This window comes from Microcystis sp. M049S2 (assembly GCF_020245625.1).
Taxonomy (GTDB): Bacteria; Cyanobacteriota; Cyanobacteriia; order Cyanobacteriales; family Microcystaceae; genus Microcystis; species Microcystis ichthyoblabe_A.
Genome location: NZ_JADBUN010000096.1, coordinates 1 through 57671, shown reverse-complemented (window position 1 = coordinate 57671; position 57671 = coordinate 1). Strand labels below are relative to the sequence as shown.

At 42.7% G+C, this 57671-nt stretch carries 57 protein-coding genes, 1 tRNA gene and 2 pseudogenes (1 of these 60 running past the window's edge); 32 read left to right on the top strand and 28 right to left on the bottom strand.

The genetic code is table 11. The features are described from left to right. Positions 1 to 489 carry the end of a redox-regulated ATPase YchF gene (gene ychF, locus IM496_RS08540; protein ID WP_002732084.1) on the top strand. 603 nt of this gene lie to the left of the window's left edge, so only the last 489 of its 1092 coding nucleotides appear in the window; its start codon lies beyond the left edge, outside the window; the stop codon is at positions 487 to 489. Between the two features lie 327 nt (positions 490 to 816). Then, positions 817 to 2850 (top strand): N-6 DNA methylase, encoded by a 2034-nt coding sequence (locus IM496_RS08535; RefSeq protein WP_194016817.1) that lies wholly within the window; start codon positions 817 to 819, stop codon positions 2848 to 2850. Between the two features lie 350 nt (positions 2851 to 3200). Here IM496_RS08535 and IM496_RS08530 read toward each other — a convergent pair whose 3' ends face one another. The 3 genes from IM496_RS08530 to IM496_RS08520 all read right to left on the bottom strand — a co-directional run bounded on the left by IM496_RS08530 (position 3201) and on the right by IM496_RS08520 (position 5391). After that, entirely contained in the window at positions 3201 to 4625 is a 1425-nt protein-coding gene (locus tag IM496_RS08530; protein WP_287661725.1) for an AAA-like domain-containing protein, read from the bottom strand. Positions 4626 to 4814: 189 nt separating this feature from the next. Continuing rightward, positions 4815 to 5162: a YkgJ family cysteine cluster protein gene (locus IM496_RS08525; protein WP_002752908.1), complete on the bottom strand. Its 348-nt coding sequence runs from the start codon at positions 5160 to 5162 to the stop codon at positions 4815 to 4817. Between the two features lie 157 nt (positions 5163 to 5319). After that, positions 5320 to 5391, bottom strand: a tRNA-Val gene (locus tag IM496_RS08520). A gap of 81 nt (positions 5392 to 5472) precedes the next feature. Between IM496_RS08520 and IM496_RS08515 the strand changes: the two genes are divergently transcribed. Beyond that, the gene (locus IM496_RS08515) at positions 5473 to 6009 is read left to right on the top strand and encodes a metal-binding protein (RefSeq protein ID WP_194018340.1); all 537 of its coding nucleotides are present in this window, start codon (positions 5473 to 5475) and stop codon (positions 6007 to 6009) included. A 246-nt stretch (positions 6010 to 6255) separates the two neighbouring features. Here the strand turns inward: IM496_RS08515 and IM496_RS08510 are convergent, their stop codons facing one another. The 5 genes from IM496_RS08510 to pipX all read right to left on the bottom strand — a co-directional run bounded on the left by IM496_RS08510 (position 6256) and on the right by pipX (position 10620). Continuing rightward, positions 6256 to 7776 (bottom strand): ArnT family glycosyltransferase, encoded by a 1521-nt coding sequence (locus IM496_RS08510; RefSeq protein WP_194015927.1) that lies wholly within the window; start codon positions 7774 to 7776, stop codon positions 6256 to 6258. Positions 7777 to 7854: 78 nt separating this feature from the next. Beyond that, the gene (gene proC / locus IM496_RS08505) at positions 7855 to 8667 is read right to left on the bottom strand and encodes a pyrroline-5-carboxylate reductase (protein ID WP_194015929.1); all 813 of its coding nucleotides are present in this window, start codon (positions 8665 to 8667) and stop codon (positions 7855 to 7857) included. A gap of 125 nt (positions 8668 to 8792) precedes the next feature. Beyond that, positions 8793 to 9365: a cell division protein SepF gene (locus IM496_RS08500; RefSeq protein ID WP_104395746.1), complete on the bottom strand. Its 573-nt coding sequence runs from the start codon at positions 9363 to 9365 to the stop codon at positions 8793 to 8795. Positions 9366 to 9684: 319 nt separating this feature from the next. After that, positions 9685 to 10344, bottom strand: coding sequence for a YggS family pyridoxal phosphate-dependent enzyme (locus IM496_RS08495; RefSeq protein WP_194015931.1), 660 nt, complete (start codon positions 10342 to 10344; stop codon positions 9685 to 9687). Between the two features lie 3 nt (positions 10345 to 10347). Beyond that, positions 10348 to 10620 (bottom strand): transcriptional coactivator PipX, encoded by a 273-nt coding sequence (pipX, locus tag IM496_RS08490; protein WP_002733869.1) that lies wholly within the window; start codon positions 10618 to 10620, stop codon positions 10348 to 10350. Between the two features lie 509 nt (positions 10621 to 11129). On the opposite strand from pipX, the gene IM496_RS08485 reads away from it, so the two are divergent. After that, positions 11130 to 12671: an NAD(P)H-quinone oxidoreductase subunit N gene (locus IM496_RS08485; protein ID WP_024969984.1), complete on the top strand. Its 1542-nt coding sequence runs from the start codon at positions 11130 to 11132 to the stop codon at positions 12669 to 12671. A 122-nt stretch (positions 12672 to 12793) separates the two neighbouring features. On the opposite strand, the pseudogene IM496_RS08480 reads toward IM496_RS08485, so the two are convergent. From IM496_RS08480 to IM496_RS08470, 3 genes and pseudogenes are all read right to left on the bottom strand, one after another. Further along, positions 12794 to 13099: pseudogene (locus IM496_RS08480) on the bottom strand (RNA polymerase subunit sigma-70); the annotation flags it as partial. Positions 13100 to 13303: 204 nt separating this feature from the next. Beyond that, positions 13304 to 14080 (bottom strand): M48 family metallopeptidase, encoded by a 777-nt coding sequence (locus IM496_RS08475; protein ID WP_194015933.1) that lies wholly within the window; start codon positions 14078 to 14080, stop codon positions 13304 to 13306. A 63-nt stretch (positions 14081 to 14143) separates the two neighbouring features. Then, the gene (locus IM496_RS08470) at positions 14144 to 14428 is read right to left on the bottom strand and encodes a hypothetical protein (RefSeq protein ID WP_104395732.1); all 285 of its coding nucleotides are present in this window, start codon (positions 14426 to 14428) and stop codon (positions 14144 to 14146) included. On the opposite strand from IM496_RS08470, the gene IM496_RS08465 reads away from it, so the two are divergent. Both IM496_RS08465 and IM496_RS08460 read left to right on the top strand, forming a co-directional pair. After that, on the top strand, positions 14427 to 14672 hold the full coding sequence (locus tag IM496_RS08465; protein ID WP_044034077.1) for a hypothetical protein: 246 nt from the start codon (positions 14427 to 14429) through the stop codon (positions 14670 to 14672). The genes IM496_RS08470 and IM496_RS08465 overlap by 2 nt on opposite strands. Before the next feature lie 58 nt (positions 14673 to 14730). Further along, on the top strand, positions 14731 to 15519 hold the full coding sequence (locus IM496_RS08460; protein ID WP_194015935.1) for an ECF transporter S component: 789 nt from the start codon (positions 14731 to 14733) through the stop codon (positions 15517 to 15519). 118 nt (positions 15520 to 15637) lie between these two features. Here IM496_RS08460 and ilvC read toward each other — a convergent pair whose 3' ends face one another. Further along, a complete protein-coding gene (gene ilvC, locus IM496_RS08455) occupies positions 15638 to 16630 on the bottom strand; it encodes a ketol-acid reductoisomerase (protein ID WP_287661724.1) in 993 nt (330 codons plus the stop codon). A 515-nt stretch (positions 16631 to 17145) separates the two neighbouring features. Here ilvC and pilM point away from each other — a divergent pair. The 4 genes from pilM (at position 17146) to IM496_RS08435 (ending at position 22044) form a co-directional block, all read left to right on the top strand. Further along, positions 17146 to 18267, top strand: coding sequence for a type IV pilus assembly protein PilM (gene pilM, locus IM496_RS08450; RefSeq protein WP_194015937.1), 1122 nt, complete (start codon positions 17146 to 17148; stop codon positions 18265 to 18267). Positions 18268 to 18276: 9 nt separating this feature from the next. Continuing rightward, positions 18277 to 19047, top strand: a complete 771-nt coding sequence (locus IM496_RS08445; RefSeq protein ID WP_194015939.1) for a PilN domain-containing protein — start codon at positions 18277 to 18279, stop codon at positions 19045 to 19047. After that, complete coding sequence (locus IM496_RS08440; RefSeq protein ID WP_287661723.1) at positions 19044 to 19817, top strand: pilus assembly protein; 774 nt, start codon at positions 19044 to 19046, stop codon at positions 19815 to 19817. The genes IM496_RS08445 and IM496_RS08440 overlap by 4 nt, the downstream gene beginning before the upstream one ends. Positions 19818 to 19890: 73 nt before the next feature. Then, the gene (locus tag IM496_RS08435; RefSeq protein ID WP_287661722.1) at positions 19891 to 22044 is read left to right on the top strand and encodes a secretin GspD/PilQ domain-containing protein; all 2154 of its coding nucleotides are present in this window, start codon (positions 19891 to 19893) and stop codon (positions 22042 to 22044) included. Between the two features lie 356 nt (positions 22045 to 22400). On the opposite strand, the gene IM496_RS08430 is transcribed toward IM496_RS08435, so the two are convergent. The 3 genes from IM496_RS08430 to IM496_RS08420 form a co-directional block, all read right to left on the bottom strand. Continuing rightward, the gene (locus tag IM496_RS08430) at positions 22401 to 23447 is read right to left on the bottom strand and encodes a S66 peptidase family protein (RefSeq protein WP_287661721.1); all 1047 of its coding nucleotides are present in this window, start codon (positions 23445 to 23447) and stop codon (positions 22401 to 22403) included. 84 nt (positions 23448 to 23531) lie between these two features. Then, positions 23532 to 23654, bottom strand: a complete 123-nt coding sequence (locus tag IM496_RS22670; RefSeq protein ID WP_265578364.1) for a hypothetical protein — start codon at positions 23652 to 23654, stop codon at positions 23532 to 23534. Between the two features lie 42 nt (positions 23655 to 23696). Then, positions 23697 to 24164, bottom strand: a complete 468-nt coding sequence (locus IM496_RS08420) for a CBS domain-containing protein (protein ID WP_012265148.1) — start codon at positions 24162 to 24164, stop codon at positions 23697 to 23699. 161 nt (positions 24165 to 24325) lie between these two features. Between IM496_RS08420 and IM496_RS08415 the strand changes: the two genes are divergently transcribed. Both IM496_RS08415 and nadC read left to right on the top strand, forming a co-directional pair. Beyond that, entirely contained in the window at positions 24326 to 24892 is a 567-nt protein-coding gene (locus tag IM496_RS08415; protein WP_271953491.1) for a Uma2 family endonuclease, read from the top strand. Between the two features lie 71 nt (positions 24893 to 24963). Further along, positions 24964 to 25812 carry a carboxylating nicotinate-nucleotide diphosphorylase gene (nadC, locus tag IM496_RS08410; protein WP_287661720.1) on the top strand — a complete coding sequence of 283 codons (849 nt, stop codon included), beginning with the start codon at positions 24964 to 24966 and terminating at the stop codon, positions 25810 to 25812. 40 nt (positions 25813 to 25852) lie between these two features. Here the strand turns inward: nadC and IM496_RS08405 are convergent, their stop codons facing one another. Further along, a complete protein-coding gene (locus IM496_RS08405) occupies positions 25853 to 26650 on the bottom strand; it encodes an SAM hydrolase/SAM-dependent halogenase family protein (RefSeq protein WP_287661719.1) in 798 nt (265 codons plus the stop codon). Between the two features lie 134 nt (positions 26651 to 26784). Here IM496_RS08405 and pirA point away from each other — a divergent pair, with 134 nt between their 5' ends. The 5 genes from pirA to IM496_RS08380 all read left to right on the top strand — a co-directional run bounded on the left by pirA (position 26785) and on the right by IM496_RS08380 (position 31267). After that, the gene (pirA, locus tag IM496_RS08400; RefSeq protein WP_002733724.1) at positions 26785 to 26946 is read left to right on the top strand and encodes an arginine synthesis PII-interacting regulator PirA; all 162 of its coding nucleotides are present in this window, start codon (positions 26785 to 26787) and stop codon (positions 26944 to 26946) included. Positions 26947 to 27095: 149 nt separating this feature from the next. Further along, on the top strand, positions 27096 to 27260 hold the full coding sequence (locus IM496_RS08395; RefSeq protein WP_016516873.1) for a DUF8624 family small hydrophobic protein: 165 nt from the start codon (positions 27096 to 27098) through the stop codon (positions 27258 to 27260). Beyond that, a complete protein-coding gene (locus tag IM496_RS08390) occupies positions 27253 to 27708 on the top strand; it encodes a GNAT family N-acetyltransferase (protein ID WP_194017817.1) in 456 nt (151 codons plus the stop codon). Before IM496_RS08395 ends, IM496_RS08390 begins: the two co-directional genes overlap by 8 nt. 319 nt (positions 27709 to 28027) lie before the next feature. Continuing rightward, the gene (locus tag IM496_RS08385) at positions 28028 to 30088 is read left to right on the top strand and encodes a PP2C family protein-serine/threonine phosphatase (protein ID WP_194018299.1); all 2061 of its coding nucleotides are present in this window, start codon (positions 28028 to 28030) and stop codon (positions 30086 to 30088) included. Positions 30089 to 30217: 129 nt separating this feature from the next. Further along, the gene (locus IM496_RS08380; protein WP_002734161.1) at positions 30218 to 31267 is read left to right on the top strand and encodes a hypothetical protein; all 1050 of its coding nucleotides are present in this window, start codon (positions 30218 to 30220) and stop codon (positions 31265 to 31267) included. A 62-nt stretch (positions 31268 to 31329) separates the two neighbouring features. Here the strand turns inward: IM496_RS08380 and IM496_RS08375 are convergent, their stop codons facing one another. Then, positions 31330 to 31467 carry a hypothetical protein gene (locus IM496_RS08375; RefSeq protein ID WP_287661718.1) on the bottom strand — a complete coding sequence of 46 codons (138 nt, stop codon included), beginning with the start codon at positions 31465 to 31467 and terminating at the stop codon, positions 31330 to 31332. 84 nt (positions 31468 to 31551) lie between these two features. Between IM496_RS08375 and IM496_RS08370 the strand changes: the two genes are divergently transcribed. Then, positions 31552 to 33150, top strand: a complete 1599-nt coding sequence (locus IM496_RS08370; protein WP_287661717.1) for a SpoIID/LytB domain-containing protein — start codon at positions 31552 to 31554, stop codon at positions 33148 to 33150. 132 nt (positions 33151 to 33282) lie between these two features. Here IM496_RS08370 and IM496_RS08365 read toward each other — a convergent pair whose 3' ends face one another. The 4 genes from IM496_RS08365 to IM496_RS08350 form a co-directional block, all read right to left on the bottom strand. Continuing rightward, entirely contained in the window at positions 33283 to 33972 is a 690-nt protein-coding gene (locus IM496_RS08365) for a potassium channel family protein (protein ID WP_046662432.1), read from the bottom strand. Positions 33973 to 34071: 99 nt separating this feature from the next. After that, positions 34072 to 35406 (bottom strand): TrkH family potassium uptake protein, encoded by a 1335-nt coding sequence (locus IM496_RS08360; protein ID WP_194017442.1) that lies wholly within the window; start codon positions 35404 to 35406, stop codon positions 34072 to 34074. A gap of 9 nt (positions 35407 to 35415) precedes the next feature. Then, entirely contained in the window at positions 35416 to 36564 is a 1149-nt protein-coding gene (locus IM496_RS08355; protein WP_104395714.1) for a glycosyltransferase family 4 protein, read from the bottom strand. A gap of 169 nt (positions 36565 to 36733) precedes the next feature. Then, positions 36734 to 36889: a DUF2256 domain-containing protein gene (locus tag IM496_RS08350; protein WP_071846465.1), complete on the bottom strand. Its 156-nt coding sequence runs from the start codon at positions 36887 to 36889 to the stop codon at positions 36734 to 36736. Positions 36890 to 36925: 36 nt separating this feature from the next. Here IM496_RS08350 and IM496_RS08345 point away from each other — a divergent pair, with 36 nt between their 5' ends. Together IM496_RS08345 and IM496_RS08340 are read left to right on the top strand one after the other, a co-directional pair. Then, entirely contained in the window at positions 36926 to 37726 is an 801-nt protein-coding gene (locus IM496_RS08345) for an RNA methyltransferase (RefSeq protein ID WP_287661716.1), read from the top strand. 27 nt (positions 37727 to 37753) lie between these two features. Further along, the gene (locus tag IM496_RS08340) at positions 37754 to 38935 is read left to right on the top strand and encodes a serine hydrolase (RefSeq protein WP_287661715.1); all 1182 of its coding nucleotides are present in this window, start codon (positions 37754 to 37756) and stop codon (positions 38933 to 38935) included. Positions 38936 to 38938: 3 nt separating this feature from the next. Here the strand turns inward: IM496_RS08340 and IM496_RS08335 are convergent, their stop codons facing one another. Beyond that, positions 38939 to 39205 carry a glutaredoxin family protein gene (locus IM496_RS08335; protein ID WP_002750529.1) on the bottom strand — a complete coding sequence of 89 codons (267 nt, stop codon included), beginning with the start codon at positions 39203 to 39205 and terminating at the stop codon, positions 38939 to 38941. 8 nt (positions 39206 to 39213) lie between these two features. On the opposite strand from IM496_RS08335, the gene IM496_RS08330 reads away from it, so the two are divergent. From IM496_RS08330 to IM496_RS08305, 6 genes are all read left to right on the top strand, one after another. Further along, positions 39214 to 39453: a hypothetical protein gene (locus IM496_RS08330; RefSeq protein ID WP_287661714.1), complete on the top strand. Its 240-nt coding sequence runs from the start codon at positions 39214 to 39216 to the stop codon at positions 39451 to 39453. Between the two features lie 159 nt (positions 39454 to 39612). Then, positions 39613 to 40317 carry a Uma2 family endonuclease gene (locus IM496_RS08325; protein WP_287661713.1) on the top strand — a complete coding sequence of 235 codons (705 nt, stop codon included), beginning with the start codon at positions 39613 to 39615 and terminating at the stop codon, positions 40315 to 40317. A 171-nt stretch (positions 40318 to 40488) separates the two neighbouring features. Then, the gene (locus IM496_RS08320; RefSeq protein WP_194014419.1) at positions 40489 to 42207 is read left to right on the top strand and encodes an ABC1 kinase family protein; all 1719 of its coding nucleotides are present in this window, start codon (positions 40489 to 40491) and stop codon (positions 42205 to 42207) included. Between the two features lie 36 nt (positions 42208 to 42243). Beyond that, positions 42244 to 42621, top strand: a complete 378-nt coding sequence (locus tag IM496_RS08315; RefSeq protein ID WP_002734118.1) for a hypothetical protein — start codon at positions 42244 to 42246, stop codon at positions 42619 to 42621. A 129-nt stretch (positions 42622 to 42750) separates the two neighbouring features. Then, positions 42751 to 44088 carry an anthranilate synthase component I gene (locus IM496_RS08310; protein ID WP_287661712.1) on the top strand — a complete coding sequence of 446 codons (1338 nt, stop codon included), beginning with the start codon at positions 42751 to 42753 and terminating at the stop codon, positions 44086 to 44088. 283 nt (positions 44089 to 44371) lie between these two features. Then, the gene (locus tag IM496_RS08305) at positions 44372 to 45337 is read left to right on the top strand and encodes a permease (protein WP_287661711.1); all 966 of its coding nucleotides are present in this window, start codon (positions 44372 to 44374) and stop codon (positions 45335 to 45337) included. Between the two features lie 192 nt (positions 45338 to 45529). On the opposite strand, the gene IM496_RS08300 is transcribed toward IM496_RS08305, so the two are convergent. The 4 genes from IM496_RS08300 to IM496_RS08285 form a co-directional block, all read right to left on the bottom strand. Beyond that, on the bottom strand, positions 45530 to 45784 hold the full coding sequence (locus IM496_RS08300; RefSeq protein ID WP_002760924.1) for a type II toxin-antitoxin system RelE family toxin: 255 nt from the start codon (positions 45782 to 45784) through the stop codon (positions 45530 to 45532). Next, positions 45781 to 45990, bottom strand: coding sequence for a hypothetical protein (locus IM496_RS08295; protein ID WP_002760925.1), 210 nt, complete (start codon positions 45988 to 45990; stop codon positions 45781 to 45783). Before IM496_RS08295 ends, IM496_RS08300 begins: the two co-directional genes overlap by 4 nt. A gap of 238 nt (positions 45991 to 46228) precedes the next feature. Beyond that, complete coding sequence (locus IM496_RS08290; RefSeq protein WP_287661727.1) at positions 46229 to 49114, bottom strand: tetratricopeptide repeat protein; 2886 nt, start codon at positions 49112 to 49114, stop codon at positions 46229 to 46231. Continuing rightward, positions 49083 to 50504 carry a hypothetical protein gene (locus IM496_RS08285; protein ID WP_194014427.1) on the bottom strand — a complete coding sequence of 474 codons (1422 nt, stop codon included), beginning with the start codon at positions 50502 to 50504 and terminating at the stop codon, positions 49083 to 49085. Before IM496_RS08285 ends, IM496_RS08290 begins: the two co-directional genes overlap by 32 nt. Before the next feature lie 259 nt (positions 50505 to 50763). Between IM496_RS08285 and IM496_RS08280 the strand changes: the two genes are divergently transcribed. The 5 genes from IM496_RS08280 (at position 50764) to IM496_RS08260 (ending at position 54863) form a co-directional block, all read left to right on the top strand. Then, positions 50764 to 51726 (top strand): orange carotenoid-binding protein, encoded by a 963-nt coding sequence (locus tag IM496_RS08280; protein WP_002777584.1) that lies wholly within the window; start codon positions 50764 to 50766, stop codon positions 51724 to 51726. A 229-nt stretch (positions 51727 to 51955) separates the two neighbouring features. Then, complete coding sequence (frp, locus tag IM496_RS08275; RefSeq protein WP_002746320.1) at positions 51956 to 52282, top strand: fluorescence recovery protein; 327 nt, start codon at positions 51956 to 51958, stop codon at positions 52280 to 52282. 167 nt (positions 52283 to 52449) lie between these two features. Then, positions 52450 to 52965, top strand: coding sequence for an alpha/beta hydrolase (locus IM496_RS08270; RefSeq protein WP_194014413.1), 516 nt, complete (start codon positions 52450 to 52452; stop codon positions 52963 to 52965). A gap of 73 nt (positions 52966 to 53038) precedes the next feature. Next, positions 53039 to 53953, top strand: a complete 915-nt coding sequence (locus IM496_RS08265; protein WP_287661710.1) for a DNA adenine methylase — start codon at positions 53039 to 53041, stop codon at positions 53951 to 53953. Between the two features lie 226 nt (positions 53954 to 54179). Further along, the gene (locus tag IM496_RS08260) at positions 54180 to 54863 is read left to right on the top strand and encodes a DALR anticodon-binding domain-containing protein (RefSeq protein ID WP_287661709.1); all 684 of its coding nucleotides are present in this window, start codon (positions 54180 to 54182) and stop codon (positions 54861 to 54863) included. A gap of 328 nt (positions 54864 to 55191) precedes the next feature. Here the strand turns inward: IM496_RS08260 and IM496_RS08255 are convergent, their stop codons facing one another. Then, a complete protein-coding gene (locus tag IM496_RS08255) occupies positions 55192 to 56022 on the bottom strand; it encodes a hypothetical protein (RefSeq protein ID WP_287661708.1) in 831 nt (276 codons plus the stop codon). Between the two features lie 365 nt (positions 56023 to 56387). Between IM496_RS08255 and IM496_RS08250 the strand changes: the two genes are divergently transcribed. Next, complete coding sequence (locus IM496_RS08250; protein ID WP_194014405.1) at positions 56388 to 56882, top strand: hypothetical protein; 495 nt, start codon at positions 56388 to 56390, stop codon at positions 56880 to 56882. Positions 56883 to 57530: 648 nt separating this feature from the next. Here IM496_RS08250 and IM496_RS08245 read toward each other — a convergent pair. Further along, positions 57531 to 57671: pseudogene (locus tag IM496_RS08245) on the bottom strand (transposase); the annotation flags it as partial.

Genomic DNA, 57671 nt, shown 5'->3' with positions numbered 1-57671 from the left:
ATTTATGCCGCTAATGTGAGCGAAGATGATCTGGCCACGGGTAATGATTGGGTAGAAAGTGTCCGTCAAATTGCCCAAGAGGAACAGGCAAAAGTTGTGATCGTTTCTGCTCAAGTAGAATCGGAATTAGTGGAATTGTCGGAGGAGGAAAGAAAAGATTTTCTCGGTTCTTTAGGAGTAGAAGAAGGGGGATTAAAATCTTTAATTAAAGCTACCTACGAGTTATTAGGACTGCGTACCTATCTCACCACTGGCCCCCAAGAAACCCGCGCATGGACGATTATTTCTGGGATGAAAGCACCCCAAGCAGCCGGAGTTATTCACTCGGATTTTGAACGGGGTTTTATTCGTGCAGAAACCGTGTCTTATCAGGATTTAGTTAATAGTGGCACGATGAGCGCGGCCAAAGAAAAAGGTTTAGTCAGAAGTGAAGGCAAGGAATACATTGTTCAAGAGGGTGATGTTTTACTATTCCGTTTTAATGTATAGCTAAAAATAAGTCAGGTGAGTGTCACCCACCTGATCAAAAGGCTGAATAATTGGCGTTGTCAAATTGAAAGATGCTCCGAATTTCTGTCATCAACAATATCTCAGCTTTTTTCAATCACTTTGGTTAACATTAAACTGAATTTTTTATCTCTTGACATACTCTAATTTAGATTCTATAATTAGGTATAGGGGCAAGTTCTTGTTTAATCAAGATGGCGATGATCTCTGTCCACTAAAAGACTGGTTTGCTGGGAATGCAGTCAAGGCTAAAAATATTCTATCTATTCAACAACCCGCAACCAGAAACGTTCAAATCAAGCGCAGTAAATGAAAGAGCAAGGATTGTTATTTTCCGAAGACAGCCTGTTACCTGAAAAACTCCCGCAAATTCAGGAATTACGACCTTCTAACAATCTTTCCGCAGTTTTTGAAGAGTGCCATAATTATATTTACGCCAACGAAGGAATGCTCAAAGACAAGATTTTTCACGAGATGGTTAAACTAATCATCATCAAACTTCATGATGAAAAATCTGCCAAGCAATCTGTAAATTTTGGCGTTACAGCAAGTGAATATAAAGCCATCGTCGCCAATAAGTCCGATGAATTTATGTCGCGTCTCAGTCAATTATTTACCTCCATCAAGAATCATTATCGGAGATTTTTCACCGATGACACATTCAAGTTAAAACCTTTGACTCTTGCTTATATTGTAGGCAGGTTACAGTACATTAATTTAACTAAAACATCTGGCGATATAAAAGGGGAAGCCTTTCAGACTTTTGTAAATAGACACCAGCGTGGAGATAGGGGAGAATTTTTTACCCCTCACCCAATTGTCCGCCTTGCGGTTGAAATGATAGACCCCAAACCAAACGAAAAAATTATAGATCCTGCTTGCGGAAGTGGTGGTTTTTTAATTCAAGCAATAAACCATGTTCGACAAAATAACCCAGAGTTCAATATAGCAAGTTTTGTGCAAGAAAGTATTACAGGAATTGAATTTAATCCCGATGTCGCCCTTTCGGGAATGATTCGTTTAGTTTTTGAAGGTGGCACAGGTTCAGAAATTATCTGTACTAATGCGCTTATCGAAGATGAAAAATTAAATAATTCTTTTGATGTTATCTTGACCAATCCTCCTTTCGGAAATAAAGGCAAAGTAGAAGACCAGAAAATTCTTCAATCATATATTCTTGCCCGGAAATGGCATAAATCAGCGTCCAATAGTTGGGAAGTTTCCCAAGCCGTTTTAGCGGGTCAGTCGCCCGATATTTTATTTATTGAGAAATCTATAAAATTATTGCGCGCAGGTGGGCGCATGGCGATTATTCTGCCCGATGGTTTATTACAAAATATCTCTAATGGACCGATTCGGCATTGGTTGCGCTCCCAAACAAAAATATTAGGTGTTGTTTCCATACCGCTAGAAGCCTTTGTACCCTACGGCACAGGAATCAAAACATCACTTTTAGTAGTTCAAAAATTACCAGCAAACAATGATTCTTGTTTTATGGCACAAATCAAAAAAATAGGCTATGACGTTAAAGGACAAACAATATATAAGCGCAACGAGTCGGGAGTTATAGCCCGAAAAAAATCAGGTTTGCCAATAGTTGACGATGATATAGATGATATTTCTCACTCTTTTAGGTCATTTATCAATGGCGAATTTGCACAAAACAGCGATTGTATTTATACAGTTAAGAATACCCTGCTCAATTCGAGACTGGATGCCGAACATTATTTACCCAATGACCAAAAATTATTAGAACATCTGAAATCTATTGGAGCGAAACCTTTAGGTGAAATTGCCGATATTTTGAGAGAGGCGGCTGATTTTCGTTTAGCTAGGGATAGTGAAATTAGATATATCGCCATTTCCGATGTTGATTATCGTACAATGCAAGTTGTTTCCCAACAAATAATCAAGGCACACGAGGCCCCATCTCGCGCAACTTATAGATTGTACAAAGGTGATATTATTACAGCAATTTCAGGAGCAAGTACAGGAACACCACGCCAAGCAACAGCCCTAATCACGGAAGATGAAGACGGAGCAATTTGCTCAAATGGATTTTCAGTATTAAGAAATATTCAGGGAGTCGAGCCTTTGTTTTTATTAGTATATATGCGAACAGACTTTTTTTTGCGTCAGATTAAAAGGTACATGACAGGTCATGCTATTCCTACTATTTTAGTAGATGATTTGTCTAAAGTTTTAGTGCCTATTCCACCCAAATCTGAACAGCAGAGAATAGCAAAAAGTATGACCGAAATTCAAGCAATTAGAAAAGAAGCGTTAAAGGCAAGTGAGAATGTTGTTCACGAAATGAGTCTTTTACTTGGCCAATTTGAGTAAGGCAAAAAGCAGGTTAAGCTTAGAACAAGTCTTAAGTAGGTAGGGATTAAAAATTATCAGACACCCCCCTTCTTTCCTTTAGTCACATCTTTCTTAACATTTCAAACCTTTGTAGCATAAAGCTTTCAAGACTCGGTTAACAATTTGTAATATTCCTTGTTGACACCCTTACTGACAAAGAAAAAACTGAAATCAAGTCAGGATAAGGGTTGGAGTGCTTACTGAAAAAATTGTTAAGAAAGATCCCTATAAGGGATAGGGGGATCAGAGGCAAAATCTATCTTCAATTTAATTATAACTACTTACTTAGAATGTATTCTGTGTTAGTCGAGCGCCTAACGGACTATAAACTAGATAGCATAGCGACTTTTTTCGGAAGTATCAAAGTGAGCAAGCGTAATTTTTTTGGCGAGGATAGAAGTTTTTTGAGGCAAAAAAACAGAACGTTGCCGGAAATATTGGCCAAAATATTGACGGTAGAGAGGACAACTGACTCGGCAAAACTTACCTTGTCGGTGAATCAGTCCGAGACTTTCTAGGTGAAAAGCCGCCATTATATCAATTTCTATGTCTTTTTCCGCCATCACCACCTTAGCAAAGATAGCCGCTAAATTGCCCTTTAAGTATTGCAGATGTGAAAGTAAACGTTTAAGATGATCTGCAAAAATATTACTTTCCTCCTTAATCGAATTAGCGAGAATGGTTTCTAGGGTACAATTGCCCCGATCAATATGATAGCAAGCAAGACGAGTTAAATAGGGATTACCCCCTAGAAATATCCGTAATTTTTCGGAGTCAAAATTCTGATCTAATCCCTGTCTTTGGCTTAATTCTCGTACTTGTGCGCTGGTAAAATTAGGCAATTCGATCGGTAAACCAAGACTAAAAGGAGATTGATAGGTATCTGAGGTTTTATCAAGCTCCTGTGCAGGGGAATAGGCAACAATTAAACGTAATTTTTGCCAGAGAGGTTTGTTTTTGCCTTCCTCGTGCCAGAGGTGCAGAATACTAAAAAATTCTTCCCTTAGCTGTGGATAGGGGAAAAGATATTCAAGATCATCAAAGGCAATCACTAAAGGGCGATCAAGATGGGAGAGAATATGCTTTTCTAGATAGATTTTACAGTTAATTTTACCACCCAAGAATTCATCCCAATCCTGTGGGAGATGATTGTCTAAATCTAACTGGCGACTAATACTAACACAAAGCCAACGCATCCAGTGATTTAAATCTTGAAAAATTGAGCTTTCTGCTAACCGAAAACTAAAATAAAGTGTATGGTATTGCTGTTGTTGTGCATAATTAATAATTCTGGTTATCAGGGAAGTTTTTCCCATTTTTCTGGCCGCATTAATCCGGATAAGACTACCCCCGCGCAAGATCTCTTGATAACAAGTCTGTTCTAGATTGTTTCTGTGAATATAAAAGGGGGAATCGAGGGGGACTTGTCCCTCTGGTAATTCAGGCAATAGTTGAGGATTAATACTATTAGTTTCTGGTAGGTTAGGACGATAATAATCGCTATTTTCTAGAGTTAAATTAAAGGCTTGAAAACAATGTTTCAGGGTTTGTTTATCCACTCCCGATTCACAAGCAAATACCTTCATCAGAGTATCTACCCCTAAAAGAGTTTTCTCGCTGAGGACTTCTAGGGTGAAACGATGACCGCAATTATCCCGATATTCCGCTTCTTGTTTAGCAGTAAGTATTTTTTCTAGTCCCGTGGAGGTGAGGATAACCCCGCGTCTGCGGCGCTGTTTTTCTGGTTTTTTCATGATAGTTTTTCCCTGTCCTGAACTCAAACTCTGCACCCCTAGAGGTTTTGAGTTTCCTATAGACTTATCCTCAACAGGGAAACAATCAATTCCGTAATTTTACTGATTTAGCCATCGAGAAGCTAGGGAAAATAACCAGACCACTTATTTTCTTCTCCGTCTGAGTTATTTCTGGGATACGGGTAAATCTTAGCCTACTTGCTGACGATAGCTATTCATTTCTAGGCTATCTTCCCCATAAAGATCCTCAATGTGTTGATGACAGCAATCGATCGCAAATTGATCGAATTCTCCCGGTGCAATTTGATACATTTTGGCAAAAATATCGGGTTGAACACGACAAAATTCTGGTCTCTGGTCATAAATGGTACAGAGACGGGTTTGGCGATCAAAGTTTATACACCAACCCCCTTCCCCCACCATGCTGAGATATTGAGTTAATTGTGCGGGAGTCAGATATTCTTCTAAGTCAGGACGCTCATCGGGATTTAGTTGACAACAAGCTCCACAATTTTTAATACATTTCCAATTGGCCATATAACCGGTGTGCCGCGATGAATTAATCCTAGTACCTACTGACTAGCTTACTAGCAAATAGTCCCTATTTCCCGTTCCAGCAGCAATTACCCTCGATAGTTTTAATCTCAACCGGCGATCGGGAGTGAAAGCTTGACTAGGCAAGAATCTAATAAAATGGGCGTTGTAAGGGTCGAACTTACGGCATCCTGCTTGTAAGGCAGGCGCTCTACCACTGAGCTAAACGCCCGAATTAATTTCGTACTTTCTTAGCATAACATATATTTTCAAAAAAGTATATTATTTTTTTGAGCGAGTTAATTTTTTTCCGATGCCCTCTGGTCGAACTCACGATCGCATTACCCTAATTTTGCTGCTACCGATTGCGGGGGCGAGTTTTTTGGTCAGTGGCAGTGGTAAATTAACCCTATTACTCTTGGCCAGTTATTTGTTTAGCGGATTCCTGTTTGGGCCAGATCTTGACATCCACTCGGTACAATACAAACGTTGGGGTTATCTGCGCTGGTTGTGGCTACCCTATCGTTCTATGATCCGTCATCGCGGTTGGTTATCCCACGGTTTATTGATCGGCACAATTTTTCGGTTATTTTACTTCGGTAGTTTTCTTTTACTAGCGGCGATCGTCATCATTCCGATCCTGCAAAGTTTCTGGGGTATAGACTGGGATTGGCGACTGTGGCCGCAGCAAGCGATCGCATTATGGCAACAGTATCCCCGGGTAGCGATCGCTATTTTCCTGGGTTTAGAATTAGGGGCGATGAGTCATAGTTGTAGTGATTGGATCGGATCGGCCTACAAACGTTCTCGAAAAGTGGCTCAAAAACCGGTAAAAAAGAAAAAACGTTAATAGTCCCCGTCCACAATTTCTAATTAGGGTTTGCGGCAAAAAGTTGTTCGTGGGGGCAGGGTGTGGGGTGTGGGGTGTGGGGTGTAGGGTGTAGGGTTTTAGCGATTTTCATCTGGTCAATTACCTAATTTTCAGGCAAAAAGTACCTGAATTTTCCCGCCGATCACTCCCAGAGCTGGTACTTTTTGATTGACAAAAAGTCTAAAAGTCTTACCCAACAAGGTTTTTAGATTTATTCAGCAAGCCCTAATTAGCCTTACTTTGATATTCTTGCCAAGTTTTCGGACTGATAAAGAGAGTTCCTTTTTCTTGCTGATCGGGAAACTGGATATAATTTTTCTCTAAATAATCCTTGAGTTTTGGTGATTGCAGAAATTCCTTTTCAAATCGATAGAGAAAAACCAAATCGGGCTGTCTTTTTTCGATGACTTCTAGGATAAAATTACCATCAAGATTCTGATTGATAAATCTCTTTCTGGTGATGACAGCAGTTTCTGGGGGTGTTTTCAAGAAATATTGATATATGTAGTGAGGATTATCGGTTAACAGAAGTTTATCGGAGTTTTTAAATTTTTCAAACACAGCTTCTGCTAAAAGAGGTTGATACCTTTTATTAAATTGAACATAGGCATTAATTGAGGGATCACGATTGGTGATTATTCTCAAGGTATTAAAGATAAATTGACCAGACAGGGGGATAAAAATCAGCATTTTGAGAACTAATTCCTGGGTTATTTTGCGATTTTGCCTAAATTCCCCGAGACTATCACTAATTTTTAACTGTTCGACAAATAAGGCAATTATCCAAACGGCAGGAAAAATTAAGTGGACATAATAATGAGTCCAAATTGGGGCAACTGTGGCAAATCTAAATAGATTAGAACCTAACCAGACCAACGGCGGTAAAAGTGGTATTATATTGCGAGTAAAAACCATCGCTATAATAGCGATTACTGTGACGATCAGATAAATTGGTTCGTAGTTTAGGGCGCTTTGCAAGAGAGTCCATAAGGTGAGATTTTCTTGAGCGAAACTAGCGGCAACACTAACATGAGATTTAATAACATTTGCGTAGGAAAAAGGAAAAATAGTCAGGGAACCCAAGACAAAGACTAAAACGACAGCGACTGACCAAATAACAATATCAATGATTCTTTTAATAAAACTATTCTGTTGATTAAGAAAAATAATTAAAGCTACAGTTGGGATAATAGTAATGCCTGCAAGTTTAATTTGCAGGGAAAAAACGAAAGCAATGGCGCTGAGTAAATACAGCCCATACTTAAGCTTACCCGTGAATTGAAGGGCTTTAAAGATAATAAAAATACTTAAGATTGTAAAAAAAAGTGAGGGTAATTCCCGCAACATTGTCGTTGACAGGTTAATATACACTGGAGAGGTTGAGAGAATGAATACTGATAAACAAGAGGCCAATATTCCGCAATTAACTCTCAGAATTAAATAAAAAATTCCTAACATAATTGTGGACAAAGAAAGCACCATAAGGCGCGCCGCATGGATAGTAAATCCTGTCACGCTTAACCAACCATTTAGTAAAAGAGATAAACCCGATAAATGATCGTGCCAAACTTGTTCGTAGAGATGATAACCTTGTTTAGTGACGTAGGCAAGTACCATGGCCACCGCTTCATCAAAATTAAGGATATAGGGATAATGAAGCGGGACTTTCCAGAAAACGATCCCTAGGAAAAAAACAGCAATGGCAATTAATGCCATTAAATCAAAACGATAAGATTTCTTATTCATAACTTTTTCTGGACAAGAATTGCTGCGTATCTTATCACAGATTGAGACACCAGTTATGGGTTAAAAAAGATACCAAGATTACTTTTCAGAACTACGCCCTAAATCTTTAGATCTATGATAGGCCGCCACTACTGCCTCGATAATTGTCGATCGAAAAGAGCCTTTTTCTAATTGTCTCACCCCGGCAATCGTCGTTCCCCCGGGGCTAGTGACGCGATCCTTTAATTCACCAGGGTGTATAGCCGATTCTTTTAATAGGGTTGCCGTCCCTAAAACTGTTTCTATAGCCAATTGAGATGCGATTGATCGCGGTAATCCAGCCGCCACACCACCATCGCTTAAAGCTTCCACCATCAAGGCCACAAATGCCGGGCCCGATCCCGATAATCCCGTTACTGCGTCCATCAAAGCCTCGGGAACTTCCACCACCGAACCGACCGCAGCAAAAATATCTCTAGCTACGGCCAGATGTTCCGGTTCCGCATGACGACCGGCTGCCATCGCTGTAACCCCTTGTCCCACCGTGGCCGGGGTATTGGGCATCGTCCGGATCACGGGGCGATCGGGAAAGCCCATTTCTAAGCGATTGAGGGTAACTCCTGCTAAAATCGAGATAATCAAGGGTTTTTCGGGTATTCCCAGCAAACTATTCACTACTTGCTCTAAAATTTGCGGTTTTATCGCTAAGATTAACACCTCAGTTGCTCTAGCGGCTTCCCGGTTATCCTCACTGACTTGCACTCCGTAGGTGTTAACCCAAAAGTTACGCCGTTGGGATTGGGGTTCACTGACTAACACCGTTTCGGGACTATAAATATTTTTTTTTAATAAACGGCTGAGAATGGCCTCGGCCATCACTCCACCGCCAATAATTCCTAAACGAATAGACACAGTATTTTTTAAAGTAAAAAGTCAAAAGAGAGATTAAGCGGTCTTACCTAGAAAAAAGCGAATCCTCTCGATAAATCGATCGATTTCTAGCTTCGACAAACCTGACGAGAGGACTATGGAAGGATTCATTGAGCTAATCGACTGCTTTCGGCTCCCCAAGCAGGTGCGGAGGAAACGGGACGAGCCATTTTCGGGTTATCGGTGATATCGTGAATAGTTCCGGAAAGGGTGCTAACTTTAACGCAGCTGGGGGTAAACAGGAAAATACTCTCACCGATGCGTTCTTGATGACCATCAATTGCGTAAGTGCCACCAGCGACAAAATCCACGGCTCTTTGTGCCTCTTCGGGATCCATGACGTTGAGGTTTAAAACCACCGATTTGCGTTCTCTCAGGGTTTGGATAACTTGGGGCATTTCCTCGAAGGAATGGGGCTCGATCACGACCACTTCTGCATTATTGTTGTTAATACCTGGCATACCGATCACGTTGCTTCTGTTGAGTCCCATAGATGTGGCTGTATTGAGATTTAAAGGTTCGCGTTGACGACGATTAAGGGGTTCTTCTTCTTCGTTTTGATCCCTATCTTGCGGGGAAGACTTTTCCCAGTTCATTTCTTCGTAGTCGGTTTCGTCTTCGTCTTCCGGTTGTTCGGAGATACCGACAAAATCTTTGAGCTTGGTAAAAATGTTGTTCACAGTCTAATGTCCTTCAAAAGATTTTTTTGGGTGGTCTTGTCTAGAGTCGGGGTTATTTATTGACCTTTAACAATTGTTGCTCTCATTTGGTACAGGGGAACTATTTTGTTAAGGGTTCGTCATTTTAGTCGTCTGGGGGCAGCGGTTAGTTCCCTCTTTTCAGTTATCAGTTATCAGGGGATAGTTTTCAGGGATTGGGAAAAAGTCAATTCCTCATTTCTAACCACCAGTTTCTAGACTAGACGCTGTAATTCTAAGATATATTGTCACCAATTATTAAATTTTCTAGGGGTTTTTTCTGTAAATTTACGGAGATGGTTCAGTAAATGCGCTCGCCAAAGATGCCGGTTCCCACCCGGATCAAAGTGGCTCCAGCCTTGACGGCCAGAGGATAATCGTTAGACATCCCCATGGATAGATGGGGCAGGCATAAACTAGAGCTATTCTCGATGATTTGGGCTAAATCGCTGGTTTTTTCAAAGGCGGCTAACTTTTCCCCAGCCGATAATCCCTGGGGCAGAATTGTCATCAAACCCTGAATTTTTAGCTGTTGACAGTTGACTAAAGCGGGAATATCTGCTAACAATTCGGCCTTGTCCCAACCGAACTTATCGGGATCGGGGACAACTTTCACCTGTAGCAAAACTTGGGGATTAATCTCTAATTCCCCGGCTAGGCGATCGAGTCTTTGGGCTAATTTTAAACTATCGAGGGAATGGATTAAATCAAAAGATTCTAGGACTTTGCGGGCTTTATTTGCCTGTAGATGCCCGATAAAGTGCCAAGAAATATCTGGCAGGTCTTTTAGTTCTTGCTGCTTCGAGATTGCTTCCTGTAGCTTACTTTCGGCAAAATCTCTCACTCCTGCTCGGTAAGCTTGACGGATATAATCGCTAGATACCTGTTTACTGACGGCAATCAGGCGCGTGCAGGGGGGTAGGGTAAGACGGATGGACTCGATACGACTAGCGATCGTCATGAACTAGACTGAAAAGGTTTGTTGATAAGTTTGGTTGAGACTGTTAAATTCTTGCACATTACTGCCCCGTCGCAAATTCCGTAGCCGGTTTTCCACTAAAAGACGAGCATCGGAACGACTAATCGGATCGAACGAGACTTTTTTGGGTCCCACCGTCACCAGAAAAAAAAGACGTTGGGCATAAAGAGTGGTAAATAATTCCCGATGTTCTTCTAATAGACACACTCTGTATAATAGACCGAAAGTAGGATGATTGAGATAGGTTTCGTTACTCATTCAAGCGATCGCTAAAGGAAAAGGATTGAGCAAACTAGAAAGTTTTTCCACAACAAAATCAAGCGGATGGCTCAAAAACAATTGATTTTTCGGGTGTTTCCCCTAGCCTGATTTTACCAGAATCCTTCAATGACAACTAACGATGCCAGTCTATGTCATGATTTCCTGAGTTTTCACTTTTTCCCTGTTAACGTGGATACATTTCGGTGACAACTTGTCACCATCAGAAATTAGCTCTGCTGCAAAAATCAAAGATTTTCCCTTTGCAGAGGAGAATCAGAGACAGGAGGATAAAAAAGACAATAGACAAATATAATGCCCATAAAAGCTAAGATTATATCAAATTTATCTGGTTTTTTTAGATATTTTGACTCGATAGCGGCGATCGGTACCCTGAAAACTCACACCTGATCAGTGATCACTGATAACTGATCACTGAATCACTGATCAAATGCCCTAAGCTTGTATTAAGCCTTTTTTAACTTCAAATTCCTTTAACCTCAATCAATATGGATTTTTCTAGTCTTGTTGCCAGTCAGCTAAACGCCGGCGTTATCTGGCCCGAAGGAATCCTGATTATTACCCTGATGGTGATTTTAATCGGCGATTTAATCGTGGGACGAAGTGCCAGAAGTTGGCTGCCCTACGTTGCGATCGCTGGTCTGCTCGCTGCTGTGGTTGCTCTCTATTTTACCTGGGACAATCCGAAACCGGTGGCCTTTTTAGGGGCTTTTGAGGGCGATAATCTCAGTATCGTCTTTAGGGGGATTATTGCTCTTTCTACCGCCTCCACAGTGCTGATGTCTGTGCGTTATGTGGAACAAGCGGGAACCTCCCTAGCGGAATTCTTGGCCATTATGCTCACCGCGACTATCGGGGGAATGTTCCTATCCGGTGCTAGTGAATTGGTGATGATCTTCATCTCCCTAGAAATGCTCAGTATTTCCTCCTATCTAATGACCGGTTACATGAAGCGGGATCCTCGATCGAACGAGGCCGCTTTAAAATACCTGTTAATTGGAGCTTCTAGCTCGGCGATTTTCCTCTATGGTGTTTCCCTTCTCTACGGTTTATCCGGAGGTGAAACCAGTTTAAGTGCCATTGCCCAAAAATTAACCGCTGTTAACGGTGGTCAGTCCCTGGCCTTAGCGATCGCATTAGTGTTTGTAATTGCCGGTATCGCCTTCAAAATTTCGGCGGTTCCCTTTCACCAGTGGACTCCTGATGTGTACGAAGGTTCACCCACTCCCGTGGTGGCTTTCCTCTCGGTAGGTTCCAAAGCGGCCGGTTTTGCCCTAGCAATTCGCCTATTAGTGACGGTTTTCGGTCTAGTCAGCGAACAATGGCGGTTTATCTTTATCGCTCTAGCAATTTTGAGTATGATCCTCGGCAACGTGGTCGCCTTGGCCCAAACTAGCATGAAACGGATGTTAGCCTATTCCTCGATCGGTCAGGCGGGTTTTGTCATGATTGGTTTAACCGCCGGTACTGACGCGGGTTACTCTAGCATGATTTTCTATCTGTTAATTTACCTGTTCATGAACCTAGGGGCTTTTGCCTGCGTGATTCTCTTTGCTCTGAGAACCGGAACCGATCAGATCGCTGAGTATTCGGGACTCTACCAGAAAGATCCGCTCCTAACCCTCTGTTTAAGCATTTGTCTGCTGTCTTTGGGGGGAATTCCGCCTCTAGCGGGCTTCTTTGGTAAGATTTATCTATTCTGGGCCGGTTGGCAAGCGGGACTTTATGCTCTCGTCCTCGTTGGTTTAGTCACCAGTGTGGCCTCGATTTACTACTATATCCGTGTGGTCAAAATGATGGTGGTCAAGGAACCCCAAGAGATGTCCGATGCGGTGAAAAATTACCCCGTTATCAATTGGACCCTTACCGGGATGCGTCCCCTACAGGTGGGTATTGTCCTCTCCCTAGTGGCCACTTCCCTGGCCGGTATCCTTTCCAATCCTCTCTTTACCCTAGCGACGGATTCCGTCACCACTACCCCCATCCTACAATCGGCGGCCCTGGTGACGCACATTTCCCGAGCGAATTGAGAATCCCTGTTGATTTATCGGCGTTGTCAGATCAGAAGAGGAAAGATGCCATGCAATCCTTGCTATCAGAGTAATTTCAGTTCCCAGCTGATTCGGAGCATCTTTCAATTTGACAACGCCTAAATTTCTTTATAGTAATCCCAAGCTAAAAGGTAATTTTCGAGAGTTTCCCCCACTAATCCCCTCGCCTGGAGAGCTTGGGTGAGACGCGCTCCAGTAGAATTAAGTAGTAGGCTCCAAGTATTATGGCCGAATGCTTGACTAATCTGACGGATGCGATCAATTAAGCGATACTTAATCCTCTGAGTGGCAAAATTATCGAAGCGAGTGGAGAATAAAGGCTTAAAGTCAGCTAAGATAGCCTCAAAATCAAGAATTCCTTCGTTAAAGTAGTCTTCGATCTGATAATTTAGTTTAGCCTGATATTGTAGGGTTTTACCGATTTTGAGGACGTTCGGCGAGCTCAGTCGAGTGGACGGTGAGCCCGTCGAACCGCCGGGGTCAATTACCTAATTTTCAGGGAAAAAGTACCTGAATTTCCCCCCCAATCACTGCAATGGTCGGTACTTTTTGAGGGAAAAAAAGTCTAAAAACCTTATCCAACAAGGTTTTTAGATTTTATTCAGCAAACCCTAGTTATTAACCGAATTAAGCTGTTTTTGCAGTGCTACAATGCGATCATTTGTAGCTGGATGGGTGCTGAGAATTGTCGGGGTAGAACCCCCCTGTTGTGCTAATTTTTGCATAAAGGAGATCATCGCCGTGGGTTCATAACCAGCCTTGGCCAAATTTTTTAAACCCAGTCGGTCCGCTTCTAATTCATCCTTGCGACTGTTTGGCAAACTGTAGGCGAGATTAACCCCCAATTGTACCCAAGTTTTTGTCTCTAATCCCGCCGCACTGAGAAGTCCTTGGGCGAGGGCAGTATTGCGTAATTGGGTGATAGAATGACGACCGACGATATGGCCGATTTCATGGGCAATGACGCTGGCTAATTCTGCCTCATTATCAGTAGTTTTAATCAATCCCGTGTGTAAATAGACAAATCCACCCATAGTTGCGAAGGCGTTAATGCTATTGTCGCGCACCACTTGAAAAGTGTAGGGAAGGTCAGGGCGATCGCTAGTTGTGGCTAATCGCTGCCCGATTTCCTGGACATATTGGTTAATTCTGGCATCTTTGGACAGTTTCACCTTACCTGATTCTAATAAACCTTGATTAATCTGCCTACCGATGGCGACTTCCTGCTGAGGAGAAATAGTGGAGAGTTGAATAACTTGCACACCCCGAAAAAGTAAATCCATCCACGAGAGCGCGAAACTGGTTTGGGGATTGATAATCCCGATACTCAGGCTCAGCAGCAGAGAAATTATTGTTAATAGCCAAAAACGGTAGAAAATAGGGCGCATAGACGATTCGATCCCATAAAAACCTCATTCCCATTCTAGACAGTGCCTATCACCCTTTGTCTGTTACTGTCCCCGATTGGTTTGATAGACGTAGAAGTTAAATAAATCGAATAAACTGCCAACAAAAGCAAAAGTAACAGCGATGGTTAACATTCCTTGTAGGGGATAACCGTCACCGAAAATGGTTAAAAATTGCAGGATTTGGCTAAAACCCGCCTGACAAACCCAAGTAAAGCCGGGGACGTGACTGGTGGCCAATAAAGCAGTTAAAATTGAACCCACCAAGAGGACGGGAGCAACAAAACTTAATAGGGTGGAAAATAGCAGAGAACGGAGCAAAGTAAGCATGGGTGCTGATCTCCAGAGAATTGGGGGCGATCGAACGGGAATAATAACTTATACTCGCTCCCCTATAGAATATACGTTCATCTCGGCCAAGGACAGTTTTTTAAAAAATCTTAAAATATCATTAAGATTCTTGGCCAAGGAAAATATGGCAGAGGAAGTCCCCACAGAAGCGTACACTGGTGGGGATGCGCCGACCGCCTCCTTTCCGCTTGCTCAAATCCGCTGCTATAACGTTGGTCAATAACTGCCCGAAGCGGATAAAACCAGAGGATGATAGAAAAGTTAGAATTACCCTTTCATCTATGACCCTAGATATTATCCCCGAAGGGGAAGAACGCAAAGTGGAAGCTGTCAGTAGTGCCGCTATTGATGGTGCGCCGATCGCCTATATTGTCGTCTTAGCGGCCATTGTCACTACCCTTTCTTTTATTCCCTTCTCCATTGTCCTCGCTTCCGGCGGTAGTATGCCCCTCAGTCAAGCGGTTTTTCCCCTCTTGGGTTGGTTACTCGGCCCGATCGCTGGGGCGATCGCTAGTGGCATTGGGTCCTTAATTGGGGCTTTCCTTGCCCCCTACACGGCAGGAATTCCCGCTATTTCGGTCTTTGGGGCGATTTTGTCTAGTTTTGCGGCGGGAACGATGGTTTTAGGCAAAAAACGCCGTTATTGGTGGTTAGGATTGACGTTAATTTTTCTGATTCCCCTGTTTATCTACGCTAACCGGGCGATCGGACTGAACGGCATTTCGCCACGAGTCTTTATCGCCGGGGCTTTCGTCGATTGGTCGGCCTTGGTATTATTTATCCTACCAACCCGGACTCTTTTTACCCATTGGATTAAGGGTAGCAATTTGGCCTTAGTAGCGGCGGGAATTTTTGGGGGTACCTGGACCGCCAGCGGCCTCTCCCATTTAGGGGCCGTGGCCATTACCTACTCGATTTTTAACTGGCCCGAAGAAGTCTGGATCGCTTTAATTCCGATCATTCCTGTAGAAAATCTGATTCGTTCCTTCGTCGGTATGGTGATCGGTTGTGGTGTCATTGCCGGTTTACGGGCGATCGGTTTGGTCAAATCACGAGAGGCGATCTACTAGGTAGGAGCTGCTGAAAAAGTTTTTCCTGGGGACAGGGTGTGAGGTGTGGGGTGTAGGGGCGGACTCAACGGGAAGAATTCCTGCGTTGCGTCCAACCCGACAGCGAAAAAAAAGCGAACTAGCGTTTTAGCCAACTCATCATCGCCCGCAGATCCTGACCGACTTCTTCGATCGAATGTTCTGCTTCTTGACGACGCATAGCGGTGAAACCCGGTTTACCAGCTTGATTTTCGAGGACAAACTCTCTGGCGAATTGTCCCGATTGAATTTCCCGGAGGATTTTCCGCATTTCGGCCTTAGTCGCTTCCGTCACCACCCGCGGACCGCGAGTGTAGTCACCGTACTCGGCTGTATTGGAAATACTATCGCGCATTTTGGCCAAACCGCCCTCGACGATCAGATCGACGATCAGTTTTACCTCGTGTAAACACTCAAAATAGGCTAATTCGGGTTGATAACCAGCTTCCACGAGGGTTTCAAAGCCAGCTTTAATTAAAGCGCTTAAACCGCCGCATAATACTGCTTGTTCGCCAAAAAGGTCGGTTTCTGTCTCCTCGCGGAAAGTGGTTTCCAAAACCCCGGCCCGAGTGCCACCGATACCTTTAGCGTAGGCCATCGCCCGCTCGCGTGCTTGGCCGGTAGCATCTTGATAGACGGCGAATAAACAGGGGACTCCTTGACCTTGTTCGTAGGTGCGACGGACGAGATGGCCCGGTCCTTTGGGGGCGACCATCACCACATCGACATTATCTGGGGGAACCACTTGGCCGAAATGAATATTAAAGCCGTGGGCAAAAGATAACACCTTGCCTTCGCTTAAATTCGGGGCAATTTCGTTGAGATAAATCGTTTTCTGCACTTCATCCGGTAAGAGGATCATGATCCAGTCGGCAATTTTAGCGGCTTCGGCCACATCATAAACCGGAATACCGGCTTCTTTGGCTTTGATTGCCGATTTACTGCCGGGATATAGACCAACAATCACATTAACGCCGCTATCCTTGAGATTTAATGCGTGGGCATGACCCTGGGAACCATAACCAATAATAGCGATCGTTTTTCCCGCTAATAAATCTAAATTGGCATCCTCATCATAGTACATTCGTGCCATCGAACTCGCTCCTTAACTTCTTTTGTCACTGTGCAAACTCCTAATTATACGCGAAAATCACGCCCGTCAGAAGCCTTTGATTGCCTATTTCTAGGAGTCAAGAAAAAATAGTGTCGATAAAATTTGAATTTTTCTGGATCTATTTGGGTACTCTAACTAGGGAAAGCTGACTTGATCTAGTGGAGCAGAAAAAAAAGGGGGGGGTAATGGCCAATTTTTAGCTTGGACTTGGTTCTTTCAGCAAAATTGATTACAATATCATCATCAATAGGTGCTTCCTCTCCCCTCACCCAGTCAAGATTAACCTCGCTCTGAACACAGATAATCAGGTTAATATTAGTGCAGAAATAGCTTCTCTCCCCCTCGATTTTCACCTGTTCTGGGTAATTTACCCAGTTAGGATCGTTTATAGACTGATTTACTGCCTTGAGCGATACTAGATAAAATCAGGTGAAAAGATCAAGATTATTGGCTTTGTTGATCACCAATTCCCTTAGAGCTGCCCCAGAAAATGTATGGTAAGTTTTTTTAAGAAGCTATTGACAAAAAAAACTCAAGGTATTGGGTTAGAGATTACCCCAGAGCGCCTTAACGTGGCTCAGATCGCCAAACAGAAACAAAATTATAAATTAGTTAAATATTGTTCGTCGGATATCCCAGAAGGCATCTTTGAGGAGGGAAAAATCGTCGATCCCGTCGCTTTAGCGGAATTAATCCAAGAAGTCCTCAAGGAAAATAAAATTACTAGAAAACGAGTCGCTACTGCTGTCCCCATGCGCGAGTCAATTATCCGGATTATCCCTATTCCCTCGGAATTGGACGAGGAGGAATTGCGCGATCTGGTCTTAAATCATGAAGCTAATTTATACCTTCCCTATCCGCGGGAGGAAGTGGATATCGACTACCAAAAACTAGGCTACTTTCAGGATGAAGACGGCATCGAAAAGGTGCAGGTTTTGCTGGTAGCTACTCGTCGGGAGATCACCGATGCTTATATAGAAACCCTGCAACGGGCAGGATTACAGGTAGATGTGCTAGAAATTAATAGTTTTGCCCTAATTCGGACGATTCGCGATCAGTTGCGACAGTTTAGTTCCAATGAAGCTACCGTTATTGTCGATATAGAATTTGATAACACGGAAATTGCCATCGTGGTGGAAGGCGTTCCCCAATTTTCCCGCACTGTCCCCATCGGCACTTTCCAGTTACAAAATGCCATTTCTAGGGCGATGAATTTGCCCAGTTCGCGCAGTCCTGAGATTCTTTTGGGGATGACAATCCCGACTACTGCCTTTGATAGTCTTGGCACCAATACTAGTGCTTCCAGAACCTTTACCACCGCCGGGATTGCGGCACTGATGCGGGTTTTAGGGGAATTAACCGATGAATTGCGGCGATCAATTAATTTCTATCTTAACCAAAGTGATGAACTGGAAATGGAAATTGTCCAGTTACTTTTAGCCGGTCCCGGGGGCGGTTTAGCACAACTAGATGAATATTTTACTCAACGTCTTAGCATCCCTACCATGCCCATCGATCCGATCGCAGCCCTGAACTTAGATATCAATCAAGAGATTCCTAATACCCAAAGACCGGGATTAGGAACAGTTCTCGGTTTAGGATTGCGGGAGGTATAGACAAAAATTATGTACAGTCTTGACGTTAATTTTCTCAAAGATCGCCATCTTAACCGAACAGTCCAAACAACCTCTAACTTCGAGATTTCCACCGTTATTAACCTGAGTAAACAAGTACCCCTGTTCATCGGTGGGGGAGTGGGGGCCGGATTATTGGCACTGACGGGATTACTCGGTGTAACCGTCGGTTGGAAAACTGGCGCAACTCAGGCCAAAATTCAGCAACTGGACGGGGAATTAGGTCAAGTACAAGTCGAAAGTAAAAAACTAGAAGACATCAGAGGGGAACTAAAAGCGGTAGAAGCAGAAAATAAAGCTCTGGTGGGTGTATTCAATCAGATTAGGCCTTGGTCAGCCATTCTCCAAGAAATTCGCCAACAAACTCCTCCTACTGTGCAGTTAAATAGTGTGCAACAGGTGGAGGTTCCCGCGAACCCCAATCAAGGGCAACCCAATCCGGCTACTCGCTTAAAAATCAGTGGTTTTGCCAGTAATTACGAAGCAGTCAATGATTATCTCTTAACCCTGCAAGCTTCTCCTTTTTTAGAGGGGAAGAAAACGGCGATCGAAAGTGCTGCCCTGGCCGATTTACCCGTAGAGGTGGACAATCAGTACAAAAATATTAATATTACTTTCCCCCAAGTGGTTCAATTTGTGATCACCGCCCAATTAAGTGATACTCCCGCTACTGAACAACTGCCCAATCTTGCCCAGAATGGAGCGATCGGAGTTATCACTAGGATTAATACTCTCAAACGTCAAGGAGCCATTCAACCATGACTTTTAACGAAGAATTTGAGAAGCTGAAATTAGAGGAATTTGAGGAGTATCCTATCGCTTTCGGGATAACTTTTACTCCCCGTAATAGTGGCATCGCTGCCGCTATGCTAGGTTTATTTGGCTCCCTCTATCTGCTTTTTAACTGGGTGATGCCCGCTTATAATACCTTGCAGCAACTGCAAACCGATGCAGCCAACAAAAAACAACTGCTAGATCAACAAAAAAGCCGTCTCGAATTTTCAGAATTCCAAAAAATCCAGAGTCAGTTACAACAAAAAAAAGCTATTAAACAGAAAATTCTCTCGCTTTTTGCTAAAGAAAGGGACTTAAGCACTATTCTCTTAGATGTTAGTAATATCTTTAAGTCTCGCGATGTTAAGCTGGTTAGTTTTCAACCCCAAGGATTAGAACCGGTGGTGGTCTCCGATGGTTCCCTCGGTAGTGAGGTTAATAATAAGCTCAAACGTCAAACTTTTAACGTCAAGATGGAAGGGAACTATGCTAAAACTCAAGAGGTTATTCGGGATTTAGAAAGATTACAGCCGCTCATTTTGCTGAACAGTCTCAATACCCAAATGGAAAAGCAAGGATCGACGATTAAAGTGATTAGTACCAGCAAAAATAAAGCCACTATCGTTCCCCAAGGCGATAAACCCGTGACTACCACCTTTCTCCTCGATGTGATTATTCCTCTCAGTGCTGAAGAATTGGCAAAATTAGCACCACCACCCCCCGCCGAGGGTCAACCCCCCGCTAGTCCGTCCCAATAATAGTCTTCAATCTGGTGTGAGTATTGCGTTTTTTGTCCGTTGAATCGCGTAATTGTTGAGGAGTGAAGTTAAAGTGAATCCGTCCCGCTATGTCCTATTTATCCCGCCAATTGCCTCGTTTTTATTGATGGCTCCCCTGAGCGTCTTGGCCGAAACCCACATTTCCTTCCATGGTTCAGAGTTAAAATCAGGTACATCAAAAATTGAATTTTCGCAAGGGCTTAGTAAAGAAACTTTACAAAAATCGCCAAATCAGCTTGTCCCTTCAACCGCGGCCGTAGAAGAGGAAATCAGCGATCGCATTTTAGCCAGTGAAAAACTGCTCGCCCAAAGTGCGCCCATGGTTCCCAACCCCGAAATTATCATTCAAGGCATACCTCAAGCCCCCGGCGCCCCCACCCTACCCCGGGCCGTCGCCCCACCGGTGGGAGATATTGCCATCTCTAATATCGATGCTAGTGCCGAAAAAGTCAAATTCGAGCGTAATATCACCGTACCTCGCATTTTACTGCGGGAAGCTCCTGCTAGAGAAGTTTTAATGACCCTTGCTAACATTGCCGGTTATAACGTCGTTTTCACCAGCGCCCAGGGGGAAGCTAACGCCACCACTCAGACAGTTTCCTTGGAATTTACTGACGAATCGGTGGAAAACATTTTTAACGCCGTCTTGTTAATTTCTGGACTCCAGGCCAACCGTCAGGGTAAAACCATCTTTGTCGGGGCGCAATTACCCCAAGGCGCTCGTAATTTGATTAGCCGCACCCTGCGTCTCAATCAAGTTAAAGCTATCGCCGCCGCCACTTTCCTTGCCACCCAAGGGGCAGAATACCAGCGTTTAGTTACCCAAACCGAGGATATCGTCGATCCCCTCACCGGACGAGTCATCGGTCGCCGGGATATTCCTCCCACCCTAGAAGCACTAACACCCCAACAGACAGAAGGCTCAAAAGCTGCCCTACTTTTAACCGGTTTAAGAATTGCCGCCGATGATCGCCTTAATTCTATCAATTTAATCGGCGAAGCGCGGCAAGTCCAGATCGCCACCTCTTTATTAACCCAACTGGATGCTCGTCGCCGTCAGGTGGTGGTTAACGTCAAAGTTATCGATGTCAACCTGCTCAATACAGACCGTTTTAGCAGTAGTTTTTCCTTTGGTTTTAACGATGGTTTCTTTGTTCAAGATAACGGAGCGGCAGTGGTGAACTTTGGCAATATCAACCCACCCAGTAGTCAGACTGTCGGCAGACAAGGGGCTTTTGCACAACCAATTGTGCCGATTAATAACCTTTTCTCTGGGCAGGGAACACCTACCCTACAACCCTTCTTTGACCCCCAAAACGCCCCTTTTAGCAACATCAGACAATCGAACACAGATTTTTTTGATCCTATAACTGGTGAATTAACTGCTATTCCGACCAATCCCTATGCTCGTCCTAATTTTGGTACTTTTAATAACCCCTTTCAACCAGGTGTATCGGCCACTCCTGGAAGGCAAGAAATTGTTCGAGATGCGGATGGCAACGTTATTGCTATTATTCCGGGGGATTTACAATATGCTTTACCCGGCCTATTCCAATATCCCCAAAAATTCCTGATGACCCTGCAAGCGTCAATTCAGACAGGAAATGCCAAGATTCTCACCGATCCCTCCCTGGTGGTGCAGGAAGGTCAACAGGCCACCGTTAAGCTAACTCAGAAAGTGCTAGAAAGTGTGCAGACGGAAGTAGATCCGCTCAGTGGGGTGCGGACTATCACTCCTGTGTTGGCTGATGCGGGCTTAACTTTAGCGGTAAACGTCGATCAGGTGGATGATAACGGCTTTATTTCCCTCTCTGTTAGCCCTACCGTTGCTTCTCCCGGTCCGCCAATCGAATTTAACAGTGGTGGTGTCAACTCTGGTAACACCCTAACTCCTCTGATTCGTCGGGAATTAACTTCTGGTTTAGTTCGCCTCCGGGATGGACAGAGTTTAATTCTTTCCGGGATTATCCAAGAAACACAACAAAGTTCTGAGACAAAAGTGCCGATTTTAGGCGATATTCCCATTTTAGGGGCTTTATTCCGCAGTCGTAACAATAGTAATAGTCGCAGTGAGGTGATTATTCTCCTCACTCCCAAAATCATCGAAGATTCGGCCACTTCTACCCTCGGTATCAACTATCAACCGGGCCAAGATGCGGCGGAAATGCTTCAGCGTCAAGGTTTCCCCGTACAACCGCGACAGTAATTAGGGTTTGCGGCAAAAAGTTTTTCGTGCGGGCAGGGTGTGGGGTGTGGGGTGTGGGGTTTTACCGATTTTGAGGTAGTCAGTTACCTAATACCAATTCTCCAAAGTCTGACTACAGAAGTTTAATCCCCCTAAATCCCCCTTAAAAAGGGTGACTTAAATTCGATGTGTAGTTTTCATTTAGAGAAATGGTATAATGTTCAGGGAAAAAGTCCAGGAATTTTACCCCCGATCCCTCCAATGGTCGGCACTTTTTGAGGAAAAAAAAGTTTAAAAGCCTTATCCAACAAGGTTTTTAGATTTATTCAGCAGCCCCTAATTAGCTTTTTCAGTTATCGGTAATCAGTAATCAGCTTTTAGGGTTTACTAACCGCCGATTCTAACATGGTAATTGTTCCCCGATTAGCATCAAATTCTACTGCAATACCAATGGGAATAGTTTCAATAATTTCCAAATGTCCGATCATTAAACCTAAACAAGCGGGAATTTTTAAGGGTTGGATATATTCTCTGATCACTTCTTCTAACGTCAAGGAACCATAGTCACTATTGGCACTACAATTGCTACATTGACCGAAGATAAATCCAGCTAAATTATCGAAAATTCCCGCTAATTTTAATTGATTTAACAGTCGATCAATTTCATAAATATCTTCACCAATATCTTCTAAAAATAGGATGGCTCCGGTAAAATCTGGTAGATAGGGAGAACCAACTATTGATGCTAAAGTGGTTAAATTACCGCCGATTAATTTACCTTTGGCTTGACCTTTAGTAATAGTTTGAATGCGATTTTTTACCTGCATTAAACGATTAGCATCATCGGGATCGGGAAGATTTCTAAAAGTTAACTTTTCCCCAGAAAATAAAACTTGTCGAAAGCTTTCAGTTTGAGCAGTGCGCCAACTAGAAAAGCCATTGGGAGCATGGAAAGTAACTAAACCAGTTTTGGCATAAATAGCCAATAATAAAGAAGTTATATCACTAAAACCACAGATGATTTTAGGATGACGACGAATTAAATCATAGTCAAGATAAGGTAATAAACGAGCGCTGCCCCAACCGCCGCGAATTGGTAAAATTAGGGCAATATTATCATCGGCAAAAAATCGATTTATATCCGATGCTCGCTCCCTATCTTTACCAGCTAAATAACCATAACGATTTAAAGCGTGTTGACCAACTTTTGGGACTAATTTTAAAGCTTTAACAGCCTCAATGACTATATTCAAATCATCTTCTTTAAAAGTTGCCCCCGCCGGACTAATAATACCCACTCCATCCCCCAGTTGTAGATGTGGCGGTTTAATTAGAGGAAAATTATTACTAACAACTTTTCTAGGAATTAGAGAAAAACTAACAGCAGTTAGGGCAGTAGTAGTGAGAAATTGACGGCGCTTCATCCTGATAGTTTTTAGAGAAATTGCCAGGGAAATAAGAATTTAGGGATTAAGTAGATAGGTGTTAAAAATTGTCAGATATGACCCTTAATAAGGGGGGATCGAGGGAAAAAAAGTTTTCACAATTGCCCCAGCTAAATCGATTTTTCCCTCAATCCGCATCAAGATAGTTTCTAGGGAATAAGTAACCGTTTCTTGAGATTGATTCATTTGTTCAAGATCTTTTAGTTAATTGTTGCCCTAGAAAAGCCATTATGCTTCCGATTTTGCCATATCGCGAATGATATCGCCGCGAGTGATAATACCGATTACTTTGTGGGTTTCTTCCTCAATCACCGGTAAACGACGCACATGACGATCATACATTAACGAGGCCGCTTCTTTCAAAGGGCGATCAGCCGTGATACTAATAGGTTTATCGGTCATTACTTCCCCCACGGTTTGACCGAGAGCTTTATGGAGTAATTTCTCGTGACGGCTAGGATTTTGTAGATAGATGACGCTGTCGAGGAGCATAATGTAAGGAGGAGCTTCTACTCCCGTTTCCTGCCACATAAGGTCAGTTTCGGAGATAACCCCAATCAGTCGCATATTGTCATCCACCACGGGTAAACCGCTAAACCGCTTTTCGGCCAAAATCTTCACTGCTTCGGACAGAGAAGTGTTAGCGGTGACGGTGATGGGATTGGGAGTCATGATATCGGCAACTGTTTTCGTCATCTTAGCGACCTGCGACAATAATGCTTTCTCTCTCCATCTTATCATTAGGGTAATCAGTCACCGCTTAATTATAACTATTCTTCAATCTTCGGCTGAGAAAATGGTATAACATAAAAAGGAAATGGGATATTAATTTAGTTAGTTGACAAGGAAAAAGAAAAATGATCGCTCAACCTCAATACCCAGAAAGAATGACCCCGGAAGAGTATCTAGAATGGGAAGCTACACAGGAATGTCGCCATGAATATATTGATGGGGAAATTATCGCCATGACTGGGGGTAGTCTGCCTCATAATGATATTACCCTAAATTTTTACAGAACTTTATATTCTCATCTCCGTCCGCGAGGCTGTCGAGTCAATGTATCTGATGCGAAAGTACAAGCTAATAATAGTCGTTATTTTTATCCCGATTTGGTGATTAGTTGCGATTTTAGGGATAGAGAATCTCGTAATTTTATTCAACACCCACAAGTAATTATTGAAGTGCTTTCCCCTAGCACAGGAAACTATGATCGCACTAAAAAGTTACAATATTATCGTCAGATTCCTAGTTTACAAGAATACGTTTTAGTCGATCCTGAATCGATCAGTGTTGAGGTTTATCGTCGCGGTGAAGATAAAATTTGGTTTTACTGCGCTTATAGTCAAGGGGAAGAAATTATTCTATCTAGTCTCGATTTTCACTGTGCGATCGAGTTAATCTATGAAGGGATAAGTTTCGATTAAAAAAAGTTTACAAAAAGGTCAAATATTCCTAAACTTAAAATAAATACGTCCCGATTGTTTCGATAAATTCTATGTTACCGCCCCTATTAGTTCTTGATCCCTTGTTAGAAAACTGGTTACGAGAAGATCTCGGTAGAGGCGATCGCACCACCCAAGCAATTTTCTTCGGTCATGCTAAAATCGGTCAAGCTAGTTGGATTGCCAAGGAAGCGGGAGTTATTGCCGGTTTACCCGTAGCTGAACGAGTTTTTCAACTACTTAACCCCACTATTCACTTTACCCCCACCGTTGCCGAGGGGGAATTCTGCCCTAAGTCTAAAGTTATTGCCGAGATAGAGGGTTCCTTCGATGCGCTGTTAATCGGGGAAAGAGTCGCTTTAAATCTTGCCATGCGCTTGAGTGGGATTGCTAGTGAAACTCGCAAATATGTGGAGAAAATTGCCGATTTATCGACAAGATTGGTGGATACTCGCAAAACTACCCCCGGATTGCGAATTTTAGAAAAATATGCCTCCGGTATCGGTGGCGCTATTAACCATCGTTTGGGGTTAGATGATGCAATTATGATTAAAGATAATCACATTCAAGCAGCCGGCAGCATCGAGGAAGCAGTGCGTCGTGTACGGCAAAATATGCCCTATCCTCTCACAATTGAGGTAGAAACTAGCCAATTAGAAGAAGTGAATCAGGCCCTACAGCAGCAGGTAGAGATCATTATGTTAGATAATATGGATTTAGAGATGATGCAAACTGCTGTGGAGATGATCCGCAATTTTAATAGTAAAACCAAAATAGAAGCATCGGGAAATATTACCCTCGATCGCATTCGCAACGTTGCCGAAACAGGAGTAGATTATATTTCCACTAGCGCCCCAATTACCCGTTCTACTTGGTTAGATATTAGTATGAGAATTGATTAAAAGGCTCTATCAGTTATCAGTTATCAGTTATCAGTTTTGATCACTGACTCCTATCTATTCTAACCTCGATCGCATCGCCAATATTTAGGTGTAATTGCTTTTGGGCGCTGCCACTATTGACGGCAACTTCTAACCCCCCGTGACTACCGATAAAAGCGACTATTTCCCCCGAAGGAACATCACTGTAGGTGTTTTTTGTGGGGATAATTTTTGGACCCAACTGCACTGACCAATTTTTTCCCTCTAGGAGATAATCGGGAATATTACTGATTAAATTGCCGAAAATGTCAATATATTGAATTTGACCCCTAATTTTATCTTCCTCGATTTGCGGAACAGCGATCGCTAATTGTTGCAAGCTATCGGGATCAATAATCTCACCTAACATTTCTAGGGGTACTCCCCGGGACAAATAAGCGGCCACAGGAGCAAAAATATCACGACCGTGAAAAGTAGTGCTAGGGTTAGGAGTGCGCCAATAGGAAGAATTATTGAGATTAACGGCAGATATAGCGGTAGATTGACTTAAAATGCCACTAAATAAACCATTATCTGGACCAACTAAATAACCACCGGCAAAACGAATCCCTACCCCGCGTCTTTTGCTTCCTACCCCTGGATCTATAACTGCCAGATGAATAGTGCCTTGGGGAAAATATTGATAGGCATTCAGGAGGACAAAACGACCAGAGTAAAGGTCTTGGGGCGAAATTTGATGATTCAGATCGATCGTGCGAGCATGGGGGGCAATTCCTGCGATTACTCCCTTGATAATGCCCACATAACCGTCTCGTAGTCCAAAATCGCTAGTAAGGGTTATCAGTGTCTTTTCCGTCATTGACTGGTTCCTAGGGTGGCCAACGGCTTTAATAAATCTTAATGGGAAATTCAGTAGCTAAAGATACAGTTTACCAAGGAGAATGTTATGATTTAGATATAAGGTAAGTTAAGTCGCTCAAAAGTCTGTCCATCATGAACAAAAATCGTCAGCAAGTCCTAACACAGGCCACCGTCGCTCATAGAGAAACACTTCGCAGAAATTTGCAACACCGACTGGAAGTAGCTAGAGCGCAGGGAAATGAGGCTCTAGTGCGTCAATTAGAAGCAGAGGCGGCCTATTTGCACCTTCGTTAGATTTAATCGGTGTTTAGTCATAGTCTAGTTGTCGGTTTGTAGTGATCGGTATGCCGATCACTTTTTTTGGGCGAATTTTTTTTAATTGCTGATATCCTAACTGGCAATCCCTAAAATAGAAGAAACAGCAGTTTAGAGATCAAATAATTATGGCTTTTTTCCGGCAATATATCGCCCCGTTCCTGACTATCTTAGTGTTTTTAGTTGCTCTGGTTGCCACTGGCATCCGGATTTTTTTGCCGGCAGATTTAGCGGCACCCGCTCCGATCGAGCCATCCCTGGGCATAATTTTCTCTTATCCTTGGCATGGCTAACCTTCCCAAAGATTATCAGCTGCGACTGGGAAAAATGGGCGATCGCTATCTACTCATTAATTTTCTCACGCGCACCTATGAAGAATTTTTTCCCGAACAAAAAAACCTCTGCCATCTAGCTGATACAGTCAGACAGTTTTTTTGCCTCGATACTCCCCTGTGGATCGTCGAAGGACAACAAACGGCGATCGCTTGTCTCTGGATGGGGAGTGCCGTCGATCAGGTGACAGGCGATCGCTATGGTCATATTTTTCTAATTTACGTCGATCCCCAGCATCGTCGCCAAGGTATCGCCACCGCACTAATCGATCGAGCTAAGGATTGGGCAAAAAGTCGCGGACAAACCCGCGTCGGTTTACAAGTCTTCATCAATAACGACAATGCTCTCAATCTCTACCAAAATCTCGGCTTTCAAACTCGCTCTTTGCTGATGTTGAAAAATATTTAAAAACTGTCAGGAGACAGGAGATAGGGTGATAGGGTTTTGGGGTGATAGGGTTTTGGGGTTTTAGTTCAATTTCCCCACTTCCCCACTTCCCCACTTCCCCACTTCCCCACCTCCCCAATTCATAATTTATAATTTATAATTCCCACTTCCCCAACCCCAGACATACCTATAGAGATGGCACTGTCAGCATTAATTATTTCCGATCGAGCGACAAAGGGTAAAATTTGGGAAACACTGCAATATACTGGCAGTCATCGTGGGTAAAAACACGCTATTTTATTAACCTATACTAACCGCGCTTTAGGAGTCAGCAGTTTTCATGGATTCCGTGATAACCCTCCAATGTCAAAACCTAACCTGTCTATCCCCGAACGCTCTCACTAATAGATTCTGTGAAAAATGCGGTACTCCTTTAGTTAAGCGCTATTTATGGATGATGGGTGATTGGGTGAGAAGCTATTATCGTGTTGGCGAGCTAATTGATCATCGTTATTTGGTCAAACAACCACAAATTGTTCTTGATACTCAACCCGCTCAAGCACCCCAATCGCCAGAAGAACCTCCTAGCTGGCTCTCCCTCTACCTAAAATTGTTACCATTCCATCTTCATATTCCCCAAGTCTATGGCTATATTCCCAGTCCCGACGAACGCTTAAATATGGACATCTGGCTGTTAGAATACGGCACTATTCCCCTCGATGAAACGGGAGAATTAATTTATCCAGAACTATTGCCCACTCTGGACGAGGTTTGGTCGCAAGCTTCCGATTTAAGACAAATTCACTGGTTATGGCAAATGGCCAAACTCTGGCATCCCCTCCAGAAAAAAGCTGTGGTTTCCAGTCTGCTTAACCCTTTTCTGACGAGAGTGAATAATCAGCTGCTGCAATTGTTAGAATTAAGCAAAGACGAGGCTACCGCTCCCAATTTACGAAATTTAGGGGCTTTCTGGGCTGGTCTGATCCCGACGGCAGCCGCTAATATTCAAGATTTTCTCGCATCCCTGACCCAAGAGCTAGAATCCGGTGATCTCGATCGCCCAGAATCCCTGATCGCTATTCTCGATTATGCACTACAGCACTACGGTGCGGGTCAAGAACGCAGCTATGAGATTTTCACCTGCACCGATACCGGTCCGCTGCGGGAACATAACGAGGATGCCTGTTATCCCCCGGCTAATCAGGCCATCACCCTGACTAATGGTCAAAATCCCTTCGACAAAGCTCAGGGCAAGCCCCTGGCGATTGTCTGTGATGGTATCGGCGGTCAGGAAGGGGGCGAAATCGCTGCTCAATTGGCGATCGAAACCCTGCCTAGGGAAATTAATCCCAGTCCCACCAGTGATACTGAATTTTATCCCGATAGTTACAGTCTTGTCCTCGAACAGGCGATTCGTGTCACCAATGATCTGATCAGTCAACGCAACGATCAGGAGTCAAGACAAGACCGCCGGCGCATGGGTACGACTCTAGTTATGGCTTTTGGCCATGCTGAGGAAATGTACGCAGCTCATGTGGGGGATTCCCGTATCTATTGGATTACCCCCCAGGGTTGTCATCAAGTGACGGTAGATGATGATCTCGCTTCTCGGGAAGTGAAATTAGGCTATCTCCTCTATCGTGATGCCATACAGTATCCCAACGCCGGGGCTTTGGTGCAAGCTTTGGGCATGGGTAGTGCCACTAATCTCCATCCCACTGTTCAGAGGTTGATTGTTGATCAAGATTGTGTTTTTCTCCTCTGTTCCGATGGTTTAAGTGATTATGATCGGGTAGAACAATACTGGGACAGTGAAATTCTGCCTCTTTTGCGAGGAGAGAAAACCGTGACGGCCGTGGGGGAAAGTTTATTACAACTAGCTAACCAGAAAAACGGTCACGATAACTCCACCATCGCCCTAGTTTATTGTCGGGTAGTTCCTGCGGCTGAAACTGTCAGGCCTTTAATTTATGCTGAGGCCAAAGAACGAATTATTCCCCATCTTAATGACCAAGATTTTGATCACAACGGGGACACCGACCCCGGGGAAGAAGTGGTAACGGCAATACCCACTCCCCCCCCCGCGTCTTCTTCGGTTCCTAGTCCTACCTCTTCCCCCCCACCCACTACCGTTTCACCCCTAGTCGTGGCAGCGATCGCCGTCGGTGTTCTCGGTTTGCTGGCTGCGATCGCTTGGCAATTCTTGGGTCGTCATCCCGCTTCCAATCCATCAATTTCTCCCGCACCTGTCAACGATCCTAGTCCAGTGATGACACCTTCCGCACCTGTCACCAGTCCGAGTCCCACGACCGGGACGACACCTTCCGCAACTGTCACCAGTCCGAGTCCGGTGACGACACCTCCCGCACCTGTCACCAGTCCGAGTCCCCCCAATCCCTAATTCATAATTCCCACTTCCCCACTTCCCCACTTCCCCACTTCCCTATATGTGGCTGAAGATTAATCGACTTGTCGGGGGTTGCCAGAGCGAGTTAAGATAAAATGCCTGATTAACTGCCGAGTCTATCCTATGGTTGATGCTGCGACGTTCTCCTCCGACACCTCCGCGATCATTGATGCCTTTGAAACGCCTCTAGAGTTTAACTTTCAACTGCCGGATCCCGAAGATGAAACTATCCAAGATCATGACTTTCAGCAGCAACTGGATTCTTTTTGGAAAGTTTGCGATCGCTTTGATTTGCAAACAGAAATCTGGCGGGGGCGAATTTTGCGAGCTATTCGCGACCGGGAGAAGCAAGGCGGTGATAGTCGCGGTACGGGCTTTTTAAACTGGTTAAAACAGCGAGAAATCACTAAAAGTCAAGCTTATGCTCTGATTCAATTGGCTAATAGTGCCGATACTCTCCTAGCGGAAGGACAACTGGATCCCGATAGTATCAATAATTTTAGTAAACGCGCCTTCGTAGAAACGGCCAAATCCGCCCCCGAAATTCAAAAATTAGTCAGTGATGCAGCCCGACAAGGGGAGAGAATTACTCGTCGGGAGGTGAAACAATTGGCCGATGAATGGACAGCGATGAGTTCAGATTTACTACCCGATGAAGTGAAAGAAAAAGCCAGCGATGGTAGTTTACCGGCGCGTCATCTCGCTCCCCTAGTGAAAGAATTAGAAAAGTTACCCGATACTCATATCGACACTCTCCGTCAAGAAATCGCCGCTAATCCCGATGTAGATACGGTAAAATTAATCACCTCGGAAGCACGCAGTTTAGCTAAATATCTCGACGCGGCGGCCCAAGTACAAACTCTCCGACGGGGTAATTTAGATATCGAAATGGCTCTAGAAGAAGCGTTGCGCGTCGATTGTCTAAATACGGCGGCGGATCTGGTTAAACAAGCCACACAATTAGAGCAGGCTGTGGCTAAACTTTATACTACTTGGAAACGTTTGGGTAGTTTGTCCGATCGCCTCTATGTGGATACGGGAGCAAGTAATCCCCATCTGCGATCGATGTTAACCTGTTTGGAAAGTTTAACCAGTGAAGTGATCGAAGTAGAACTGGATGAGGGTGGGCAAAAAACGGTACGTTTACGCATTATCAGCGATGGGGGAAGTTAGATGCTTTGTTGGTGGTTGGGTGTTGGGGTGTTAGGGTGTTAGGGTGTTAGGGTGTTAGGGTTTTAGGGTTTTAGCTGAAATTCCCCATTTCCCCATTTCCCCATTTCCCCATTTCCCCATTTCCCCATTTCCCCACTTCCCCACTTCCCCACTTCCCCACTTCCCCACTTCCCCACTTCCCCATTTCCCCATTTCCCCATTTCCCCATTTCCCCAACGGCTTGCTGCTATAATCTCTGAATATCCTCAAATTTTATGAAAACTTATTAACAGATACTTGACTTTATGCTAAAAATCAAGGAAAAAAAACCAATAATTAGCATCGGTTCCATAACTGCGGCGATCTTGCTCAGTTTAACCCTAATTCCTGCCGCTATAGCCAAGGATGTCCTTCTGAGAGTGGGCATTGTCCAACGTTTTGGCGATGAAGCCAAGGAAAAATTAACCCTGAGTAGTACCAGTGGTGATAATCTCACCCTGCGCGTGGTGGGAGAAGATGGCCAATCCCAAACCCTGCAAACCAATCGCCTACAATTAGAAGTTATTCCCCGTCCCCTCGCTTCTCCCATCCTCCAAGAAAAAGTCATTTTGAGCGACCACGCCACCTTTGAAACCGCCGAAAATAGCGCCAAAAACTGGGCAAAAATGGGCATTAAAGTGGAAATTACCCAACCCGGACGCTGGCAGGTTTGGGCAAAGCGAGAAGTTTATGAAAATCCCCTAGTGCGACGTTGGTTGCTGACCAGTTTGCAAGCAAAAGGCCACAATCAACCCTATATTAATAGTGTTTTACTCAAAGAAAAGCCGCAAGTTTCTTTCCAGATCAACGGGGTGCGCTATTTTCCCAAAGAATTGGAAATCGAGAGCCAAAAAAACCTGATTCAAGTTACCCATAGCCCCGATCAGGTACGTTTGTACGGGGGAACTATGCGCCTACAGCCCAACGCCTACGGCACTTTTACCCTAGTTAATAACGTTCCCCTCGAAACCTACCTGCGCGGGGTTGTACCCCACGAAATCGGTCATGATGCTCCAGAAAGTGCCACCCAGGCGCAAACTATTATCGCCCGTACCTACGCCCTCCGCAATCTCCGCCGTTTTCAAGCCGATAATTACGAACTCTGTGCCGATACCCATTGTCAAGTTTATTATGGATTGACGGGAACTAATCCTCGGGCTGATCAAGCGATCGCATCCACCCAAGGACTGGTTTTAACCTACCAAAATGAGTTAGTGGATGCCCTTTATTCCTCCACCACCGGCGGAGTAACTGCCCTCTTTAGTGATGTGTGGGATGGGGAAGAAAGACCTTATCTCCGGGCAGTGGTGGACTCCCCTAATCGAGTCTGGGATCTGTCGAAACAATCCCTCGCTAATGAGACAACTTTTCGCCAGTTTATTAATCTTAAAGATGGTTTTAATGAGACGGGACGACGGGTTTTTCGCTGGCAAAAACAAGCTTCCTTAGCCGATTTGGGTCAAGACCTAGAAACCTATTTAACGCGGCGAAAACATCCCCTGGCCGACTTCCAGAAAATCCAATGGATGGAAGTGACTAAACGCTCTCCTTCCGGTCGGATTCTGACTATGACCATTCAAACCGATAAGGGGATTTTGGAACTGCATAAAAATGAGGTGCGTAGTGCTTTGGGACCGCCTCGCAGTACCCTATTCTACATCGATCCTATCTACGATACCAATCGACAGATTCAGGGTTATAACTTTATTGGTGGCGGTTTCGGCCACGGGGTAGGATTAAGTCAATTTGGTTCCTATAATTTAGCCCGTTTGGGTTGGTCTCCTGAACAAATTCTCGCTTTCTATTATCCCGGTACCACCATCCAACCTCTCAATAATTCGATTATCTTTTGGCGAGGAAATTAAGCAGTTATCAGTTATCAGTTATCAGTTTCTGAAGGCAAGAGGCAATAGGCAAAAGGCAAGAGAAAGGCTCTGACAATTCTCCTACCTAAAAAGATGATTAGAAACTAAGTAGAGCAAATATTTGACTAAATTTTACATCGGTAAACGCTGAATATCTCGGTTAGAACCAATTACCACCATGGCTAAATCCTTGTGTAATCTTTCTTGGGGATTGGGGTTAATCTTGAATTTTTCCGCATTACCGACAGCGACAATATTTAACCCATAACGATTACGAATTTCTAACTCTGCTAGGGTTTTACCGTGAAAAGCCTCCGGGACTTTTAACTCGACAATACTATGTTCGGGATCGAGATCAAATCGTTCTAAAATTGATGGTCTGGTTAAACGGTGTGCTAACTCACAACCGGCATCATATTCGGGAAAAACTACTAAATCTGCGCCAACTTTCTTGAGTAATTTTCCATGGATTTCTGTGGAGGCTTTAGCGGCGACAAAATTAACCCCCGCTTCCTTACAATTGAGAGTGGTAATGATACTTTCTTCCACGTATTTACCAATAGCGACAATCACCGTATCGGTTTCAAAAATTCCCGCTTCTCGCAGAGCGTTAGGTTTGGTAGAATCAAGCTCGATCGCATTATCTACTATTCGATCAGATAACGCTTGTGCTACTAATCCTTCGTCAATATCTGTCGCTACCACTTGATAACCTTGTTTGCGTAAGGTTTCACAAACAGCGCGCCCAAATCTGCCTAATCCGATGACGGCAAATTGACGATTTTGGGGACGCATACTACTAAAAAATTTAATTGATTGCATAAGAAGTTAAACTGTTACGCATTTAAAATGCTAGTGTCAATGAGTGAGGAGACAGGAGAAACTGATAACTGATAACTGATAACTGATAACTGATATTAATTATCCCACTAAAAGGTTTTCTTCGGGGTAGTTAATAACTGTTGGTTTCGGATCGCCGATAATAGCCGCTATTAAAAGTATAACTCCTACCCGTCCCAAATACATCATAAAAACAATAATTAACTTAGAAATCGGTGATAAAGCGGCAGTTATACCCATAGATAGGCCGACAGTTCCAAAGGCAGAAACTACCTCAAAAAACAGTTGAATCATTTGAAAATCTGTCTCCACAAATGAGATAGCTAGGGTGGAGATAATAATCGCTATAACCGAACCAAAAACCACCGCCATTGACTTTAAAATTAACGGCGTGGGAATGCGTCTTTGATAGAGAGTAACTTCTTCACGGCCTCTTAAAACCGAGCGGGTACAGTTGTATAAAATCCTAAAAGTTGTGGTCTTAATACCGCCCCCTGTGCCGCTAGGACTGGCACCAATAAACATCAAAGCCATGGTAATTGATAAACCTTCTACGGAAATTTTACCAATATCAATGGTATTAAATCCTGCTGTTCTCGATGTTACCGATTGGAACCAAGCGGCCAGCAATTTATCTTTAATTGATAAATTAGCAAAAGTGTCACCATTTCCCTGTTCAGTAAGTAAAAAAGCCAAGGTTCCTATCACTAATAAAAATATAGTTGTGCTGATAGCAACTTTATAGTTAAGAGAAAAAACAAAGCCTTTTCGTTTATATTGAAAGCGGTAAATAAACCAAGTATAAAACTCGATAATTACCTGATAACCGATACCTCCAAAAATGATCAATCCTGTGATAGATAAGTTAATAATAATTGAAGACTGATAGGACATTAAGTTATCTTTAAACAAGCCAAAACCCGCATTATTCCAAGCACTAATACTATGAAATAAAGATAACCACACCGCATATCTAAAATCATACTTTTGGGCGAAGACAGTTAACATAACCAAAGTTGCTGTTAACTCAAAAACTAAAGTAGTAGCAATCACTGATTTCATTAAACTTTGACTACCTTGCAGGAAAGGTCGATCGAAGGATTCTTGAATTGCTAACTTCTGTCTCAGGTCAAATTTTCGCCCAATTAATAACATTAAAAAAGTGGTAGTGGTCATATATCCCAGTCCACCCACTTGAATTAATAAAGCGATAAATAATTGACCCCAAAAAGAAAAATAAGTACCCGTATCTACCACTGCTAAACCCGTGACACAGACAGCAGAAGTGGAGGTAAAGAGGGCAACAATTGGATCATTCCAAGTGCCGCTAGTGGTAGAAACAGGCAACATTAACAGGGAAGTTCCCGCTAAAATTACCGCCATAAATCCCAAGCAAATTGTCCGGGCAATCGTCATATAAATTCCTTAGTGAAAGTAGCTAAGAGAAGATTGTTTTTGGGCTAACACTTCTTGATAAACTAACTGTAAGCGATCAATATTTTTGCTAAGAGTATAAGAGTCTAAAACTCTTTGACGGGCTTTTTGTCCTAAAATTGTGGTTAATTCGGGATGATCTCGTAATACAGGCAAGAGAGTTTTTAATTGGGTAATTAGTCCTTTAGTATCTAGAACTATTCCCGCACCTTTTAACACTTCCCCATCGGCACCCACATCCGTAGCCAGACAAGCAACACCGCAGGCCATCGCTTCCAAAAGGGAAATCGATAAACCTTCCACTAATGAGGGTAAAATAAAGCCGTCAACCCCGCGCAAAATTTCAATTCGTTTATTTTCATCGCCGATAAAACCTAACCAGATAATACCATCTTCTTCCCCATAAAAAGGTTTGAGGGAAGGAGTCAACGGACCATCGCCAACAATGAGCAGTTTGCATCTACCCCCTAAATTGGTTTTTTTCCAAGCTTTCAATAAAGATTCTACATTTTTCTCCGGCATGATCCGACCGAGATAAATAAATAAACAATCGGCATTATATTGCGCTTTAATATTCGATTGTCCTGGACAATACTTATTAATATCAACCCCGTTGGGAATAATTGCTAATTTTTCTTCGGGAACTCCCAATTTAACTAAAAAATCCCGTTGAGAGGTGGAAAAAATAATTACCTTATCGTAATTAGCTAAAAAAGGGGCGTGTAGTTGGTAGGTTAATAATTGGGTACTGGAGATGAGATTGCGAATTTTACTATCAAAAGCCGGGTGAAAAGTCGCCACCAGAGGCAAATCTAAAGACTCACAAATTTCTGGTAGCAGAAAATCGAGGGGAGACAGGGGTAAGGACGCATGAACTAGATCGGGTTTCAGTTCCCTGAGTTTATCCTGTAGAACCCGACTCGATTTCAGGGTGGGAATAGTATAGACTTGGGAACTATAGAGACGTGGCAGGGTGATTTCGTCGTAAAAGTCGGGCCAATCGCTTACGGTGGGTTTTTCGGAAGAAAAATGCAGAAAACTGACTTGATAATCTCGATCGAGCAAGGAATTAGTCACTTCTCGCCCATAGGTAACGTTACCGCAAAAAGGAGATTTTTTTCCTAACCAGGCAATGTGCATTCAGATTCTCTTAAGAAAAAGTTAATTTAGCCAAATATCAGCTTACTAAATTAGCCGTAAAATTAAAAGCTAATAGAGTACCTAAGCAAAATTAATTACCCATCTAAGTCCTCAGCTAAAAATTGCCTTTTGCAAGAGTGCCTATTTGATAGTTAAAATTCTCGGCTTTTTACTGATTGGCCGAGGACTTGCGACGACGACAGCGTTCTGAACAGTATTTGACCTCATGCCAACAGTTTTGCCACTTTTTGCGCCAAGTAAAGGATAAACCGCAAACGGGACAAATTTTACTGGGAAGATCGGACTTCGATATCTGACGTGCCATGATTAAAATTAAAAAGTCAAAAACTGCGCCTTATCTATGAGTGTAGATGAAAATAATCAGAGTTCCCCACTCGATCGCCTGAGAATTATTTTGGTCGAACCAGCTGGAGCCTTAAATGTGGGTTCCACTGCCAGAATTATGCGGAATATGGGCTTAAGTCGCTTAATTATCGTCAATCCCGCCTGTGATATCCTTGCAGAAGAAGCGCGACGCATGGCAGTACACGGGATTGAAGTCCTAGAAAACTGTTCACGGGTAGCCACCCTTGGGGAAGCTTTGCAGGGTTGTCATCGCATCATTGCCACCACCTCGAAACCCCGTCACCTGAATACTCCCCTCGAAACACCCCGGACCGCCTTACCCTGGTTACTCACCCCTAACCTGGAATCGGCCCTAATTTTCGGGCCAGAAGACCGGGGTTTAAGTAACAGCGAACTGAACCACGCCCAGCGTTTTGTTGGTATTCCCGCTAATCCTCAATATTCCTCCCTCAATCTCGCCCAAGCGGTGGCGGTTTGCTCCTACGAACTGTACCAAATGGCGACGGAAAATAGGCTCGAACCCCGGTTAGAAACGCTCCCTAATGCCACTTTTGAGGCTCTAGAAGGCTATTATCAGCACTTGGAGAGCTTTTTGCTCAAAATTGGCTATCTTTACCCCCACACCGCCGCCGCTAGGATGGAGAAATTCCGGCAATTTTATCATCGGGCCCGGCCCACGGTGGAGGAATTAGCCCTGCTGCGGGGTATTATCGGTCATATTGAAAGTATCGGGCAACTTTTTCTCGGTCTTGATAGTCTCAAGGGCAAGAAAAAAAATTCTCCTAGCGATCGATAATAAATCTGGATACCCTTGAGGAAAACCGTGACTCGTCAAGTAACTCGTCGTCCTACTAAAGTCCAATCCGGTCCTGAGTCCCCTAGGTCCCTGGACTCAAACAATCAAAAAAGGTCTTTACCGGTTAAAAAGGCAAAAAAACAGCGTAAACCTAACCTAATCTCTTCTTTTCTCCTTCAGGTTCTCCGCTTCTCTATCCTTGGTGTCGGTTTAGGTGCGATCGCTGGTACGGTTTTAACGGTGGTGGATCCAAGCAAATTACCCCTACACCCAAAACCCACCGCTACTAATTCCCCGACTCCCCAACCCGTCACCCCAAAACCGACCACGTTAGTTTTCAACGAAAATATCAGCAGCCTCAATCAGAAATTACAGGCTTTAGCGGTCAAATATCCGAAATTACAGGCGGGAGCCTTATTTATTGACCTCGATAACGGTGCTTACGCTAATTTTCGCGGAGATACTATTTTTGCTGCCGCTAGTACGATTAAAATCCCCATTCTGGTGGCCTTTTTTGAGGATGTGGACGCGGGAAAAATTCGTCTCGATGAAACCCTTGTGGCCAGTAAGGATGTCCTGGCCAGTGGGTCCGGAGATATGCAGTATCTAGGAGTGAATCAAACCTATACTGCCCTAGAAACCGCCACTAAAATGAACGTAATTAGCGATAATACCGCTACTAATATGTTAATCAAGCGCATGGGCGGCAAAAAGGCTCTTAATCAGCGTTTTCAAGCTTGGGGTTTGACCAGTACGGTAATTAATAACCCTTTACCAGACTTGGAAGGAACCAATACCACAAGTCCGAGAGATTTGGTGACAATCTTAGGAAAAGTTAATCAAGGGGAATTACTCAGTTTACGTTCCCGCGATCGTCTATTGAATATTATGCAGGAAACGCGCACTCGCACCCTGCTGCCCCAAGGTATCGAGAAAGCCGCCGATATTGCCCATAAAACTGGTGATATTGGCTCGATGTTAGGGGATGCGGGGATTATTGATATGCCCAACGGCAAACGCTATCTAGGAGCAGTGATGGTCAAACGTCCCCACAATGATAGTAACGCTAGGACTCTGATTCAACAAATATCGCGCACGGCCTACCAACACTTTAAATGGTATCAAACTCAACCCGCAGCCAAACCGCAACCGGTCGCCCAGTCTTCTCCCTCTCCGAGTCCGGTCGTTATTCCTAGTCCGGGTAATTAGCCCCTAGGTTAAATTATTGGCTAAAAGACGGGCCAATTGTTCGGCATTTGCCCGGGGGGAAAGACGAGGAAGGATTTTTTCCCCCGTGGCCAGTTTTTGACAGAGGACGGGGATTTCGTACTGATAAGCGTTAAACCAATCCTCTCGACTGGTAATGTCCCTAATTTCTAACTGCCACTCCGGTTGACGGATTTTTTCTAGTTTCTCTAGCAACCCTTCGCAAAGATGACAGTCCGGTTTACTGTATAAAATTAGTTCTATGGTAGTCATAAATATTTATGTTCATTACCTCCACGATTAGTCTCTCATCAACAATTCTACAAACTCCCACACCCACACCGACTTTAAATAATAATTTAGTTAATTCAGGTTCTCAAAATCTAGTCTATATCGGTGTGTTTCTTCTGGCAATTACCCTAGTTATGGTTATTGGTATTATCAATAAGAAAATTGAATACGCTCTCATTTTTGCCGCCACTCTCACTGTTATTTTAGTTGCTTTCCTCTGGTTTTTATAAGTCCTTCAACTAAGGGAATTGAGGTCATGATATTCTGACTTCCCCAACCGACTCCTAACACCCTATATACAAGCAAAACGATCGGACTTATAATATAATTGTATTGATTGTGGCTTGTTGCTAGAATCACCCCAAATTGACTCAATGGGTTTATAAACGATGACAACCCTAGATATTGCTACCGATATTGTCTGTCCTCCCACCGATTTATGGAGTGATGAACCACCCTTGGAAAGTGATCTGCATTTACAACAAATTATTTTATTATTATCTTGTCTTGATTGGCTCTGGCAAGATAGAAACGATTACTATGCCTCGGGCAATTTGACTATTTATTATAACGAAAGACAACTAAAACAGCGAGATTTTTGTGGACCAGATTTTTTCGTGGTTTTAGATACAGAGAAACGTCCCAGAAAAAGTTGGGTCGTCTGGGGAGAAGGGGGTAAATATCCCAATGTAATCATCGAAATTATCTCCGATTCCACCGCTAATGTGGACAGAAAAGCCAAAAAGGAACTATATCAGCATACTTTCCGGACTCCTGAATATTTTTGGTTTGATCCCAATACTTTAGAATGGCAAGGATTCACTTTAATCGAGGGACAATACCAACCGATTACCCCCAATGAAAACGGTTATTTATGGAGTAAGCAACTGGGATTATATTTAGGAATTTTTGCCAATAAATTGCGCTATTTCACCGAATCAGGTGAATTGGTTCCCACCCCTCAAGAGTCGGCGCAACAGGAAAGATTAGCTAAAGAACAGGAAAGATTAGCCAAAGAAAGAGAACAACAACGGGCGGAAAAATTAGCCCAAAAGCTGCGAGAATTGGGCATTAATCCCGATGAAATTTCTTAAATATCCGGTTGGGGGTGTTAGGGTTGCCCAACTCACCCCAGCAGTCTAGTTATAAATACTTATAATTTCTCAGGGAATTATAACAATTATTAAATAATGTGTAGTTTTGTATACTGATGTCAAGAACTTAGCTACAATATGAAGTGGCGTAAGATATATAGAGATTAGCTAGTGAGTCGGCATCAAGACAGTCAAACTGACCGGAAACGAGAAGAAACACAGTTCACTCCTTACAGTGCAGAAGCGATCGCTCAACAATACCGTTATAAACCTTGGCAATTGTTCGGTCGCGCTTTCGTGATTATTTGGTCTTTAGGATTATTTCTCCTCAGTCTCCTCTGGGACAAATGGACAAAGCAAGAAGAAGCCAATAAATACAGGCGTGCCAGCGAACTTAGGCAAATTCTCACCCGTTTGGGTCCCACCTTCATCAAAGTCGGTCAAGCTCTCTCTACCCGTCCCGACCTCGTTCGCAAAGACTTTTTAGACGAATTAGTTAAACTGCAAGACCAACTTCCCCCCTTCGATAACCACATCGCTTTTGCCCTTATCGAGACAGAATTGGGGATGCCTGTAGAAAAAGCCTATCGAGAAATATCTCCCACCCCTGTGGCTGCCGCTAGTTTAGGCCAGGTTTACAAAGCGATACTCCCCACCGGCGAGGAAGTAGCCGTTAAAGTGCAACGGCCCGGGCTGCGGGAGCTTTTAAGCCTCGATTTATATCTAATGCGCTGGGCCGCCCAAAAATTCGGCCGTTTATTACCCCTCAATCTCGGCCACGACCTCACCCTGATTGTCGATGAATTCGGCACCAAACTGTTTGAGGAAATTGACTATCAAAACGAAGGTTGCAACGCTGAAAAATTCGCCACCAACTTCCAAAATAACCCCGAAGTTAAAGTTCCCAGTATCTACTGGCGTTATAGTGGTCGCCGCGTCCTCACCCTGGAATGGATTGATGGCTATAAACTCACCGATACCGAGAAAATCAAAGCTTTAGGATTAGACCCCAATAATATCGTTAAAATCGGCGTAACCTCTGGATTGCAGCAACTCCTCGAACACGGCTTTTTCCACGCTGATCCCCATCCGGGTAATCTTTTCGCCACTTTTGATGGTCGCATGGCCTATATCGATTTTGGCATGATGGACCAGTTAGAGGAGGAAACTAAAGAAACCCTCGCCAGTTGCGTCGTCGATTTAATTAACAAAGACTACGAAAACCTAGCCAGCAACTTTGTCAAACTGGGATTTTTAACCCCAGAAACCGATATAAAACCAATTATTCCCGCCCTAGAACGAGTTTTAGGCAATGCCATCGGTCAAAGGGTCGGTGACTTCAATTTCCGCACCATTACCGATGATTTCTCCGAATTGATGTACGAGTATCCCTTCCGGATTCCCGCCAAATTCGCCCTGATTATTCGTTCCCTCGTCACCCAAGAAGGGGCAGCCCTCACCCTCGATCCTAACTTCAAAATCGTCCAAGTGGCCTATCCCTACGTCGCTAAACGTCTCCTGACCGGGGAATCACCGCAACTGCGCCGGCGTTTATTGGATGTGCTGTTCAAAGACGGTAAATTCCAGTGGCAACGCCTAGAAAACATGATTACAATGGCTCGATCGGAAAGTAACTTCGATTTACTGCCCACAGCGCAATTAGGCATCACTTTTCTTCTCTCGGAAGAAGGTCGTTATCTGCGTCGTCAATTGCTATTAGCTTTGACAGAAGATGACCGTCTCCACACGGCCGAAGTACAACGTCTCTGGGGTTTAATTCAAGGAGAATTGCAACCGCGGCGACTCTTGGATGTGGCCATGAGCGCTTTTCGGGAATTATCGTCCCAAGGTGTGGCCGCTGTCCTTCCGCGAGAAACCAGTTCGCGTTAAAGTGTTTAAGGTCATCATCGGTTAATCACTTTTTCTATGGATTATTATTTTCTGCCCCAACCGCCCTATTTTCTAGTTTTTGCCGGTTTATTTATCGGTATTACCTGCGGGGCCGCTTTTGAAGCTAGTCTCAAGCAAGTGGTTAACAATTGGTATAAAAATAAGGGTTCAGACGATCAAAATCTTTTAAAATCTAGTTCCTTACAAATTCCTTTTATCGGTATTTGTGTAGGAATCTGTCTTTTCCTGGCCTCGGGATTAGATATATTTATTCTCAATGGTTGGGTTGCCTACGCTATCTCTCTCCCGATGACTATCTTTATCGGTGGTTTGGTTTGGAGTCAGTTAGGGGAATTGTTAGGCCAATTACAGCGCGGCGGTTCTAAAGAAATTGACCTCGATTATCGGGGATAATTACGAGGCAGCAAACATTTAGGACTAAGATCATAGGTGTTAGCAGATAGGAAAGATCAACTCCCCCACAACTAACACCAAAACCCTAGTTATACCCAATTTCCCAGCTATTTTGGCCCGCGATTTTAGATGCAAAAACCTTTAGCATGGCATTGGCGATCGCTTCCTCTGCATCAGCGCACTGGTTCCGAGGTTTTTGCCTGCTTATTCTCCCAAGATGCGATCGCTACCTTACTAGAAAGTCCCTATCCAGGTAATTCCCTCTCCCGTTACTCTCTTTGTGCTGGTTCCCCGCGTCAGCTTTGGACCCCCGCACTGGGCGAAATTTTGCCCTTTTTAAGCAGTTTACTCCCCCAAACTCGATGTGATCATCTTCCCGATCATCTTCCCTTCCATGGCGGTTGGTTGGGGTGGTTAGGCTACGATTTAGCTTGGGAAATAGAAAAATTACCCGACAGGAAAGCTGATACTCTCCCTTTTCCCGTCGCTTATTGGTATGAACCGGATAGTTTTGCCATTCTCGATCACCAAGCACAAATTCTCTGGTTAGCTGCCAGCAAACCCGAAGATTTAGATAAATACGAACAATCTTTAACCACTAACCCCGATTTTGAGTTTATCGATCCCCATCCCTCTCCCTTAATCTTTTATACTTCTCAACTCGACTACGAAAAAGCTGTTAAAAAAGCCTTAGATTATATCAGAAAAGGTGATATTTTTCAAGCAAATTTATCCCTAAGATTTCAAAGCACAACTAAGGCAAAAGGATGGCAAATTTATCGCAGTTTACAACAGATTAACCCTTCTCCTTTTGCCAGTTATTGGCGCACCCCTTGGGGAGAAATGATTAGTTGTTCTCCCGAAAGATTGGTCAAATTAGAAAGAGGAATAGCCAGCACTAGACCAATCGCTGGAACCCGTCCCCGGGGTAAAACCGAGGCACTCGATCGACAATTGGCCGAGGAACTATTAACTAATAAAAAAGAACGGGCCGAGCATATTATGCTAGTGGATCTAGAACGTAATGATCTAGGTAGAGTTTGTGAATGGGGATCGGTTTATGTGGATGAATTACTGACGATCGAGCGTTATAGTCATGTTATGCACTTGGTCAGTAATGTTCAAGGAAAATTAGATAAAAAGTATCATGCTATTGATTTAATTAAAGCTCTTTTCCCGGGGGGAACAATTACCGGTTGTCCGAAAGTTCGTTGTCTAGAAATTATCGAAGAATTGGAACCGATGCGACGCAATTTATTCTATGGTTCCTGTGGCTATATTGACCTACGGGGTCATTTAGATTTGAATATTCTCATCCGTACCCTATTAATGACTACTCAAGGGAATTTAAACACCGTTTGGGGACAGGTGGGAGCGGGAATAGTTGCCGATAGTGATCCCGAAAAAGAATGGTTAGAATCCCTTCATAAAGCTGAGGCACAATTAATCGCTTTACGTTCTTTTTAATTTTTGATTTCAACAAACTAACCTAAGTAGGTAGGCATTAAAAATTATCAGATGCCCCCCTTATTAAGGGGGGACTAAGGGGGGATCGGCACCCCCCTTATCAAGGGGGATCCCCCCGCCTTCGGCTTCCCCCCTTATCAAGGGGGGCTAGGGGGGATCGAACCTAAAATCCATGTTTAATTTAATTATAACCAGCTACCTATTGTTGCATCTAAAACCGATCTTTTTACTTTTTACCTTATCTGCTATTTTGTAGGATAGCTTCCGATCTTGAACCCTATTCATGAATCAAATTTCTATCGCTGTTACTTTTTTTCTTAGTTTAGTCTTGACCTCGCTTCCCTTTTTACTTTTGGGGGCAGCCGTTTCCAGTTTTTTGCTGGTTTTCGTCAATAAACAGCGATTAGCGGCGATATTTCCCCGTAATCGACTGTTAGGAGCGATCGTTGGCAGTGCCATCGGATTAATCTTACCCGTCGGACAATACGGCACGATTCCCGTCGCTAGAAGATTTTTATTAGAGGGGGTACCCCCAGGGGTGGTGTTTAGCTTTCTCACCGCTGCACCTACCCTAAATATCGTCACTCTTTGGCTAACTTGGCAGACTTTCACCTATTCTAGTATTTTCTTCTATCGATCGCTTTCGGTGTGGTTAATGGCAATTTTTATCGGTACTCTCTTTAGTTTCTATCGGGAAAAACCCCGCACCGATAGCGAAATTCCCCTAGAATCGAGTTTAGTTCTTTCTGGGAGTTTTTTACCAGAGGAAGCAGCCAGTCAACCCCTACAAAGAGTCGGCAGTCTTGTTTATGAGTATAAAACTAGAGATAGGCAAGCTTGGCCAATTTCTGTGCAGTTATTTCTCGATAACTTTATCGATGAAGCACTGGAATTAGGGGGATTATTAATTATTGGCTGTGCGATCGCTAGTATCTTTCAGTTATTATTACCTCAGAGTCAATTAATTGCCTGGGGGAATACTCCCGCTACTCAAATTCTCGTGCAGTTGTTCTTTGGTTTCACCCTCGCTGTTAATGCCAGTCTTAGCACTTTTGTCCCCGGTTCTTTAATTACTAATCTGTCCGTGGGTTCCACTCTAGCTTTTTTACTGGTCGCTTCCCTCATTGATATTAAAGCTTTTATCCTTCTCCTATCAGCTTTCCGTCCTAAAATCGTCCTTTATTTCGGAATTTTATGCCTGTTAATGAGTTTTTTAGTGGCTCTGATCCTCAGTTTTTATCTAGGTTGAATTCCTTCCGGGTCAGAAAAATTTTCTCTTGACAAAAGCCCCTTGACATGATACTATATTCATAGTGGAAAATCTGTGCGCCTACAAGCCCTATTTTCCCAAGCATTTAAACTCTAACTCATCTTAATTCTGCTTGCCGGAGTTGCGACAACATAGTTTTATAGTTCTCACTCCACCCACCTACTGAGAGGTTCAATAAGCATCTTTTCGATGAATACTACTCAATATGATAATCAGCATTTCTTGATCTTGAATTTTGTAAATGATGCGATAATCCCCTATTCTAATTCGGTAGGTGTCATCATATCCTTTGAGTTTCTTGACTCCGCTAGGACGAGGTGTATCGGTAAGTAGTCTAATGGCAGTAATTAAGCGTTCGCGTTGTTGTTTGGGTAAGTTGTTTAGTTGTTTTTGAACTGGTTTCGGAATAATAACTCTGTAGTTCACGCTTGAGTTGCCTCATATTCTTCGAGGGTTAGATAGTCTCCTGCTTGATAAGCTGATTCAGAAGCGATTATGTTAGCTTGCTCTTCTTCTGTAATTTCTATTGCAGTATGTCGTTCTTTGATAAAGAGCAAAAAGTCAAGTAATTCAGTCAAAAGGGTGTCAGGTGTCTGCTCGATTTCTTTAATTAGTTGTTCTTTGAGTGTCATAGCTTTATCAGTTATCAGTTATCAGTGATTAATTCAATCATAGTCGATGATTGGTGGTGCGTTACGACGGATTGTTAGCTTGAAGTCAAAACAGAAATTTTGGCCGTCTAACGCACCCTACATTGTCTGGATGTTGTTAAATTTTCTCTTGACAAAAGCCCCTTGACATGATACTATATTCACAATGGAAAAGCCGTGCGCCTACGAACCCTATTTTCCTAAGCATTTAAACTCTAACTCATCTTAATTCTGCCTGCCGGAGTTGCGACAACATAGTTTTATAGTTCTCCATAATTGTTTGGGTATGGGGATGATTTTTCCCTAATACTTGGGTAGCAATCTTAATCGCTTCTAGATAGAGAGGTTCTGCTTCTGTGTACCTGCCTTGGTAACAGTACAATGCTGCTAAATTGTTGAGGGAAGTTGCCACATCGGGATGATTGTCTCCTAAGAGTCTTTTTCTCAAATCTAATGCTTCTAGATAGAGAGGTTCCGCTTCTGTGTACCTGCCTTGGGATTCGTACAATCCTGCTAAATTGTTGAGGGAACTTGCCACATGGGGATGATTGTCTCCTAAGAGTCGTTTTCTCAAATCTAAAGCTTCTAGAAGGAGAGGTTCCGCTTCTGTGTACCTGCCTTGAGAATGGTACAAGTGTGCTAAATTGTTGAGGGAAGTTGCCACAGAGGGATGATTGTCTCCTAAAAGTCGTTTATACAAATCTAAAGCTTCTCGATAGAGAGGTTCCGCTTCTTTGTACCTGCCTTGGGAATCGTACAATGCTGCTAAATTGTTGAGGGAAAGTGCCACATCGGGATGATTGTCTCCTAAGAGTCGTTTATACAAATCTAATGCTTCTAGATAGAGAGGTTCCGCTTCTGTGTACCTGCCTTGGGATTCGTACAATGCTGCTAAATTGTTGAGGGAAGTTGCCACATGGGGATGATTGTCTCCTAAGAGTGGTTTTCTCAAATCTAATGCTTCTAGATAGAGAGGTTCCGCTTCTGTGTACCTGCCTTGGGATTCGTACAAGTGTGCTAAATTGTTGAGGGAAAGTGCCACATCGGGATGATTGTCTCCTAAGAGTGGTTTTCTCAAATCTAATGCTTCTAGATAGAGAGGTTCCGCTTCTGAGTATCTACCTTGGGAATCGTACAATGCTGCTAAATTGTTGAGGGAAGTTGCCACATGGGGATGATTGTCTCCTAAGAGTCGTTTTAACAAATCTAATGCTTCTAGAAGGAGAGGTTCTGCTTCTGTGTACCTGCCTTGGGAATCGTACAATGCTGCTAAATTGTTGAGGGAAGTTGCCACATGAGGATGATTGTCTCCTAAGCGGGTTCGAGTTGCGGTTAAACAATCTTGATAGTAAGGTTCAGCAATAGCATACAATCCTTGTCCTTTATAATAACGAGCTAAACCCGTATAGGACGAAACTAAATCCTCATCAGCGATATATTCCGGATATTCCCTGACAGCTTGTTCAATATGGGGAATTAAGGGAGTCAGATTTTGAATAATATCTAGAGTAGGAGTTTGGGGGACTGTTCTCGATGTATCTGTCATCACCGTACAATAACGACTTTTTGCGGTATTGGCTATCTCGGAACCTTCTAATTTTTCCCGTAGATAAAGACGGATGAGGGGATGCAGTTGATACCATTCATTGCCTAAAGATTTCAGCAAATTAAGCTTAACCAAGCTATCGGTTAACCATTTTTCTATCTCGTCTTTAGCTTCATCAGAAAATAAACTGATGATTAAGTGCTTGGGAAAAGGTGCCGAAGCAAATAAACTGAGATAAAGAGCTAATTTTTGTTCTTCTGTTTCTAACAGTTGCCAACTGAGATCCAGAATTGTTTTAATACTGCGGACTTCCTCCTTATCAGAGTTGAGATATTTTAAGCCTTTTTTGGGGAATTTTTCCTTGATATTTGCTAAAGTTTCAGTGGTTGCTTGTCTCAGAAAACTGCCTAGTAATTGTAATCCTAGAGGCAAATATCCTAAACACTGACAAAGTTGCTTGGCTGCCTCTAACTCCGCGGTTAGACGTTCTTTTCCTAAGTAGGTTTGCAGTAAATCTAAAGCTTGCGCTGCTGTCAGAACATCTAAGTTTATCGTTGATAGCGATACCCCTAAGTAACTAAAGCGAGTGGTAATTAAAACCCGAAAACGAGATTCTTTTCCTGATGGTAGATAAGATGTAATTTGGTCGTAGTCACGCACATCATCAAAAATAATTAAAGCATTTCCCTCGGGCCAATTTTGCCAACAGTAACGCACTCGTTCACTTAAGGTTCCCTGATTGGGGATGTTTAAACCCAGGTATTCTCTGGCAAAAAATAAAATAGCTAAACCGGGGTCACTGTTAAGGACATTTATCCAACAAATACCCGCAGGATAATCCCCTTTATGTTGCCAAGCATACTGTAAAGCTAATTCAGTTTTTCCCGAACCTCCCATCCCACTTAAAACAATTGGGGAAGATTGCTGAAAAGCTTGATGAATCCGGGATAATTCCTGTTCTCTACCAACAAAGTTAACTGCTGTTCCTGGTAAATTATAGGGATCATGAACGGTATTTTTATCGGTAAATAGCTGATTATAGTTGGTAGCTTGGGTTGAATTTTCTGTTAAAAATAACCGCAGGAAAAACCAAGAATTTAAATCTGGCATATACCGAATAACTTTGTTAGTAAAATCATGATTCATCCACCAAATTTGTCGGAGATTAAAGCGAGCTAAATTTTCTCGATTGAAATTAATTAATTGCAAGGCATCTACTAGGGAAACATCAGAAAAAGCGGTTTCAAAACCAGTAATTGATACTACTCCCGACTCCAATTCTGCCAATTGTGTTAACAAGAAGTTCAAGACAAAAGAAGGTTTTTCCCATATTGGTAAGACAATTTTATGAAAAATAATGCCTTGTTCTTGGAGTTTATTCTCTAATTCTCTAACTACTTGCTGACGGGAAAACTCATCATAAAATTCCACCCTAGCTAAACCTCTAGATGGTCTTCGTCCCCATAATAGCAAACGAGCTGCCGTATGGGAAATAGTACCCGGTTCTAACTCCGATTGATTAGTTTGATTAACTTGATGTACCACCGGGGACACCTCCATCGGGACCAGTAGGAATACGACCTTGAGCATTTAAAATATCAACCACAAGGGGATGCACCATAAAGCATCTTTCCCCGTCTCCATCTACTTCTTGAATCGCTCGATCATTTAATAAAGCGTATAATATCTCATTGGGAATTTGTGCTTCTGGATTAGCATCATAAATTCGTTTTAACAATAATACCTTATCCCCATAACTAACAGAATCGATATCATAAGGATTTTGGCCTAAACGTCTTTCATATTCTGTTCTTAAACTGCGAATTGCCCTGCTAATATGACTAGACATGATCAGATTTTGTTGATTGACAATTGCCTCATCAGAAGCTTCTCTAACTAAATAAAATAAATCTCTGATATTGCCACCAGAGGCAATAATAACCCGCTCTATTTGTCCATCTTCAAATAAATTAGATTTAACTCTTGCTTCTAAAACTTTTCTCACTGCTTCCCGTCCTTTTTGGTTAGGAGTATGATCTTTTTGGCAAAAAACTGGAGTATCGGGAATCAGGAGATTATGGTCAAAAGTGAGGTTAATCCCGGGAGATGAATTATACAATCCAATCGGAATATTAAAAATAATGTGAATGTCTAAATCTTTGAAAATGTTAGAATAGTTTAAAAATAAATCCCTGACCGCTTCTTGTGAAACACCAGCTTTATCGAAGTCTTCTCCAATAATTAGCCAGCTTCTCTGCATAGTTTCCTGTAAGTTCTGATTACACTCTTTCAGGAGTTGATTAGCAATATTAATTAAATCTCTGGAACGGGAAAGACGGTATTCAACAACTTTTTTCTCTCGCGAGGAAGCAAACCGGAATTCTCCCTTGAGAGAGGCAAAAAGTCCGAGAATTTTATTCCAGAAAGAATCTTCCTTTACTCCCGCTCCTGCTTCCGTTTTGATTTGACTTTCTCTGGTTTCCTTGCGGGTAAATTCTTCAGAACTAAACCAATCCCAAAGCTTTTGTAAATTTTCATCACTGGGTTGTCGAGAAATTTTAGCGGTTTTCTCAACAATTTCCACCACCATAAAGAGAAACACATCAAGGGGACTGAAATTAATCGCATCGAGTTCACTTAAAACACTAAATCGCAGGGGTTCAAAATGCTGTTTAATCTCATGATCATTAATTAAACGAGTTAATTCTGTCGATTTGCCTACCCCCGTGTGTCCCATTAAACAGGCTTTGTAATATTGTTGCGTATTTATGACCCGTTTTAACCCTAATTTTAGACGCTGAATTTTATCTTCCCCTCTCACTTTATTCATTTCTTCTCGATAAAAAGCATCTATTTCCTTCTGAGTTAATAGGGGTTCAGGAGATATAGTTAAATGGATTTCATCAAGAGTAGTCGCAGGTTCAAAGCGAGTCAGAGAGGGGTGTTGCATAGAGACAGGAAAAATCATTCTCTGGAGATACTTTTTATTATATAGCATCGCCAAACTAAAGGCGATCGCTCGTTGCTGCCGCAAAACCAGATAATTGATAGAACAGTTGTTCAACCATTAAGATTTTGTGATAATACTGGGTAAGTGTGATCTAAAGTACAGCTTTTTTTGGGAAAGTTTCCCCAGGGGTGCTGCCTTGGGGCGCAAATATGATAGAATGCTGGTAAATTGATACAAAACTTTACTTCAAGGTGAATCTATGCCGTTTACGATCGAATCAGCGCGGAGCATTTTCCCCAACACGCTATCAGCGGATGTGGTTCCCGCCACGATTGCGCGTTTCAATCAGCTGAATACCGAAGATCAACTAGCCTTGATTTGGTTTGCCTACCTAGAAATGGGCAAAACCATCACCGTTGCCGCCCCCGGCGCTGCTAGTATGGTCTTTGCCGAAAAAACCATGAATGAAATTCGGCAGATGTCACCCCTGCAACAGTCGCAGGTGATGTGCGACTTAGCCAACCATGCTGACACCCCGATTTGTCGTACCTACGGCACTTGGTCTGCTAATATCAAGCTGGGATTCTGGTATCAATTAGGACAATGGATGGAAGATGGCAGTGTTGCGCCAATTCCCAAGGGTTATGAACTATCTGCTAATGCTAGTGCCGTTTTAGACGGGATTAAAAAATTAGAGTCGGGACAACAAATCACCGTTCTGCGGAATTGTGTGGTGGATATGGGCTACGATCCCAAGAAACTGGGCGATTATAACCGTATTTCCGAACCCGTGGTTCCCCCCCAAAATATTGCCGAACGGACCAAAGTTAGCATTGAAGGCGTTACCAATGCCACCGTCCTCAACTATATGGACAACCTCAATGCTAATGACTTTGATGTATTAATTGAATTATTCACCCCTGACGGCGCTCTGCAACCACCTTTCCAACGTCCCGTCGTCGGTAAAGAGGCAGTATATCGCTTTTTCCGGGAAGAATGCCAAAATTTGAAATTAATCCCCGAACGCGGTGTAGTAGAACCCGCCGATGACGGTTTTACTCAGATTAAAGTGACGGGAAAAGTACAAACTCCTTGGTTTGGTGCAGGTGTGGGTATGAATATGGCATGGCGCTTCCTCCTAACTCCTGATAATAAAATTTTCTTCGTAGCGATCGATTTATTAGCTTCTCCGAAAGAATTATTAAACTTTGCCCGTGGCTAAATAGCTACTGAGAGAAATCATTAAAAATTCTGATGAAACTTATTAGAGTTCCTTGTCAAGTGAACTCTTTTTTTTATACAATTAAAAGGCTGACTTAAAAAAATTGGTAAATACACCGGTTTCTTCTCCGATCTAGGTAAGAATAACTAAACAATTATTCTTACAGATGTGGGCGAAAAGAGTCGAGGTAGTTCAAAAATCCAAAATTATCATCCCTAAAACTAAAATCATGCCTATGAGTGAAATAATTTGGTCAGATACCGAACAAGAAATTGCTCAAACTGCTTTCCAAAAAGCCTATCAGCGAGAAACTAGCACTTTAATAGAACATATTAAAGAACAGTCTGGTCAGATCACGGTTTTAGATGATATCTGGCAAATGCACGATTATCTAAGCGCCCGACGACATCAGATTGATGGTAAATATGACTATCGCTATACTTCCCTAATTTTTGTCTTTGCTCAACTATTAAAGGAAGGATGGTTAAAGCTAGAGGATCTCAACGGTTTGGAAAAAGATAAACTAGCAAAAATCGCTGCTCTCTCGCGAATGTAAATTAATGATTAGCATTAAGCCATCAGCTTTTTGCTTCTAGTTGGGTGACTAGAAAATTCATCTCTAGATAATCCACACCGTCTTAAGTTTTTCCTAAGCGGCAACCAATTCCGCTAGAATGAGTCAATCATCCCGATCGCTTTTCGCTTGTTTTGCACCTTTGGTTTATGTTCAAAAATCTTTTACTTCCCCTAGGAATATCTATCTTTCTCGGTGTTTGTCAATCTTTGTCAGCCGCCGAATCAGCTATCATCAAATACTACATCTTCCAAGGGTCTGTATCGGTATCAGAATTAAAGCAATTGAGCGAAACAGGCGAATTAGCTCCCGCTTTGGCGGCACAATTAAAGATGGCTAACCAAAAACCCGAAGAATTCCGCAAAATCCTTAATCGTCGGGTAGCGGTGGATGCCGTCTTTCTTTCCAAATTTCTTAATAGTTTTTTTGGCGAAAGTTTGCTAGATTATGCCGCCGAAATTGTCCACACCCCCAATCGAGCCGCTAGTCGGCAAGCTTTACGGGGTTCCTTAGTCACTTCTGCCCTCAACGACAATGAGATTCAAATCATCGAAGTCCTTGCCAATTATCCCACCAGCGAGGTTCATGTGGATGGCAATCGTCTGCTGGATTTAATCAACCAAATTGAGTCAGTATTGAAAAAAATGCCCCGTTTACCTTTCTGATCCCAAATCCGCCTTTCAGGTTTTCTTGAATTGCGCTGTAAATTGAATAGATTAGGATAATCTAGCAATAATAATGACTACTTCTTTGTCTCAAAGGAAAACAGTTAGCGGCAAACCTTTTTTAAAGTGGGCGGGAGGCAAAACTCAACTGGTTCCCAATATTCTATCTTTGATTAATTCCCAGATTTCTCAGGATTGTCAGTTTAACTACATTGAACCTTTTGTCGGAGGTGGGGCGGTTTTATTCTCAGTTTTAAATAATTTTTCTTCTGTCCAAAAAGTCATTATTAATGACATCAATCCTGATCTAATCATGGCTTATAATGTTATTAAAAATAATGTCAAAGAATTAATAGTCAAACTTAAAAAAATCCAGCAGGATTTTTATGAACTTAAAAATCTAGAGGAACAACAAAAGTTTTTTTTAGATAAAAGAATAGAATTTAATTCTCGTGGCTGTGATGAAGATGTAGAAAAAACAGTTTTGTTATTATTTCTCAATAAAACTTGTTTTAATGGACTTTATAGAGTCAATAGCAAAGGACTTTTTAATGTCCCTTTTGGAAAATATGTCAAACCGTTGATCTGCAATGAAGAAAACTTATTAGCTGTCAACCATCATTTACAAAAAGTAACGATCCTACAAGGAGATTTTGTCCAAACCCTAAACTATGCCAATAACAAGACTTTATTTTATTTTGATCCTCCCTATAAACCGATTAAAAAAACATCAGCTTTTACCTCTTATACTAAAGAAAATTTTAACGATGAGGAGCAAATAAGATTAAAACAATTTATCGATCGAGTGGATCAGGCCGGTTATAAATTTATTTTAAGTAACTCCGACCTTAAAAACTTTGACTCTGACAATAATTTTTTTGATGATTTATATAAAGATTATAATATTCAAAGGGTAAAAGCTCGACGAAATATTAATTCCCAGGGCAATAATAGGGGAGAAATCCTGGAATTACTGATCAATAATTGACAAAAATTAAGCCTAACAGAAAATACGACATGAATCGCCCATGCAAAAGTGAAGTGCAACCCCCCAGATTGACAGAGGTAAGCCCCTAGAGATAGTCTGGAGTTTCTGATAAGAGAAAGACTATCCGATTGCCTATATCCATCTTAAGCCAAAAATTTGCTTTGACCACAGTGCTTATCTCGCCAATGGCAATTAATTTGGCACGACTACGTTTACCCTTCTGAGTATGAATTTTATCTGCAATCACCCCTCGATCGAGCATTGTTTAAAACAACAATTAATTAATATTTTTCCAGAAAACAACCATAAATTAACTTTCTATCGTTGCCCAAAAACGGATATTATCCTCTATCGTTCACCTCTGTTTTATTATTTTACGCCCGCTCAATGTCAAACCATATTTAACCATTTAATCGCCCTTTTTCCACAAATTCAGCTTAGGGAAGGATGGCTAGAATTATTATTAGATCAGCAATTTTTGTCCTTTTGGTTACTGAAACTAAACGATTTAATCGATCAATTTTTCTCGGATGAGCTTCCTCTCCATCCCAGAGGAGAATTTTTCTTTTTATTTCAATACACCCACGCTCGCTATTCTGGTTTGTTACAACTGCTCAATCGGGAAAAAATTAGTTTAACCGAGCCAGAACTATTATCGTGGCATCATCCCGCCGAAATAGCCTTAATACTGCAAATTTTAACCGTTTGTGATTGTTGGGAACGTCAGAAACTCTATCCCCTAACCGCGAATTTTTGCGAAGCGATGCTCAATTTTGAGCGTAACTGTCGCATTATCGGAGAATCGGCCCCAATTCAGCGATCGAGATTAATCCTGATTAGCGTCAGTCAAAAACTACTTAACCGTCTTCTCCGTCAAAAATGGCAACTGCTGCCGATGACGGAACTTTAACGAAGACAGGAGACAGGAGACAGGAGACAGGAGACGGGAGACGGGGGACAGGAGACAGCTATCAGGGATCAGATTTGAGTTTTTAGTTCACTGTTTACTGATCACAGCAAAAAGCGTTTGACAAAAGCTCACGCCGAAGTCTGACGGAGTAACTGCTGACGGCTTGGATGTGTAATTAATTTTGCTTAGGTACTTATAAAAATATCAACTTTTGTGAATTTAGTAGATAAAATCACCAGCTTATGATAGATTTTAATTAGTGTGAGGAGCGAACCAGAATAGAGAGCCGAGACGAAACATGGACAGTCGCCGGCTCTCTTTCTGTTATTCAGGAATTATCTTTTTCTTGGCGATATTTAATAAAAGTGGGCAAATCAACCCGAAAAGAGGAATATTTCGGGGAAGGGGAGATGATAGGTGCGGGCCAATCCCTGTCTTTCTTCTTTAACGATTCTACTGGCTCAATTGTCTCTAATTCCGCTAAAAACTCATCCATGGGAGCCACTTCATCGCTTTCTTGATTCTCTGTCTGAGACCAAGGCTCGATCGCAGATGCCTTGGCAACAATGGCTAAATCTGGGAAAAAATTGCGATCGCTACCGCGCTGGAAATACTGGGCCAAGGCCGCTTTATACTGGAGGGTGTAGCGTTGCTGACGTTGGAGACGGGTGCGTAATTCCTGCAATTGCTGGTCATAGTTGCACAGTTTTTGGCTTTTTTCCTGATAACTTTCCTGAATTAAGGCACATTCTCGCTCTAAACGGGCTAATTGTTGGCGCGTGCGGGTCAATTCTGCGGTCAAATTGGCAATAATCATCGGTTGCCGTTGTTCTGCTTGACGATACTGTTCGATTTCCCCTAAAGCTCGCTGTAATTGTTGCTTTTCGTATTGCAGTTCCTCGTTTTGCTGCTGGATTAGGGTATCGCAACTTTGCAAGCGACGATGTTGCTCGGCTAACCGCGATCGCAGTTCTGCCAGAGCTTGCTCCCGTCGCCAGATCTCCGCTTGTAATTCTTGATTTTGTTGACGTAAATGAGAGGATAGAGCTGCCCAATCTGTCTCATCTGTTGATTGACTCTCATGCTCGACAATTTCAGCAGTAATGACAGTATCCGCATAGGTGAGGTGATCGAGGTACAGGTCGGAATTATCGTTCATAAAAGCCAAAGGATGAGGAAACCTAGAAGTTTAGAGACGTTAAAAGCCTTCTATCGTTCCAAAAAAAAATGGGAACCGCATTGTTAGAGACTGCCGCGCGGTTCCACTGCCGATCCTTGAGAGGAGAACACTATAAATAACTATAAGCTTATTAAGAATTTTTGTCAATACTTAATGAGAAATTTTTTCAATAAGTTGGAGGGGAGAGGGGAATCGACTAATTCGTAGATAGCTGTAGTGCGGGTGTCTGGCCCTGGGGCCAGGGAAGAATTAGCCACAGCAAAATTGATACAAGCACTGGTCGAGCGGGTTAGCGGCTCGATGTGCTTCAATAATCCTATAGTTTTTATTTTCCTTGTCGTATCATGCCACGTCCCCCGAAGAAAACCCCTAGCACCCCTGAACCCCCCGAAGAGCCAATTAAAGCCACTCCTCCCCTACAACCTCTACAAATTATTAAAAAGGGGTCTAGAGCTGCAGTACCCCCCAAACCCCCAGAAACCCCTCCAGAAATAATTGAGGAAAAACCAGCCGAGGAAACGGTAAAATCAGTCAGTAGTGAGATAAAATCTCCTCTCCGTCCCCGTTTCGATTCGGCTCCTCTATTCCGAAAACCGATTCCCAAAGCAGAAATTCCCGTCATCGAAAAAGCGACGGGAGCTAATGGCGAAGTATTTAATCTGACCGATTCTGTCCTGATTACTGAACCTTTTGGTACTCGTATTCCTGCTATTATCGATAGTTTTTATGCCGATGATCAAGGCGAAATCTGGGCGCGACTCAAACCAGTGGAAGTTAATCCCGATTGTCGCTGGGAACAGGCCTGTATTCGCTCTCAGGGTTTGGTAAAAGCCGAATAAAACAGTTATCAGTTATCAGTTATCAGATTTGAGTTTTAAGTGTGCAGTATTAACAAGTAATTTAGATAATATCTCTTGCATAATTAATTTTTGAGTATTCAAAAACGTCAAAAATAAGTATTAAATGGCATAAAATCCGTAAATAGACTATTTAATTGATTATTATTCATTCTCAATTCTCCTGACTACTGACTTCTAATCCTAACAACAATTTTTGATTTTTACAAGAGGTCTGATGATTTGGTATTCTCAAAAGGTTTACTGGCTATGGTATGATTAAGGGGAGTTTCTTAGACTATACTATTTTCCATGATAAGTAGCTAGTTATAATTAAATTAAAAATAGATTTTAGGTTCGATCCCCCCTACCCCCCTTGATAAGGGTAGGGTTGATTCATTTAAATTAAGTACAGCTGATTTTGAGTCAATAAATTTGACTGAAGATTCTCAAGTTTATCTTGTTCTAATCAAAAGATTTAGTCACAATAACTAATCTTTAATCTTCTGCCAATATTTATTTATGAATAAATTGATAAAGCTTGTTCCCAAGCCACTAAAAGCCTATCTCTCTTGAAATTGTCTGAGATTACATCCTGTTAATTTAGCCAATTTTTCTGCTTATTACGTCGATAAAACTATCAGGTTTTACCAAGGATTGTAGCAATTTGTTCACGGGTTTGCGGTCGTCCACATTGCCGGGGGTAAGGTGAACGTTGAGCAATTCTCCTTCCTCGTTCACCACTAAATGCAGTTTAAAGCCAAAAAACCAGTCCACAGAGGTTTTTCCCCG

Coding starts and splice junctions, on each gene's coding strand:
- IM496_RS08535 (WP_194016817.1), top strand. CDS start 817: ATGAAAGAGCAAGGATTGTTATTTTCCGAAGACAGCCTGTTACCTGAA.
- IM496_RS08530 (WP_287661725.1), bottom strand. CDS start 4,625: ATGAAAAAACCAGAAAAACAGCGCCGCAGACGCGGGGTTATCCTCACC.
- IM496_RS08525 (WP_002752908.1), bottom strand. CDS start 5,162: ATGGCCAATTGGAAATGTATTAAAAATTGTGGAGCTTGTTGTCAACTA.
- IM496_RS08515 (WP_194018340.1), top strand. CDS start 5,473: ATGCCCTCTGGTCGAACTCACGATCGCATTACCCTAATTTTGCTGCTA.
- IM496_RS08510 (WP_194015927.1), bottom strand. CDS start 7,776: ATGAATAAGAAATCTTATCGTTTTGATTTAATGGCATTAATTGCCATT.
- IM496_RS08495 (WP_194015931.1), bottom strand. CDS start 10,344: ATGACGATCGCTAGTCGTATCGAGTCCATCCGTCTTACCCTACCCCCC.
- pipX (WP_002733869.1), bottom strand. CDS start 10,620: ATGAGTAACGAAACCTATCTCAATCATCCTACTTTCGGTCTATTATAC.
- IM496_RS08485 (WP_024969984.1), top strand. CDS start 11,130: ATGGATTTTTCTAGTCTTGTTGCCAGTCAGCTAAACGCCGGCGTTATC.
- IM496_RS08475 (WP_194015933.1), bottom strand. CDS start 14,080: ATGCGCCCTATTTTCTACCGTTTTTGGCTATTAACAATAATTTCTCTG.
- IM496_RS08465 (WP_044034077.1), top strand. CDS start 14,427: ATGGGTGCTGATCTCCAGAGAATTGGGGGCGATCGAACGGGAATAATA.
- IM496_RS08470 (WP_104395732.1), bottom strand. CDS start 14,428: ATGCTTACTTTGCTCCGTTCTCTGCTATTTTCCACCCTATTAAGTTTT.
- IM496_RS08460 (WP_194015935.1), top strand. CDS start 14,731: ATGACCCTAGATATTATCCCCGAAGGGGAAGAACGCAAAGTGGAAGCT.
- ilvC (WP_287661724.1), bottom strand. CDS start 16,630: ATGGCACGAATGTACTATGATGAGGATGCCAATTTAGATTTATTAGCG.
- pilM (WP_194015937.1), top strand. CDS start 17,146: ATGGTAAGTTTTTTTAAGAAGCTATTGACAAAAAAAACTCAAGGTATT.
- IM496_RS08445 (WP_194015939.1), top strand. CDS start 18,277: ATGTACAGTCTTGACGTTAATTTTCTCAAAGATCGCCATCTTAACCGA.
- IM496_RS08440 (WP_287661723.1), top strand. CDS start 19,044: ATGACTTTTAACGAAGAATTTGAGAAGCTGAAATTAGAGGAATTTGAG.
- IM496_RS08430 (WP_287661721.1), bottom strand. CDS start 23,447: ATGAAGCGCCGTCAATTTCTCACTACTACTGCCCTAACTGCTGTTAGT.
- IM496_RS22670 (WP_265578364.1), bottom strand. CDS start 23,654: ATGAATCAATCTCAAGAAACGGTTACTTATTCCCTAGAAACTATCTTG.
- IM496_RS08420 (WP_012265148.1), bottom strand. CDS start 24,164: ATGACGAAAACAGTTGCCGATATCATGACTCCCAATCCCATCACCGTC.
- IM496_RS08415 (WP_271953491.1), top strand. CDS start 24,326: ATGATCGCTCAACCTCAATACCCAGAAAGAATGACCCCGGAAGAGTAT.
- nadC (WP_287661720.1), top strand. CDS start 24,964: ATGTTACCGCCCCTATTAGTTCTTGATCCCTTGTTAGAAAACTGGTTA.
- IM496_RS08405 (WP_287661719.1), bottom strand. CDS start 26,650: ATGACGGAAAAGACACTGATAACCCTTACTAGCGATTTTGGACTACGA.
- pirA (WP_002733724.1), top strand. CDS start 26,785: ATGAACAAAAATCGTCAGCAAGTCCTAACACAGGCCACCGTCGCTCAT.
- IM496_RS08395 (WP_016516873.1), top strand. CDS start 27,096: ATGGCTTTTTTCCGGCAATATATCGCCCCGTTCCTGACTATCTTAGTG.
- IM496_RS08390 (WP_194017817.1), top strand. CDS start 27,253: ATGGCTAACCTTCCCAAAGATTATCAGCTGCGACTGGGAAAAATGGGC.
- IM496_RS08385 (WP_194018299.1), top strand. CDS start 28,028: ATGGATTCCGTGATAACCCTCCAATGTCAAAACCTAACCTGTCTATCC.
- IM496_RS08380 (WP_002734161.1), top strand. CDS start 30,218: ATGGTTGATGCTGCGACGTTCTCCTCCGACACCTCCGCGATCATTGAT.
- IM496_RS08375 (WP_287661718.1), bottom strand. CDS start 31,467: ATGGGGAAATGGGGAAATGGGGAAGTGGGGAAGTGGGGAAGTGGGGAA.
- IM496_RS08370 (WP_287661717.1), top strand. CDS start 31,552: ATGCTAAAAATCAAGGAAAAAAAACCAATAATTAGCATCGGTTCCATA.
- IM496_RS08365 (WP_046662432.1), bottom strand. CDS start 33,972: ATGCAATCAATTAAATTTTTTAGTAGTATGCGTCCCCAAAATCGTCAA.
- IM496_RS08360 (WP_194017442.1), bottom strand. CDS start 35,406: ATGACGATTGCCCGGACAATTTGCTTGGGATTTATGGCGGTAATTTTA.
- IM496_RS08355 (WP_104395714.1), bottom strand. CDS start 36,564: ATGCACATTGCCTGGTTAGGAAAAAAATCTCCTTTTTGCGGTAACGTT.
- IM496_RS08350 (WP_071846465.1), bottom strand. CDS start 36,889: ATGGCACGTCAGATATCGAAGTCCGATCTTCCCAGTAAAATTTGTCCC.
- IM496_RS08345 (WP_287661716.1), top strand. CDS start 36,926: ATGAGTGTAGATGAAAATAATCAGAGTTCCCCACTCGATCGCCTGAGA.
- IM496_RS08335 (WP_002750529.1), bottom strand. CDS start 39,205: ATGACTACCATAGAACTAATTTTATACAGTAAACCGGACTGTCATCTT.
- IM496_RS08330 (WP_287661714.1), top strand. CDS start 39,214: ATGTTCATTACCTCCACGATTAGTCTCTCATCAACAATTCTACAAACT.
- IM496_RS08325 (WP_287661713.1), top strand. CDS start 39,613: ATGACAACCCTAGATATTGCTACCGATATTGTCTGTCCTCCCACCGAT.
- IM496_RS08315 (WP_002734118.1), top strand. CDS start 42,244: ATGGATTATTATTTTCTGCCCCAACCGCCCTATTTTCTAGTTTTTGCC.
- IM496_RS08310 (WP_287661712.1), top strand. CDS start 42,751: ATGCAAAAACCTTTAGCATGGCATTGGCGATCGCTTCCTCTGCATCAG.
- IM496_RS08305 (WP_287661711.1), top strand. CDS start 44,372: ATGAATCAAATTTCTATCGCTGTTACTTTTTTTCTTAGTTTAGTCTTG.
- IM496_RS08295 (WP_002760925.1), bottom strand. CDS start 45,990: ATGACACTCAAAGAACAACTAATTAAAGAAATCGAGCAGACACCTGAC.
- IM496_RS08290 (WP_287661727.1), bottom strand. CDS start 49,114: ATGGAGGTGTCCCCGGTGGTACATCAAGTTAATCAAACTAATCAATCG.
- IM496_RS08285 (WP_194014427.1), bottom strand. CDS start 50,504: ATGCAACACCCCTCTCTGACTCGCTTTGAACCTGCGACTACTCTTGAT.
- IM496_RS08280 (WP_002777584.1), top strand. CDS start 50,764: ATGCCGTTTACGATCGAATCAGCGCGGAGCATTTTCCCCAACACGCTA.
- frp (WP_002746320.1), top strand. CDS start 51,956: ATGCCTATGAGTGAAATAATTTGGTCAGATACCGAACAAGAAATTGCT.
- IM496_RS08270 (WP_194014413.1), top strand. CDS start 52,450: ATGTTCAAAAATCTTTTACTTCCCCTAGGAATATCTATCTTTCTCGGT.
- IM496_RS08265 (WP_287661710.1), top strand. CDS start 53,039: ATGACTACTTCTTTGTCTCAAAGGAAAACAGTTAGCGGCAAACCTTTT.
- IM496_RS08260 (WP_287661709.1), top strand. CDS start 54,180: ATGAATTTTATCTGCAATCACCCCTCGATCGAGCATTGTTTAAAACAA.
- IM496_RS08255 (WP_287661708.1), bottom strand. CDS start 56,022: ATGAACGATAATTCCGACCTGTACCTCGATCACCTCACCTATGCGGAT.
- IM496_RS08250 (WP_194014405.1), top strand. CDS start 56,388: ATGCCACGTCCCCCGAAGAAAACCCCTAGCACCCCTGAACCCCCCGAA.